A 40,596-nucleotide genomic window follows, 5' to 3' on the forward strand; every position below is an offset into this window, starting at 1 on the left:
CGCACCGGACACCGGTGCGGGCACACGCACGTTCCCCGCCGGATCCCCGTCCGGGCCCGGGCCGTCCCCTCCGTTCACGGTGCCGGCCCCTACCGTCCGATTCCGGTCTTCAACCCGAGCGCCCGGCCGACCAGACTGGGACGGCGTTCGGGCCTTCGCCATCTCCCCCTCTCAAGGAGAAGTGCGCACCAATGACCGGAATCACGACCACGCCGCACGTCGCCGTCATCGGCGGCGGCCCCGCCGGACTCACCCTCGCCCGCGTCCTCCACGTCCACGGCGTCGCCGCCACCGTGTACGAGCGCGAGCCCTCCCGCGACGCCCGCGTCCAGGGAGGCACTCTCGACCTGCACGGCGACACCGGTCGGCGCGCCGTCCGGGAGGCCGGGCTGGACGCCGAGTTCTGGGCCAAGGCCCGGCCCGAGGGCGAGGACTTCCGCCTGCTCGACAAGCACGGCACCGTCCACAGCGCCTTCGACACCGGCCGACCCGCCGGCGAGGGCGCAGGAACGGAAGCGGGAGAGGGCCGAGGAGCGCGCCCGGGCGCCCCCGGCAACGCGAACTCGCCCGACGAGGACGGCGCTCCCGAGATCGACCGCGGCGACCTGCGCGCCCTCCTCCTCGACTCCCTCCCCCCGGCCACCGTCCGGTGGGGGCACCGCCTCGACCGCGCCGAACCGCTCGGCGACGGCCGGCACCGGCTCCACTTCGACAACGGCACGGTCGAGACCTGCGACCTGCTCGTCGGCGCCGAGGGCGCCCGCTCGCGCGTCCGCCCCCTGCTCACCGGCACCGAGCCGCGCTACACCGGTGTCAGCCTCGTCGAACTCGGCATCCCGGACGCGGACCGCACCGCTCCCGGGGCCGCCGCCTTCGTCGGCAACGGCAGCCTGTACGCCTTCCAGGACAACAAGGGCCTCGCCCTGCAACGCAACAGCGACGGCCGGATCCGGATCTACGCCTTCTACCGCAGCGCCGAGAGCTGGCTGGAGTCCGCCGGCCTCTCCGAGCAGGACCCGGTCCGCACCCGCGCCGCCGTCGCGCGTCACTTCGCGGACTGGGCGCCGGAGTTCCGGTCGGCGCTGGCCGCCTGTGACGACAGCCTGCGCGCCCAGCGGCTGGACATGCTCCCGGTCGGCCTGACCTGGCGGCGCGCCCCGGGGGTCACCCTGGTCGGCGACGCGGCGCACCTGATGTCGCCGTTCGCGGGCAAGGGCGTCAACCTCGCGATGTGGGACGCGGCCGAGCTCGCTCTCGCCGTGGCCCCCGTCCTCGCCGACGAGCGGTGGGAGGCGGGAGCGCTCGACGCCGCGATCGCCGGGTACGAGAAGGCGATGTTCGAGCGCGGCGCGTTCTGGGCGGGCATCTCCGCCCTCAACCTGGACCGGCTCGTCGCCCCCGACGGCCACGAGAACCTGGACGTCATGCTCGGCCCGCCGCCGGGCGCGGAGGGGTAGCGCCCACCGCCGCCAGCCGCCCGCCACCCGCTGCGCGCCGGTCGCCCGCCGCTCGCTGTTCCCGTGCGGCGTCGGCCCGGTGCGGTGGGGCTCAGCGCAGGACGGCTCGGCCCGGCTCCTCGCTCCGCCCGGTGTCCTGCTCCGGGCGCTTCGGATCGCAACCGCAGGAGCGGCGGACGACCATCCGGGCCGGGAACATCCGGGCCCCGTTCGACGCGGGTTCGCCGTCCGGCCGCGCGTCACCCTCCCCGCCCGGGCGGTCCCCGAGCACCAGGCCGACGGCGGCGCGTGCCATCTCCTCCTGAGCGGTGGCCACGCTGGTCAGCGACGGACCGGCGATCACCGCCTCGGCGATGTCGTCGAAGCCCGCCACCGCGAGGTCCTCCGGCACCCGGATGCCCAGGTCGTCGGCGGCCCGCAGCAGGCCGATCGCCTGGTCGTCGGTCGCGCAGAAGACCGCGGACGGACGGTCGGCGCGCGCCAGCAGCGTGAGCGCCTCACGGTGCGCCCGCACGCGGTCGAAGGGCGCCTGCGTCAGCCGCCCCTCGGTGGAGATCCCCGCCTCGGTGAGGGCGACGGCCCAGCCTGCGGTCCGCACGGTCACCGGGTCGCTCGGGCTGAGCGAGAAGGTGCCGCCGAAGCAGTGGACTTCGGCGTGCCCGTGGCCGAGCAGGTGGCGCACGACCTCCCGGGCGCCGCCCTCGTCGTCGGCCACCACGGCGAGCCCGTGCTCGGTCTCCGCCCGGTGGTGCAGCAGTACCACCGGCGTTCCCTCGGTGGAGTCGATGCCGACCACCCCGGGGGCCGACGGGTCCTGGGTGACCAGGATCAGCCCGTCCACCTGCATCCCGAGGAAGGCGCGGATGTAGTGGGCCTCGCGTTCGTCGGCGTAGTCGGAGTTGCCGATGAGCAGCAGCCGCCCGCGTTCGGCCGCCGCCCGCTCCACCGTGTGCGCCAGTTCGGCGAAGAACGGCTGCCGGGCGTCCGGCACGACCATCCCGATCAGGTCGGTGCGCCGCCGCGCCATCGCCTGCGCGACCCGGTTCGGCCGGTACCCCAACTCCTCGACCGCTGCCAGGACTCGGGCCCGGGTGGCAGCAGCCACCGGGCGCGGTCCGTCGTTGATCACATAACTCACGACCGCGGTAGACGTCCCCGCCACCCTCGCCACGTCGTCCCGCGTCACCCTCGCCATGTCCGCGAGCCTACACACCGCGCCTGACCGGCGACGTTGCCATTTCACCCCTTGAGAGCAGGGCAGGGGTCCCGTCCGAGCCCGGCCGCCCCCTTCAGTACGCGTGGTCCGCCGTCACGTCCGCCGACAGGCGCAGGGCCCGCTCGGCCGTCTCACCGCGCAGGGAGAGCAGTGTCGAGGTCAGCGCGTCGACGACGGTGAGGTGGGCGATGCGGCTGGCGGTGGTCTCCAGGCCGAAGACGAGGTCCTGTCCGCCGGCGACCAGCGTGTGCGTCGCCGTCTCGCTGAGCGGCGAGCGGGCGTAGCTCGTGAGGGCGACGACGGCGGCGCCGTTGGCGCGGGCGTGGCGGGCGGCGTCGACGACGGTGCGCGTGGCACCGGTGTGACTGACGGCCAGGCAGGCTGCGGTGGAGGGGAGTTGGGCGGCCGCGAACTGGGCGGTGATCGGGTCGGCGGGTGAGTCGGCGAGGATGCCCAGGGCGCGCAGGCGGTAGGCGGCGTCGAGGACGACCGCGCCGGAGAGGCCCGCGCCGACGACCAGGACGTGGTCGGCGGAGTCGAGGGCCTCGGCCGCCGCCCGGAGGTCGTCGGCGCCGAGGGTGGCGGCCATCCCGTCGAGCGCCTCGCGGGCGGCGCGGACGGTGTCGGCGAGGGCCCGCGCCGCCGGGTCCCGGGGGTCCGCCGGGTCGGGCGCCGGCGCGGGCGCCTGTCGGACGGCGGCGATCTTCAGCTCCTGGTAGCCGCGGAAGCCGAGCCGCTGGCAGGCCCGGACCACGGAGGACGGCGCGGTGCCGGCGAGCTCCGCGACGTCGCTGACGCTGAGGTCGACCAGGTCGGCGCCCCGGGCGAGGACCACCCGGGCGACCCGGGCCTCGGTGCCCCGCAACTCGCCGAGCCGCGCGCGGATGTGCGCGGCCAGCCGGGATTCCAGCCGGGTCTCCGGCGGGGGGAAATATTCGGAACGCTCTTCCATGGATCTACTGTAGCGTGGAATTCTGTTCCAGGTCCGAGGATTCAGAGCGGTCCGAGAGTTCAGAGAGTTCAGAGGGGGAGTTCCGCCATGCCTGCTGTCACCGCCGGAGCAGTGGCCGTCGCCGCGGCCACTGCCGCGGCCGGCCCCGTGTCCGGTCCTGCGGCCGTCCCGGTGGTGGTCCTCGCCGCCGCCGTGCTGCACGCGGTCTGGAACGGCCTGGCCCACCGGCTCCAGGACAAACTGGTCGGCTTCGCCCTGATCAACCTCGTGTACACCGGGTGCGCGGCGGTGCTGGTGCTGCTCAACCCGCTGCCGGCCGCCGCGGCCTGGCCGTACCTGATCGCCTCGGTGGTGATGCAGGTGACCTCCCAGCTGCTGCTCCTCCGGGCCTACCAGCTGGGGGACTTCGGGCAGATGTACCCGATCGCCCGGGGCTCGGCTCCGCTGCTGGTGGCGGTCCTGTCCGTCACGGTGCTGGGCGACGAGCTCGGCGGCGGGGAACTGCTCGGCGTCGCCGTCATCTCCTGCGGTCTGATCGGACTGGCCTTCGCCCGGGGGATACCGGGGCGGGCGCACCTGCCCGCGCTCGGGGCGGCCGCCGGTACCGGGGTGATGATCGCCGCGTACACGGTGCTGGACGGCGGCGGCGTGCGGCACGCGGGGACGGTCGGCGGCTACGTGGCCTGGCTGTTCCTGCTCCAGGGGCCGGTCCTGGCCCTGATCGCCTGGGCGCGCAGGGGCCGGGGCCTGCTGGTCGGGGCCGGCCCGCTGGTCCCGGTGGGGCTGCTCGGCGGGGTGCTGTCGCTGACGGCGTACGGGCTGGTGGTCTGGGCACAGTCGCGGGGGAACCTGGCGAGCATCGCCGCGCTGCGCGAGACGAGCATCGTGATGGCCGCACTGATCGCCACCGTGGTCTTCCGGGAGCGCCTCGGGCGGATGCGGATGGCGGCGAGCGCGACCGTCCTGGCCGGGATAGCCGTCCTGGAGCTGGCCCGCCCCTGAGGCTGTCCCGGGCGGGAGCTGTCCCGGCCAGGACGGACCGGTGCTCCCCGGTCCACCCGGGGTGTCGTACGGCCCGGCCGCCGCACGACTCAGGGGACGATCACCGTCAGCGTGCTGCGCGTGACCGAGAAGCCGAGCGACTCGTACAGCTGCCGGGCCCGGTTGCCCTCGGTCACCGCCAGGCCGATCCCGGTGGCGCCGTCGGCGGCGATGCCGGCGAGGACGCGGCGCAGCAGGTCCCGGCCGAGGCCGGGGTAGCCGAGGTCCGGGTCACGGAAGACGTGGGCGATCCAGGGCAGGCCGTCCCAGTCGGTCAGGACGGCGCCGGCGGCCACCCGGTCGGCGTCGTCGACGACCAGGGCGCTGGCCGGCAGCAGGGGGCCGATGACGCTTCCGGAGAGCAGTCCGGCCATCCGCCGCACCGGGTCGTCCCCCTGCGCCTCGGGGCGGTGGTCGGGGTGCCCGGGACGGAAGGCGGCCCGGGACGGCCCGTCCAGCTCGGTGGCCCCGCGGTCGCACGGTACGACCTGGAAACCCTCCCGGAGCGGGGTCCGCGCCCAGGACGGCCAGCCCCCGGCGGGAGGCGCGTCGACCAGGCTCCGGTGCATGGTGTGGCCGTGCCGCAGCGGGGTCGCGCCACGGCGCAGCAGCTCCCGGCCGAGCGGGACGGGGCCGGAGACCACCCAGCCGGCCATCTCCGCCAGCACGTACCGGGCCGGGACGGCCGGGTCCGGGTGGTGGCCGACCACGTCCAACCGGTCGGCCCAGGGGCGGCCCTCCCGCTCGCCCCGCTGGTACCGCACGACCGGAAGGCCGTCGGTGCCGTACCCGAACCGCCAGCCGGCTTCCGCTTCCGCCACGCCGCCCCTCCGATCTCCGAGAACCGGAACACCCCGTCGTCGGCCATGCTCCGTGAGCGTCCCGTTCGACGGCAACCCCGTTTCCCGGCCGGACCGGTCTGCCGGCGTCACGTCGGGCACGACCCGGCCGCCGTGCCGCCCGCGGTGCGCGGGACGGCGCCCGGGGGGAGGGGCGGGGTCAGTCCGCCACCACCGCCGCGCGGACGCAGAGGACGTCCGGCAGGTGGGAGACCAGCGGTGACCAGTGCTCGCCCTCGTCGTGGCTGGCGTACACCTCGCCGGTGCGGGTGCCGAAGTAGAGCCCGGCCGGGTCGGCGTCGTCGGTGCGCAGCGCGTCGCGCAGCACGACGCCGTAGTGGTCCCCGCCGGGGAGCCCGTCGGCCAGGGGCTGCCAGCTGTCGCCGCCGTCCGCGGTGCGGAAGACGCGGCACCGGCGGTCGGGCGGGATGCGGTCGTCGGCGCCGCCGAGCGGGAACACGTACGCGGTGTCGGCGCGGCGCGGGTGGGCGGCCACGGCGAAGCCGAAGTCGGCGGGCAGTCCGTCGGCGACGGACCGCCAGCTCGCGCCCGCGTCGTCGCTGCGGTAGACGCCGCCGTGGTTCTGCAGGTAGAGCCGGTCGGGGTTGACGGCGTCCCGCGCGATCTTGTGGACGCACTGGCCGAACTCGGGGTACTGGCTCTCCTCCGGGAGGAACTCGGCGCGCAGCCCGGAGTTGGAGGGCTCCCAGGTGCCGCCGCCGTCCTTGCTGCGGTAGACGCCGCCGCTGGAGATCGCGACCAGCAGCCGTTCGGGGTCGCGCGGGTCGGTGAGGACGGTGTGCAGGCCCTGGCCGCCGTAGCCGGCGCCCCACTCGGCGCGCTGCGGGTGCTCCCAGAGCGACTCGACCAGCGTGAAGGTCTCACCGCCGTCCGCGGAGCGGAACAGCGCGGCCGGCTCGGTGCCCGCGTAGACCACGCCCGGAGCCTCGGGGCCGGCCGGCTGGAGCTGCCAGACCCGGGTGAGCGAGGCGCCGGTGTGCTCGGGGAAGCGGATCGCCGGTGCGGACGGTTCGGACCAGGTCGCACCCAGGTCGTCCGAGCGCCGGACGGTCGGCCCCCAGTGGCTGCTGTCGGCGCCCACCAGCAGCCGGACCCGGCCGTCGCGGCGGTTCCCGCCGTCGACGGGGTCCCGGCTGTCGACGGCGACGGAGTAGACCGCGTTCATCCGGAAGTGCGGCCCGCTGAACTCCCAGTTCAGCCGGTCGCGGCTGCGTCCGAGAAAGAGGCCCTTCTCGGTCCCGACGGCCAACAGCACCTCGGTCATCACACACCACCTGGTCGGCGTAACGGCCCCCGCACGGACACCCCCTCCGGCCAGTGTCGCGCCGCCCGGCGGCTCCCACACCTCGCCGCGCCGGGGCCCGCGGCCCGCGCCCGGGGCAGCCGGCCCCCGTCCGCCCCGGGCCGCGCCGCCCCGGGCCGCGTCCGGGCGGACGGCGGGCCCGGGGCGGTACCGGCTCACCCGCGACAGCCCTCCAGCAGCCGCAGCCAGACCTCGCTGATCGTCGGGTAGGCCGGGACGGCGTGCCAGAGCCGGTCGATCGGCACTTCACCCACCACCGCGACGGTGGCCGAGTGCAGGAGCTCGGAGACCCCGGGACCGACGAAGGAGGCGCCCACCAGCACCTCCCGGTCCAGGTCGAAGACGACCCGCGCCCGCCCCCGGTAGTCGTCGCCGTAGAGCGAGGCACCGGCGACCGCCCCGAGGTCGTGGTCGATCGCCTTCACCCGAAGCCCGGCCCGCTCGGCCGCGTCCAGGGTGAGGCCGACGGCCGCGACCTCGGGGTGCGTGAAGACGACCTGGGGCGCGCCTGCGCTGTCGGCCGACGCGGCGTGCTTGCCCCAGCGTGCGGTGTCCAGCGGACGCCCCTGGGCGCGTGCGGCGATCGCCGCGCCGGCGATCCGCGCCTGGTACTTGCCCTGGTGGGTGAGCAGCGCCCGGTGGTTGACGTCGCCGGCCGCGTACAGCCAGTCGCCGTCGACACCGAGCACGGTGCAGCTGTCGTCCACGTCGAGCCAGCCGCCGGGGTGCAGACCCACCTGCTCCAGCCCGATGTCCGCCGTGCGCGGGGCCCGGCCGGTGGCGTAGAGCACCTCGTCGACGGCCAGCCGCTCGCCGTCGGCCAGGACCAGGACGACGTCCGCGCCGGGCTCGTCCGCCCGCTCCAGCGAGGCGACCGAGGTCCCGAACCGCAGGTCCACCCCGGCGTCCCGCAGGCCCTCCGCGACCAGCTCGCCCGCGAACGGTTCCATCCGGGGCAGCAGCCCGGAGCCGCGTACCAGCAGCACGACCTCCGAACCGAGCGCGCGCCAGGCGGTGGCCAGCTCCACGCCGACCACGCCGCCGCCGACCACGGCCAGCCGCCCGGGCACGGTGGGCGAGGCGGTCGCCTCCCGGTTGGTCCACGGGCGGGCCTCGGCGAGCCCGGGGACGTCCTGCGGCAGGACGGACCGGCTGCCGGTACAGACCGCGACGGCGTGGCGGGCGACCAGCAGCCGCTCGCTGCCGTCCTCCGCCTCGACGGTCACCCTGCGCTCGCCGGCGAGCCGGCCGTGGCCGCGGACCAGGTCGATACCGGTCTCGCGGACCCACTTCACCTGGCCGTCGTCCTTCCAGTGGGAGGTGAACGAGTCGCGCCGGGCCAACACGGCGGCCGGGTCCAGCCCGCCGCTGCCCACGGCCTCCCGGGCGCCCGCCACCGCGCGGGCGTCGGCCAGCGCGGCCACCGGGCGCAGCAGCGCCTTGCTGGGCATGCAGGCCCAGTACGAGCACTCGCCGCCTACCAGTTCGCTCTCCACGATCACCGTGCGCAGCCCGGCGGCGGCGGTCCGGTCGGCGACGTTCTCGCCGGTCGGGCCGGCCCCGACGACGATGACGTCGTACTCCTCGGGAACGGCCGACGAGGCGGCGGCGGAAGCGGTGGGATCGGTGGTCATGCCTGGTCCTCCGTGGTGGTGACGGTCGCCCCGGCCGGCAGGGCCGGGGTGACGGGCGTGCGTTCGCGGACGTCGGGGTGCCGGGCGGCGCCGAATGCGCCGGCGGGTGCGGCCCGGCGCTGAGGCGGCCCGGCGCTGAGGCGGCCCGGCACCCCCGTTCGTCCGGTGGTCGGGCCCGGTCCGGGCACCGCTCCGCCCCGTGCGTCCCGCGAACATCGGCAAGGTCGCCCCCGTTCGGTCGTCGGTGCAGGTCGGTGCAGGTCGGTGCAGGTCGGTGTGCCGGGCCGGGGCACCGTGCCCATCCTGCGCCGACCCGGCCGCCCCTCGCAGCCGAACACGCGGACGAGTCTGCCGTCCGGCCCCGCTCCGCCCCCCGTCCCGGCCCGGTCGCCCGCTACTCGACCTCGGCCAGCTCCACCAGTGCCGCCGCCGTCTCGGCCGGCCGCGAGAACATCGGCCAGTGCCCGGTCAGCACCTCGCGCAGCTCCCACTCCGGGCCGCCGAGCAGGGCGAAGTACGGGTGACCGTCGGCGATCATCGCGCGGACCTGCTCCAACGGGATGGAGCACGAGATCAGGCCCTTGGGCAGCTTCTCCGCCCCGCCGGTCAGCCGCATCGGCTCCGTGACCGTCCCGGCCGGCTGGTCGGTGGCCAGCTCGCGGAACCGGGCCAGCCCCGCCTCGTCGATCCCGTCGACACTGGCCCCGTCGGAGGCCAGCACCTCCCACGACGGCAGCGGCAGCCGCCAGCCGTCGACCACCGAGGCCTCCAGTGTCTCGCGGTAGGCCGGCTCCCAGAGGTCGGCCAGCGCGACACCGTCGCCGAGCGGGCCGGAGTCGAGGAAGACGACCCGTCGGATGCGCTCGGGCACCCGGTCGGCCGCGCCGGAGACGGCGATGGTGCCGCCGCTGTGGGCCACCAGCACCACGTCCCGGAGGTCCTCACGGACCAGCAGGTCGGTCAGGTCCGCGATGTGGGTCTCCGCGCCGGTCTCGGGCGAGCCCTCACCGGCCCGTTCGCCGAGGCCGGGCAGGGTCACCGCGTGGACGGTGTGACCGGCCGCGCGCAGCGGTTCGGCGACCGCGTCCCAGGCCCAACCGCCGAGCCAGAATCCGGGAACGAGTACGAAGGTGCTCATGGTGGAAAATCCTCTCCGGGCATCCATGCCGTGCTTGTCTTCCGTGCCGTGCGCGGCTGTTGGTGCCCCGAGGAACCCCTGGGGTGCCGGCCGCTGTCTTCGACCCTAGGATCGAATGCGGACAGAACGCGACCGGATTAACCGGCGGACTTCCCGGGCCGGTCCCACGGCTCGACCACCCCGTCGGTTCGCCTCCGACCCGTCGGCCTCACCGCCGGGTCGCACCGTCGGTTCGCGGCCGGAACGGAGGCGCGGACCAAGGCATGTGCCGAGGCGCGGGCGAAGGTCGAACGAAGGCCGAACGACGGCTCGACGAAGGGACACCGATGGACCATCCGGTCAGCCGCACGCTCGCCCTGCTGGAGATCCTGCAGGCGCGTCCCGGCCTCACCGGCGCCGAGCTGGCCGAGCGGCTGGAGGTCGACGCCCGCACCGTCCGCCGCTACGCGACCCGGCTGGTCGACCTCGGCATCCCGGTCCAGGCCGAACGCGGCCGGTACGGCGGCTACCGGCTGATGCCCGGCTTCCGGCTGCCGCCCCTGATGCTCACCGGGGACGAGGCCGCCTCCGTGGTGCTCGGGCTGCTGGCGGGGCGGCGGTCCGGGCTCTCGGTGGGGGAGCAGGCCGGCGAGACGGCGCTCGCCAAGATCCAACGAGTGCTGCCGCCGGAGCTGCGCGAGCGGGTGGCGGCGGTCGAGCAGACCCTCGGTCTGACCGGCGCGCCCGTCGGCGGCCCCAGTCCGGCCGCCGCCGCGCTGTTCACGCTGGCCGAGGCGGCGCGCCGCCGGCGCCGGGTCCGGCTCGACTACCGGGACCGCGAAGGCACGCCCAGCGAGCGCGAGTTCGACCCGTACGGGCTGGTCTTCCACTCGGGCCGCTGGTACACCACCGGGCTGGACCACCGCAGCGGCGAGCAGCGGACCTTCCGGCTCGACCGGATCCGCTCCGCGGAACTGCGCGAGACCGGATTCGAACCCCCGGCGGGTGTCGACCCGGTCCAGCGGGTGCTGGAGTCCCTCGCCTCGGTGCCCTGGACGCACGAGGTGGAGGTGGTGCTCACCACCACGCTCGTCGAGGCCCGCCGACGGATTCCGCCCACCGCCGGTGCGGTCACCGCCACCGACGACGGTCGGGTCCTGCTGCGGGCCCGGGCACAGCAGTTGGACGGGATGGCGGTCATGCTGGCCGGCCTCGGCTGGCCGTTCACCGTCCTCCGGCCGGACGAACTGCGCGTGGAGGTCCGGGCCCTGGCCGCCCGTCTCACCGGGTGGAGCGACACCGAGGCGTCCGTCTGAACGCGTCCGGACGCGCGCCGACGGGCCCCGGGGCGTCGAAGGACACCACCGGGACCCGCCGTGCGTCACCGCCTCAGGGCGTCAGCCACCCGGGGCACTCGCCTCTCGGCGGCGTCAGTCCTGCGGGCCGCCGTTCTGTTCGGCCGCCACCTTCCGCTTCACCTCGTCCATGTCCAGCTTCCGCGCCTGACCGATCAGATCCTCGAAGACCGGCTCCGGCAGGGCGCCCGCCTGCGAGAAGACGAGGACGCCCTCACGGATGATCGCCAGCGTCGGGATCGACTGGATACCGAACGCCGCGGCCAGCTCCTGCTGTGCCTCGGTGTCCACCTTGGCGAAGACCAGGTCCGGGTGGCGTTCGGCGGCCTTCTCGAAGACCGGCGCGAACTGGCGACACGGGCCGCACCAGCTGGCCCAGAAGTCGATGAAGACGAAGTCCTTGCCCCCCTGACCGGGGACGACGTCGTCGAAGTTCTCCTTGGTCAGCTCGACCGTGCTGCTCATGTCGCGATTCCTGCCCTTCCGGTGGTGGCGGTCCAGGCCATGTGCCCGCGACAACGGCTGCCGTGGCCGGGCTATTCCGCCGGTGGTCGGCCGAGGGCCCGCGGGCGACACACCGGCGATCGGGGCCCCCGGGGGAGGGCTCGACGGGGAGGCCGGCTTCCCGCTCCGCGGCCCGGCCGGGGTCCGGCGCGGGAAGCCGGCCGCCTCCGCCCGGGGACTACCGGGCCCAGCCCCGCCGTTCACGTCGCCGGCCCCTGCCCCCGGCCGTCCGTTCCGACCGGTCGGCCTCCGCCGCGATCCGGGTGAGTGCCCGGGCGCAGCAGTGGGCGAAGAGCCGCTGGGCGAGGGGAAGGAACGGGCCGGCGAGGCGGGCGTACCAGCGACGGGGGCGGCTGAAGGCGTTGACGGTGAACCAGACGATCCGGTCCGGGTCCATCTCGACCACGAACGTCTCCTCGCCCACCGCCAGATGCCCGCACCGGGTGCCGTAGGTGAAGCCGTAGCGGTCGGGGCCGTCGGTGGTCGAGACCACTCGGCAGGGGGCGCCGGCCCGGAACGGGCCGAGGCCGATGGCGCACCGGACGGCGACCCCGGGGGCGGCGCGGTCGGCCTCGGCGGTGATCCGGACACCTGCGGCGCGGTGCATCCGCCAGCCGAGGAGAGCGGTGCCGGCGGCGTCCAGGGCGGCGCGGCCGCGCCCGATCGGGGCGCGGTGGCGGAGGTGGTGGTAGCCGGCGGGCAGGGGCCGGTCGAGCGCGGTGCTGGCGCCGACCTCGGGGTAGTTCAGGTCGGCCGGGTGCGGGGTGCCGGTCATCGGGCGTTCTCCTGGGGGCGGGCGAGGCGGCGCCAGGCGAGCAGTGAGCAGAGCGCGAAGCCGAGCGCGTTGCCGACGCCGTGGGTGGCGGCCATCCAGCCGAGGGTGGGGTGGGGGAGTCCGGAGGCCTCGCCGAGCGCCCACCAGAGGGCGAGCAGCATGGTGACGGCGAGCACGGCACCGGAGACGCCGAGCAGCGCGGCGGTGGTCCGGTGCCGGCCGTCGCCGTCACCGGGGCCGTCACCGCCGTCACCGCCGCCGCGGTCGCCACCGGCGCGGACGCGGGGTCGCAGGTCGCGCCAGGTGAGCAGGCCGACCAGCCACATGCCCGTGGTGAGGACCGCGGTGCCGACCAGTTCGGCCCAGTCGTCGACGAAGTAGCCGGCCAGCACGAGCAGGGTGCCGACGGGGACGCTGAGTGCGGCCCAGCGGGCGGCCCGGCTGTCCGGCACGGCCCGGCAGACCAGCCCGGCGACCAGCGCGGCGGTGAATCCGGCGTAGTGGAAGTGCGGAACGGTCAGGGCGAGGATGTCGAGGTCGAAGCCGAACAGCTCGTGCCCCGAGCGTTCGGCGACCAGGGCGAGGCCGGCCACCGAGGGGGCGGCGAGGGCGGTGAGCACGGCGATCTCGTGCGGTGCGAGCGAGCGGGTGCGGGCCAGCCTGACCGGGACGTGGGCGGCGACGGCGAGCGTGCCGAGCGCGTACAGGACGGCGCTGCCGGTGGCGAGTCCGCCGCGTGGCAGCCAGAGCGAGAGCGCACCGGGGACGGCGGCCAGTGGCCAGTGCCGGCGCAGACGGGCGAGTCCGGGCTCGTCGATCAGGGCGAGGCCGATCGGGATCACCGCCCCCATGCCGAGCAGGACCAGCAGGTCGACGAGTTCGACGGTGCCCCGCCCCATGGCCGCCCCTTACCTTGAACGTGTTCAAACGATGGCGTCGGCGACTCTACGCCGCATATTGAACGCGTTCAAGTTCCCTGGGGAGATCTCCGCGACCTGCCTCCCCGGAGCCCTGCCCTGGTGTTCCCGGTGGGGTCGGCGCACCCTGGAGGAGTAACCGAACGGGGAACGACCGGAATGACCGGAACGACCGCCGGAGGTGATCCGCCATGCAGACACTGGTCGGCTGGCACATCGAGATGGAGTTCCGCGAGGAGGGGGCGCGTACGACCGCCGCCGCCCTGCTGAGACTCGGCGACGGCACCGAGGTGCGTGCCCACGGCTACACCAGCCGCCACCCGTCGGACCCGGAGCAGTTGCGGGTCGGCGAGGAGATCGCGGCGGCCCGGGCGCTCAACGACCTCGCCTCACAGCTCCTCACCAAGGCGCACGGGGAGATCCAGGCGGTCAGCCCGATCCCGACCCACCCGCTGACGTGACGGCGCCCGGTGGTGCCGCGGGGTCGGGCGGGTCGGGTGGACCGGAGGGCCGCGGGACGCGCATTCCGCTGATCTGTCCGCGCTGCGGCCGGGAGCAGCAGGTCGTGCCGGGCGGCCCGGGGCGCGCGGTGAAGGTGGTGCACGTCGGCACCGGTCAGGAGGCCTGCGAGCCGGGTGACCTGGCCCGGGCGCCGGACGACGACACGGCCTGAAGGCCGGCGCCCCCGGGGACGCCGTGCGCCCCGGGGCCGCTCAGTTCGGGCAGTAGGTGCCCGGCACCTGCCACTCCGGGCCGACCAGCCGCTGTTCCAGCTCGCTGAGCGTGATCCGGATGCCGACCGTCCCCGCCAGCCCGAGCCGCATCCGGCTGCGGGCGAGCGCGACGAGGGCCGGCAGGCCGTACTTGTTGATCAGCGAGGTGCGGTAGCGGGCGGTGTCGTCCTCGTCGCAGACGGCGGCGCGGGCCGGGAGTTGACGCCCGGTCGGGCGGCCGTGGGCGTCGCAGGGGCCGACGAGGACCTTGGGGCGGCGGCGCACGCGGTCGGCGTCGCCCGAGTGCACGGGCGTCCAGATGCCGAGCGCCGTGCCGTCGGCGACCACCCAGCTCTGCGAGTGCACCTGACGGCCGTCGTCACTGAAGGTGGTGAGCAGGAGGTACCTGCTGTCGGCGAGCTGGTCGGTACGGTCGTGCACGATGTCCACCCTCTCCGAGTCGGACGGTTCAAGGCCGGCGGCGGGGCTCCGGGGCGGGCGCCTCAGTGGCCGCGGCCGTCGGTGATCTCGTGGTACTCGCCGGCGGTGGGCTTGGCGATCCTGCTTCCCTCGCCGTGCAGCCCACGGGACAGCCTCGCACGGGTGCGCTCCAGCACACCTGCCGGGTGGGCGACTCCATTCTCGTCGACGGGGGCGGGCAGTTCGAGGGGGCGCGGCTGCTCGTGGGCGGTGAGCCGGTGCAGTTCGGCGGGCGCGAGCGGGGCGTGCACCTCCACGAACTCGCCGTGCGGCAGGCGCTTGACGACGCCGGTCTCGCGGCCGTGCAGCACCTTCTCCCGGTCGCGGCGCTGGAGGCCGAGGCACCAGCGCTTGGTGACCACGAACACGACCACCGGGACGGCGACGAATCCCACCCGGACGGCGTAGGTGATGGAGTTGAGCGACAGGTGCAGATGGGTGGCGAACAGGTCGTTGCCGCCGCCGGCCAGCATCACCAGGTACAGGGAGATCCAGGCCGCGCCGAGGGCGGTCCGCACCGGCGCGTTGCGCGGCCGGTCGAGCAGGTGGTGCTCGCGCCGGTCGTCGGTCGCCCAGCTCTCCACGAAGGGGTAGACCGCGATCGCGCCGAGGATCACCGGGAAGAGGGTGAAGGGGACCAGCACGCCGAGGTTGAGGGTGTGCCCCCAGACGCCGATCTCCCAGCCCGGCATCACCCGGATGAGCCCCTCGGCGAAGCCCATGTACCAGTCGGGCTGGGCGTCGGTCGACACCTGGTCCGGCCGGTACGGGCCGTACGCCCAGATCGGGTTGATCGTGGCGACGGCGGCCATCAGGGCGATGACGCCGAAGACGAGGAAGAAGAAGCCGCCGGCCTTGGCCATGTAGACCGGCATCAGCGGCATGCCGACGACGTTCTTCTCGGTCTTGCCGGGGCCCGCCCACTGGGTGTGCTTGTGGTAGAAGACCAGGATCAGGTGGGCGACGAGCAGGCCCAGCATGATGCCCGGGATCAGCAGCACGTGGATGGTGAAGAAGCGCGGCACGATGTCGTGGCCGGGGAACTCGCCCCCGAACAGGAACATCTGGATGTAGGTGCCGACCAGCGGGACGGCGAGGATCGCGCCTTCCATGAAGCGGATGCCGGTGCCCGAGAGCAGGTCGTCCGGCAGCGAGTAGCCGAAGAAGCCGTCGAACATGCCCAGGAGCAGCAGCAGGAAGCCGAAGACCCAGTTGATCTCGCGGGGCTTGCGGAACGCGCCGGTGAAGAAGACGCGCATCATGTGCACGAGCATCGCCGCGACGAAGACCAGGGCGGCCCAGTGGTGGATCTGGCGGACCAGCAGACCGCCGCGCACCTCGAAGCTGATGTCGACCGTCGACGCGTACGCCTCGGACATCGGGATGCCCTTGAGCGGGACGTACACGCCGTCGTAGATCACCTCGCCCATCGACGGCTTGAAGAACAGCGTCAGCCAGACGCCGGTCAGGATGATGATCACGAAGCTGTAGAGGCAGATCTCGCCCAGCATGAAGGACCAGTGGTCCGGGAAGATCTTGCGCAGGTTGGCCCGGGCCAGGGTGTAGATCCCCAGCCGGCCGTCCGCCCAGTCGGCGGCGCGCTGCCCCCGCCCGGCTCCGGGGCGGCTCTCATTCGGGGTCATGTCCACGCACCTCGGTCGAAGTGAAACGGGGATCTGTCCCCGTTTCGAAGCTGGACCCAGGATAAACGGGGGGTGATCCCCACTTCTAGTGGGGGGTGCGTTCCGGCGGTTTCCCGTCCGCCCCCGCGCCCCCCGCGCCCCCCGCAGCCTTCGCGGCCCCGCCCGCCGCCGACCCGCCCGCCGCCGCCCCGGCCGGAGACGGCGAACGGCCCGCCCGGTGTCCTTTCGAACACCGGACGGGCCGCAGCGCACCGTCGCGTCACACCACGAGGGTCAGTGCACGAGCACCGGCACCTCGTTGGTGTTCGCCGCACCCTCGCCGGCCGTCGCGCCGTCGGGGCGCCCGGCGTTGATCAGCACGAAGGCGATCGCGGCGGCCAGCACCAGGATCCCGAAGGACCACCAGATCGCGGTCGAGAAGCCGTGCACCATGCCCTGGAACTGCACCGCCTTGGCGGCGTCCGGGGTGGTCGCGCCGCCCAGGTGGGCCGCCAGCCAGGTGGTCGTCGCGCTGGCCGCGATGGTGTTCAGCAGGGCGGTGCCGATGGCGCCGCCGACCTGCTGCGAGGTGTTGACCATGGCGGAGGCCACACCGGCGTCGCGCGGCTCGACGCCGTGCGTGGCGAGGCTCATCGCCGGCATGAACGCGGTGCCCATGCCGAGGCCCATCAGGACCAGACCGGGCAGGATCAGCGCCGGGTAGGAGGTGTCCAGGTCGATCTGGGTGAGGATCAGCATGCCGATCGAGGCGACCAGGAAGCCGGGCGCCATCAGGTACCGCGCCGGGACGCGGGTCATCAGGCGGGCGCCGATCTGGGTCGAACCGGCGATCATGCCGGCCACCATCGGCAGGAAGGCCACGCCGGTCAGGACCGGGCTGTAGTCGAGCACGATCTGCAGGTAGTAGGTCAGGAAGAGGAAGAGACCGAACATGCCGATCACGGCCAGACCCAGCGACAGGTAGACCCCGCCGCGGTTGCGGTCCAGGATGACGCGCAGCGGCAGCAGCGGAGCCTTCACCCGCGCCTCGACCGCCACGAACGCGCCCAGCAGCAGGACGGCGGCGACGAACAGGCCGATCGTGATGCCGGAGGACCAGCCGTCCGACTCGGCCCGGGTGAAGCCGTAGACCAGGGCGACCAGGCCGGTGGTGACGAGGATGACGCCGGGGACGTCGAGGCGGTTGCGGTTGCGGCCCTCGGCCGGCTCGCGGATCACCATGACGGCGCCGATCGCGGCGGCCACGGCGAACGGGATGTTGACGAAGAAGGTCCAGCGCCAGTTCAGGTACTCGGTCAGCAGGCCGCCGAGGATCAGGCCGATCGCACCGCCACCACCGGCGATGGCGCCGTAGATGCCGAACGCCTTGGCGCGCTCCTTGGCCTCGGTGAACATCACGGCCAGCAGCGAGAGCGCGGCGGGCGCGAGCAGTGCGCCGAAGACGCCCTGGAGGGCGCGGGCGCCGAGCAGCATGGCGGTGTTGGCGGCGGCGCCGCCGAGCGCGGAGGCGAACGCGAAGCCGGCCAGGCCGACCACGAAGGTCCGCTTGCGGCCCCAGAGGTCCGCCACCCGGCCGCCGAAGAGCAGGAGTCCGCCGAAGGCCAGCGCGTACGCGGTGATCACCCACTGGCGGTTGCCGTCGGTGATGCCCAGGTCCTCCTGGGCGGAGGGCAGCGCGATGTTCACGATGGTGGCGTCGAGGACGACCATCAGCTGCGCGAGCCCGATGAATATCAGGGCCTTCCATCGCCTCGGATCGGGCTGGACGGCGGGCAGGGAATCGGTTTTTGGCATGGCGGTACTCACTTCACGGTGCGAGGCGTGCGGAACGGTGCGGACGGAAACGGTGCGGGTCGGAAGTACATCAGGACGAACCGCGCGAACGGGCGCGCGGAGGTGGCCGCGCGGTGGTCCCGCGGTGACGGGTCGGTGACTCGGTGGGTCAGTGGTCGGTGTGGAAGTCCTCGAAGGTCGCGGCCCGGCCGGGCAGGACGGAGCGCGCGGGCGCCCGCATGCCGTCCAGGAACAGTTGCAGGTGCCGGTGGACGAACTCGTCCAGCACCACGCAGGAGGTGCCCGGCAGGGGGCGGGTGAGCTGGCTCATCGCGATGAACAGATCGCCGTGGTCGACGTCCGCGCGCAGTTCGCCGGCCGCCTTCGCACGCTCCAGCAGACCGCCGACGACGCTCATCAGGCGCTCCCGTGCCTCGACCAGGTCCGGATCGAACATGTCGACCCGGTTGGTCAGCATCGGGCAGAGCGCGCCGATCTTCTCGTCGACGGTCTGGTGCGCGAACCGCTGGAGGGCGTCGAACGGGCCGGCTCCCTCGGCGGCCGCCGACTCCGCGTTCGCCACGATGCGGTTCTTGACGAGCAGTGCCACCTCGCGGATCAGCGCGGCCCTGGTCGGGAAGTTCCGGTAGAGCGTAGCGTTTCCGACGCCGGCCCGCTTGGCGATTTCGTCCAGCGGCGCATCCGCGCCGTGCTCGACGAAGGCGTCGCGGGCTGCCAGCACGATCCGCTCACGGTTCCGGCTCGCGTCCGCACGCAGCTTCGGCGTGCGGACCGGCGGCTCCGCGGTGCGGCTCGGCTCGACGGCGGCGGTGCTCACTCGGTGCTCCTCCCGGATTCCGGGGAATCTCTCCCCGCTTAGTCCTACGAAGAGCCAAACGGGGAATCCCTCCCCGGAAATTTCACTTTCGAATGTGACCTGCGTCACATCGCGGGGACTCCCTCGTCCGCCGGTCAGCCGGTCAGCCGGTGGCGACCGTGTAGCGGCCGGTCCGCGGGTACCAGGCGTGGTCGCCGGCCAGCCAGTCCTTCAGTCCGCCGGTGAAAGCGGTCGCCGTCCGCCCGGCCTCCGGGCCGAACTCCTCCGCCAGGTGCGGGACGTCCTCCCGGGCGATGCGGTCGAAGCAGTCCAGCCGGGCGTTCATCAGGTCGGTGACCGTGTCCACCGCGGTCTGCCGGGAGCAGCGCAGGAAGTGCCGGAAGACCGGGACGGCGTTGTTGAGCTCGCCCTCCAGCTCCGTCTCCTTGCGGCAGGAGTAGAGGTCGTTGCGCAGGTCCACGTTGTCGGCGAACGCCTCGATCAGCGCGGTGACGGTCGGGTGGGAGAGCAGCTCCGGCGGCAGGTCCCGTCCCCGGACGTGCAGCGGCAGCACGGTGGACAGTGGCGTCCCGGCCGTGCGGCGGCGCATCTGGAGGTACTCGACCGGATCGGGGACGCGCCCGGCGAGGGTGTTGTCCAGCTCCCAGAGGTTGGCGGCGGCGAAGTCCAGCGCGGCGTCCCGGAGCCGGCGCCGCAGGTCCGGCGGGAGCGCGGCCGCGGAGCGGGCCCAGACGTCGGCCAGCGCGACCTCGACGGGGTGCTGCGGCTGTGCCGGCCCGGTCCGGTCCCGCGGATCCGGCGCTCCGGCCGTCCGGTGGCGCGGGTCCGGCGATCCGGCCCGGCGCCGCGGGCCCGGCGCGGCCGCGGCGGCCGACGGCATGCAGGCGGCCAGGCGGGCGACGAAGCGTCGCGCCCCCGCCGCGTCGCCGGTCGCCTTGACGGTGACGAAGTGGTCGTCGACGGCGAACGCCCAGACGTTCCAGTCGCCGACCAGCAGCAGTTCCTCGACCGGTAGGTCCGGCTGGGTGAGCGCCGTGAACAGCGCGAGCTCCTGCCGGTCGAAGCGCTCCCGGCTCCACGCGCCCGCCGGACCGGTGAGGCCGGTCAGCTCCGCCCACTGCGCCGCCCGGGCGCGGGCGGCGGCCTGCCGGGGGTTGAGCCGGGCGGGGTACGGCATGGCGAAGACCGGTGGTCGCGACGGGAGCTCCGGGAACGCGTGGGCCCGGCGGGCCAGGGCGGCGACCGTGCGCTCGGCGGAGTCGCCCAGGCCGGAGGGCAGGCCGGTGAACACGCCCGGTGCGGCGTGGTTGCGGTGTGCGGACACGGTGGCGGCCCCTTCCTGCACGGGTCGGTCGCCAGTCCGTGCAGGGCCGGTCCGCGGATGCGGGAGCGATCGGAGGTTCACCCGATCGGGTGGCCGCCCCCGCCGCGGGCCAGTGCCACGGGCCGGCGGAGCGGGATCTCGAAGTGGACGGTGGCCACGCCGGGGCCGTGCTCGCCGGTCGGCCGGGCGTCGTAGACCTCCTCGGCGAGGCTGCGCCAGAACGCCTCGGCGCCCGGGACGGCGGTGTTGGTGTGCAGGTAGAGCCGCCGGTAGCCGCCCTCTTCGGAGGCGAACTCGCAGGCCCGGCGCACCAGTTCACGGGCCAGGCCGTGCCGTCGGTGCTCCGCCCGGACGTACACCCGGACCAGCTGTGCGGTGGTGCCCGAAGGGTAGCGCTCGGCGACCTCGCGCGGGTGCGGCGGGTGGGCCGGGCCGGTGGAGTGCAGTGCGGTGGTGGCGACCACCTCGCCGTCGCGCACGGCGACCAGCAGCGCGTGCCGGGGGTGGTCGAGGTAGTGCCCCTGGAGGTCGACCACGTCGGCGTGCCAGTCGGGCACGTAGCCGTAGCCGAACTCGCGGTAGAACGTGTCGAGGATCAGCCGGCGCGCACCCGGGACATCCGCGGGCAGTGCATGCCGTACCAGATAAGGGTATTGACGATTCATCAGGAAACTCCGACGGGACGGACCGGGGTGGGTGACTGTTAGCGTACATGAAAACCACTTTCATCTAACACGGCAGCGGAAGTGCGTGCCGGCGTGTTGAAAATGAAAACGAATCCCGTTACGTTCCTCTCGCGGCCTGCCGAAACCGGCCTGCCGCCGTGTCTGCGTGTCCGTCGAGAGGGAGAGTCGTGGCGCATCTGCTGGTGATCGAGAGCTGGGTCGGCTCCATGAGCAGGTTGCTGCCAAGGGCGCTGGGGGAGAGCGGCCACCGCTTCACCTTCCTCACCCGCGACCTCCACCACTACCTGCGGGCGGCCCCCGCCGACGGCCCGCACCCGCTGCTCGCCGCCGAGAACATCCTCACCGTCGACACCAACGACCCGGCCGTGCTGCTCCCGTACGCCGAACGGCTGCACGGGCTGCTCGGCTTCGACGGGGTGCTCTCCTCCTGTGACTACTACCTGCCGCAGGTCGCCCAGGTGGCCCGCCGGCTCGGCCTGCCCGGGCCCGACCCGGAGGCGGTCACCGCCGCCTGCCGCAAGGACCTCACCCGCGGCACGCTCGCCGGGGCCGGCGTCCCCGGGCCCGCGTACGCGCTCTGCTCCGACCGCGACCAGGCCCGCGCCGCCGCCCGGGCGATCGGCTACCCGCTGGTCGTCAAGCCGGTCGACCTGTGCGCCGGGATGTTCGTCCGCGAGGTCGCCGACGAGGCCGGGCTCCTCGCGGCCGTCCGGGCCGTGGAATCCTTCCCGGTCAACGCGCGCGGCCAGCGGCGGGACCCGGTGGTGCTGATCGAGGAACTGCTCACCGGTCCCGAGGTCAGCGTCGAGACGGTCTCCTCAGGCGGTGTCGCCCACGTCGTCGGGATCACGGACAAGAGCATCGGCGGCGCGCCCGCGTTCGTCGAGACCGGCCACATGTTCCCGGCCGCGCTCGATCCCGCCGACGCGGCCGCCGCCGCCGACACCGCCGTCGCCGCGCTGTCCGCGCTCGGCCTCGACCAGGTCGTGGCGCACACCGAGATCAAGCTGACCCCCGCGGGGCCCCGCGTGGTCGAGGTCAATCCGCGCCCCGCCGGGAACCGGATCACCGAGCTGGTCCGGCGGGTCACCGGCGTGGACCTCGCCGCAGCGGCCGTCGACGTCGCCCTCGGACGCCGGCCCGACCTGGCCGTCCATCCGACCGGCGTCGTCAGCGCGGCCATCGCCTTCCTGGTCCCGGGCGAGTTCCCGGTCGCGGGGGAGGGGCAGGCGGGTGCGGGGCTGCTGGACGGGTTCGACGGCGAGGCCGAGGTCCGCCGGGACCCCGCGGTGGTCGAGCTCAGCCTCGCCGGTCCCGGCCGCGAGGTGCGGCCGGCCACCAGCAACAACGAGTACCTCGGGCACGTCATGACCGCCGACACCGGCGGCCCCGGCGCCCGCGGCACGGCCGAGCGCCTGCTCACCGGGCTCACCCCCCGGTACGCGGTGGCGGACTGTCCGGCCGAGCCCGCGGCGGTGCCCGCGTGAGCCCGGCCGCCGCTCCTGCCGCCGCGGCGACGGCCGCCACCGTCGCTCCTGCCACCGCCACGACGGTCGCCGCCCCGTCCGCGTTCGACCTGGTCGCCGACCGGGCCCGCGCCGGCTCGTACGGGCCGGACCCGGCCGGCCTGCGGATCGCGCTCGCCTTCACCACCGCGCAGGCCGTCCGGCACGCCGGCCGCGCCCAGGGGTACCGCAACGAGGTGCTCAGCCTCCGGCTCGACGCCGCCGTCGGCTCCTGCGCCGTCGAACCGGGCGAACTGCCCGCCGGAGCGCTCGACGACTGCGTCGGCGCCCGCGTCGACGAGCTGCTCGACCACCCGCTCGCCGCCGTCCGGGTCGCCGCACTCGACGCCTACCTGGGCCACTGCCGCCCGCACACCTCCGCCCGCGGCGCCCGGACGCTCACCCTGCCGGCCGGATCCTCGCTGGAGAAGTCCCGCGCCCGGGCCGCCGCGGTGGTCCGTCTGCTGCCGCTCGCCGAGGTCCGCCGCGTGCTGGTCGTCGGCGTGGTCAACTCCCTGCTGGAACAGCTCCGTTCGAGCGGTGCCGAGTACCTCCCCTGTGACCTCAAGGGCGGTGTCACCGAATGGGGCGAGCCCGTGCACGCCGACGCCCTCGCCCGACTCGACGACTGCGACGCGATCCTCGCCTCCGGCATGACCCTCGGCAACGGCACCCTCGACCCGCTGCTCGCCCACGCACGCACCACCGGCAAGCCCCTGGTGCTGTTCGCCCAGACCGGCAGCGCCGTGCTGCCCCGGCTGCTCGGCGACGGGGTCAGCGCCGTCAGCGCCGAGCCCTACCCCTTCTTCTGGCTCGACGGCGGCCCCACCGACCTCCACCTGTACGGGGGCGGGGCCCGGTGACCGCACTGCTCGACTCCGGCGCCGTACTGGGCAACCCCGGTCTGCTGTCACTGCTCGGCCACACCCCGCTGGCCCGGATCACCACCCCGCTGCCGCACCCGCACCCGGGCTTCTGGGCCAAACTGGAGGGCCTCAGCGCGGGCGGCATGAAGGCCCGCTCCGCGGTCGCCATGCTCCGCGGCGCCCACGCCCGCGGCGAACTCCGCCCCGGCGCCACGGTGGTGGAATCCACCTCGGGCACCATGGGCGTCGGCCTGGCCTTCGCCGGGCAGGCGCTCGGCCACCCGGTCGTGCTGGTCGGCGACACCGAACTCGAACCGTCCATGCGGCAGTTGCTGCGCGCGTACGGCGCCCGCCTGGAGCTCGTCGAACGGCCGGCCCGGCACGGCGGCTGGCAGGCCGCCCGGCTGGCCCGGCTGCGCGAGGTGCTCGACCGGCTGCCCGGCGCCTACTGGCCCGACCAGTACAACAACCCGGACAACGCCGCCGGTTACCTGGCCATGGCCCAGGAGATCACCGCCGACCTCGACCACCTCGACGTCCTGGTCTGCAGCGTCGGGACGGGCGGACACAGCGCCGGCCTCGCCGAGGCGCTGCGCCGCCGCTGGCCCCGGCTGCGGATCATCGGCGTCGACTCGGTGGGCTCGACCATCTTCGGACAGCCCGCCCGGCCCCGTCTGATGCGCGGCCTGGGCAGCTCCATCCACCCGCGCAACGTCGCCCACCAGGCCTTCGACGAGGTCCACTGGGTCGGCCCGGCCGAGGCGGTCGACGCCTGCCGGCGGCTGGCCCGGGGCGCCTTCGTCAGCGGCGGCTGGTCCACCGGGGCGGTGGCCCTGGTCGCGGCCTGGGCGGCCCGGGTCCACCCCGGCGCCGCCGTGGCCACCGTCTTCCCCGACGGCCCGCACCGCTACCTCGGCACGGTCTACGACGACGCCTTCTGCCGGCGGCACGGCCTGGACGCGGAGCGGGCGGCGCTCCGCCCGATCGAGATCCCGCACCCGGCTGCCGTCGAGGTCAGCGGCTGGGCGCGCTGCCGCACGGGGGGTGCGGCACCCGCCACCGCGGTGGCGGCCGTCCCCGCCGCTCCGACGGCCCCGGCCGTGCCGCCGGGCCTGGTGGTCCCGGCCCCGGCCGGCCCGCCGGACCGGGCGGGCGTCGGGGCCGCGACCGGCGGCGACACCGTCCGACCCGAGGAGGACCGATGAGGCTCGACGTCCGTACCGTACGGCTCCGGCTCGCCGAGCCGCTGCGGATCTCCCGCTCGGTCACCACCGAACGCGACGCCGTCCAGCTCGCGCTCGGCCACGGCGGACTGACCGGACACGGCGAAGCCGTCAGCAGCGTCTACCTGCACCTGCCCACCGACCGGATCCGGCGCGAACTCGACGGACTGAGGCCCGCGTTGGAGCGGTACCCGGACCCCGAGCAGGCGCTCGCCGAACTCCGCCTCGCCGCAGTCCCGTTCGTCTGCCTCGCGGCCGGCGTGCTGGCCGCCGTCGAGGCGGCCCTGCTCGACCTGGTCGGCAAGCGGGCCGGCGAACCCGTCCACCGGCTGCTCGGCCGGGCCGAACCGGTGGTCGTCGCGACCGCCCGCACCATCGGCATCGAACCGCCCGCGCGCGCCGCCGTGCAGGCCGCCCGGCTCGCCGACGCGGGGTTCACCGTGCTGAAGGTCAAGGCAGGCTCCGCCGATCCGGGCCTCGACCTCGTCCGGGTCCAGGCCGTCCACGAGGCCGCCCCGGACGCCCGGTTGCTGCTGGACCCCAACGGCGCCTGGACGCCTGAGCAGGCCCTCCAGCTGCTGCCGGCCTTCGCCGCCACGGGTGTCGAGGCCGTGGAGCAGCCGATCGCCCCCGGCAGCCCGGACGTGCTCGCCGCCGTCGCCGCGCGGTCGCCGATCCCGGTGATCGCCGACGAGGACGCCGTCACCTTCGAGGACGTCCGCCGGATCGCCGGGCGGGTCCACGGGGTCAACCTCAAGCTCGCCAAGTGCGGCGGCGTCCACCAGGCGCTGCGGATCGAGGAGGAGCTGCGCGGCAGCGGGACCGAGCTGATGTTCGGCTGCCTGGCCGCCAGTTCGCTCGGCATCGCGCCCGCCGTCCACCTCGCCGACCGGGCCCGCTGGATCGACCTGGACGGGCACCTGCTGCTCGCCCACGACCCCTGGCAGGGCATCGGCGGAACCGACGGCACCGTCCGCACACCGGACCGGGCGGGCCTCGGCGTGCTGCCCGTCCCGGATGCCGCCCCGGACGCCGCCCCGGGTGCCGCCCCGGGGCCGGTGGCGGGGTCGGTGCCGGAGGCCGCCCGAGGGGCTCTCCGGGGCCCCGCCGGCGAAGCCCACCCCCGCGCCGGCACCCGCCCGGTGGCCGGCCGGTGAGAATACTGCGCGCCGTACGGTCCTTCCCCGTGCCCGTACGGCTCCTCCTGGTCAACCAGCTCGGCGTCAACACCGGCTTCTACCTCCTCATCCCGTACCTGGCCGGCCACCTGGGCCACGACCTCGGCCTCTCCGCGCTCGCCGTCGGCGCCGTGCTCGGACTGCGCAACCTCAGCCAGCAGGGCCTGTTCATCCTCGGCGGCTCGGCCGCGGACCGGCTCGGCGCGCGCCGCGTCATCATCGCCGGGTGCGCGCTGCGCAGCGTCGGCTTCGGACTCTTCGCGCTCGGTGACTCGCTCGGCATCCTGCTCGCCGCGTCGGCGCTCAGCGGGCTGGCCGGCGCGCTCTTCAACCCGGCCGTGCGCACCTACGTGGCGAACGAGGCCGCCGACCGCAAGGCCGAGGCGTTCGCGCTGTTCAACATGTTCGCCACCACCGGCGCGCTGGCCGGTCCGCTGCTCGGCACCGTCCTGCTGCTGGTCGACTTCCGGGCCGCCGCACTCACCGCCGCCGGCATCTTCGCCGTCCTCACCGTCGCCCAGGCCCTCACCCTGCCCGAGCGGGCCGTCCCGCCGCCGCCGCGCGGCGTGCTCGCCGACTGGCGCGAAGTCGCCTCCGACCGGCGGTTCCTGGCGTTCTCGCTGGCCATGGTCGGCCTGTTCGGGATGGAGAGCCAGCTCTACCTGCTGCTGCCCGACGCCGCCCGCCGCGCCACCGGGTGGGAGGGGGCGGTCAGCCTGGTCTTCCTGACCAGCACCCTGGCCAACCTCACCCTCCAGCTCCGCATCACCACGAGGCTCCAGCGGGACGGGCCGGCCACCCGGTGGATCCCGCTCGGCCTCGCCGTCGCCGCCACCGGCTTCCTGCTGCCGCTCGTCGTCCCCGGCCTGCCCGGCGTCCTCGGCGGCGTGCTGCTGCTCCAGACCGGCCTGATGACCGCCCAGCCGTTCGTCCTGGCGCTCATCCCGGCGTTCGGGCGCCCCGGCCTCACCGGCACCTACTACGGCCTCTACTACGTCGTCTCCGGCTTCGCCGCCGCCCTCGGCAACACGGCGGTCGGCCGGGCCATGGACAGTGCCGCCACCGCCCCCTGGCTGCTCTGCGCCGCGCTCGGTCTCGGCTCCGCCGCCGCACTCACCCGGCTGCACCGCGCCGGACGGCTCCCGGCGCCCGCCCGCCCCCTTCCCACCCCCGCCCGCCCTCTCCCCAGCGAGGCCCGATGACGCCCCGGCCCCTCCCGACCGAGCCGGCCGCCCCCGCGGCCGGTCACCGCAACCTCCTCACCGACGATCCGGAGCTCTACGAACTCCGCTTCCCCGACCCGGGATTCACCGCCGCGCGGTGGGCCGAGTCGGTGCTCCGCGGCTACGGCGCCGGGCCCGACGTGCTCGACCTCGGCTGCGGCACCGGCCGGGACGCCGAATGGCTGCACCGCGCCGCCGGGCGGACCGTCACCGGCCTGGACAGCTCCGCGACGATGATCGAGTACGCCCGCGCCCACCACCCCGGGCCCGTCTACCACGTCGGCGACATGCGGACCTTCCCCTTCGCCGCCGGGCGGTTCGACGCGGCGCTCTGCCTGGACAGCGCGCTGCTCTACTGCCACACCAACGAGGACCTCGACGCCCTGCTCGGGCGGCTCGGCCGCCACCTGCGCCCCGGCGGCCTGCTGGTCGCCGAGATGCGCAACGGCGCGTTCTTCCTCGGCCGCACCGAACTCCTGGACGCCCCGAGGACCGACACCGTCACCCGGGACGGCGTGACCCACACCTCGCACACCACGCTGTGGATCGACCGGGCCGCCCAACTCCTGCGCCGCACCCGCACCTGGACCAGTGACGACGGCGCCGCGCCGGTGGCGCAGCACTCCGCCTGGCGGCTCCTCTTCCCGCAGGAACTGCGTCACCTGCTCGCCGCCCACGGCTTCACGGTGCTCGCCCTCTACGACCGCCCCGGCCCGCGCACCGAACCGCCCTGGACGGACGGCGACCTCCCCGCCGACACCGCCGACGAAGACCGCCTCCACCTGGTCGCCAGGCTGGACCACCGCACACGAAAGAGAAGTTGACCCATGGACCGTCCGCACGCCTCCCGGCCCGCCCCCGGCTCCCCGAACCCCGCCGCCCGCCCCGCGGCGCGCCCGATGGCCCGCCGCACCCTGCTCGTCGCCTCCGCCGGAGCCGCCGGAGCCCTCGGGCTGGCCGCCTGCTCCCCGGGCCCGGCCGGCACCCCCGGAGACGCCGCCGCCGGCGCGTCCGGCACCCCCCGGCGCGGCGGCCGGCTGCGCGCCCTCTTCGCCGGCGGCGGGGCCAACGAGACCCTCGACCCGCACCTGGTCAACCTGTTCGCCGACGCGGCCCGGGCCAAGGCGCTCTACGAGAAGCTCGCGGACTCCGGCTCCGACCTCGCCGCCGTCCCCCGTCTCGCCGCCGGATGGGAGCCCAACGCCGGACTCGACACCTGGACCGTCCGCCTGCGCGAGGCCGTGTTCCACGACGGCCGCCCGGTCACCGCCGCCGACGTCCTGCACAGCTACCGCCGAATAGCCGACCCCAAGCGGGCGTTCCGGGCCCGGGCGTCCCTCGAACCGGTCGACCTCGCCGCCAGCCGCGCGATCGACGCCCGCACCGTGGAGTTCCGGCTCAAGCGCCCCTACGCCGAATTCCCCAACGTCCTGGCCGCGTTCGGCGCCTACATCGTCCCCGAGGGCACCGAGGACTTCCAGCACCCGGTCGGCTCCGGCCCGTTCTCCTTCGTCTCCTTCAGGCCCGGAACCTCGCTGCTGGTGCGGCGGTTCGACGGCTACTGGGACGGCGCACCGCACCTCGACGAACTGGAGATCCTCGCCGCCGCCGAGGAGTCCGCCCGGGCCAACGCCCTGCTCGCCGGACAGGCCGAGTACGCCCACGAGTTGACCCCCGCCACCGCCCGCGCGCACGAGCGCGGCGGACGGATCGGCATCGTCCGGCTGCGCAACAGCGCCATGCAGGGCTTCGTGATGAAGACCGACCGGCCGCCCTTCGACGACGTCCGGGTCCGGCAGGCGTTCTTCCTCATCGCCGACCGGCAGGAGCTGGTCGACGGCGCGCTCTCCGGCGCGGGCGAGATCGGCAACGACCTGTTCGGCAAGGGCGCCCAGTACTACCCGGCCGGTCTCCCGCAGCGCGCCCAGGACCTCGACCGGGCCCGCGCGCTGCTGCGCGAGGCGGGCGCCGAGGGCCTGAAGGTCACCCTCGACACCTCCCCGGTCGCCGCCGGCTTCGTGGAGGCGGCCGGGATCCTCAAGGACCAGGCCGCCAAGGCCGGCGTCACCGTGGAGGTCAAGGTCGGCAGCAAGGACACCTACTGGAAGGACATCCTGGACGGCGGCGTGTTCGCCTCCTACCGGTCCGGCGCGCTGCCCGTCGAGTCGCACATCTCCCAGCGGCTGCTGTCCGGCTCCACCACCAATGCCACCCACTGGCGCCGCCCCGACTTCGACGACCTGTACACCCAGGCCCAGTCCACGGCCGACCCGGCCGCGCGCGCCGCCCTCTACGAGCGGATGCAGCGCCGGCTGTACGACGAGGGCGGCTTCCTGATCTGGGGCTTCGCCGACTGGATCGTGGGCACGGCGCAGCGTCTGCGCGGCGTCTCCGCCGAGGCTCCGGCCAACACCCTGGACTGGGCCAGGTTCGACAAGGTCTGGCTGGCATGACGACGCCGCTGCGCGGCTGGGCCCGGCGCCGGCTGCTGCTCGGCGCCGGGCAGATCGCGGCCGTCCCGGTCCTGGTCTTCGTCCTGACCGAGGCGCTGCCCGGCGACGCCGCCGTCACCATCGCCGGGGACGACCCCGACCCGGCGAGGATCGCGGCGATCCGGGCCGCGCTGCGGCTGGACCGGCCGGCGGTGGAGCGGTTCGCCGACTGGGCGGGGGAGCTGGTCCACGGCGAGCTCGGCCGCTCGCTGGTCAGCGGTCGCCCGGTCGCCGACTACCTCGCGGACGGCCTCGCTCCGACCGTCCTGCTGGCCTCGGTCACCCTCGTCCTGCTCGTGCCCGTGGCGGTCGGCCTCGGCATGCTCGCCGCCCGCCGGGAGGGCGGCCCGTTGGACCGCGCGATCAGTACCGCGACCCTCGGGGTGTACGCGGTACCGGAGTTCGCACTGGGAGTGCTGCTCACCGCGGTCTTCGCGATCCGCCTCGGCTGGCTGCCGCCGACCGCCGTCGGCGGGGTCCGGGAGCAGCCGGCCGTCCTGGTCCTGCCGGTCGTGGTGCTGCTGGCCCGCCCGGTCTGCTCCGTCGCCCGCCTCGTCCGGGCCGGGCTGATCGAGGCGATGGCCGCGCCGTACGCCGTCCACGCGCTGCGCTGCGGCGTCCCGCCCGCCCGCGTCCGCTGGACGCACGCCCTCCCCAACGCGCTCGCCCCGGCCGCGCAGCAGCTCGCGCGTACGGCCGACTGGCTGCTCTGCGGCGTCATCGTGGCCGAGGCCCTCTTCGTCATCCCCGGCCTGGGCACCGTCCTGCTGGACGCCGTCGCCGCCCGCGACGTTCCCGTGGTGCAGGGCCTCGCCGTGCTGTTCGGCGTGGTGACGGTCGTCCTCAACCTGGCCGCCGACCTGGTCGCGCGCCGGCTCGCGCCGCGCACGGAGGTGGTGGTGTGACCGGCCCCCGCCCGCCCGGGCCCTCGCCTGCCGGGCGCGCGCCCGACGGGCCTTCGCCCACGGCCGCCCCCCGGGGTCGGGCCGCCACGCCGAGGGAGGCGACGGAGTGAGGAAGTACGCCTTCGGTACGGCGCTGATCGCCGTGCCGCTGCTGATCGCCCTGGCCGGACCGCTGGTCGCCGGGGAGCCGGGGCCGCGCGCGGTGTCGTTCACGGCGGGCGGCGGGCACTGGCTGGGCACCGACTTCACCGGCCGTGACGTCTGGCGTCAAGTCCTGCTGGGCGGCCGGTCGGTGGTGCTGGTGGCGATCGCGGCGACGGTGCTCGCGTACGCGCTGGCGCTGCCGCTCGCGCTGGCCGCCGCGCTGACCGGGCGGGCCTGGTGGGAGGAGGTGCTGCTGCGGCCGCTGGACGTGCTGATCGCCGTGCCCTCGCTGCTGCTGGTGCTGCTGGTCGCCACCGCGCTGGAACCCGGTCCGGGCGGGCTCGCCCTGCTGGTCGGGGTGGCGGCGGTGCCCGACGTCGCCCGGGTGGTGCACGCGGCGGCGGTGGAGGCGGCGGCCCGGCCGGTCGTGGAGGCGTTGCGGTTGCACGGCGAGTCGTGGTGGCGGATCGCGTTCGACCAGGTCACCCGGACGATCCGTCGTACGGTCGCCGCCGACGCCGGGACCCGGCTGGTCGGCGCGCTCTACCTGGTCGCCACGGCGGCCTTCCTCGGCGTGGGCGTGCAACCGGACGCCGCCGACTGGGCGGTGATGGTCGACCGCAACCGGCCGGGACTCTTCCTCCAGCCCTGGGCGGTCGTCGTTCCGGCGCTGCTCGTGGCCGGGCTCTCCACCGGCACCAATCTGCTGTTCGACGCCGCCCTGCACCGGCCGGGCGGGAAGGAGGTCCGACGGTGACCGAACCGGAGCTGGTGAGGGTGGACCGCCTGGGTGTCGCGGTCGGCGGGCGGACGCTGGTGGACGGCGTCAGCCTGCGGGTCCGGCCCGGCCGGGTGACCGCGCTGGTCGGCCCGTCCGGCAGCGGCAAGACGACCACGGCGCTCGCCCTGCTCGGCGTGTACCCGGACGGCGCGCGGGTGACCGGCACGGTCACCGGCGGGATGCCGGGCACCGGGCGGCCCGGCGCCCCGGGCCCCGGCGCCGTGCGCGTCGGCCACGTGCCGCAGCACCCCGCCACGGTGCTCAACCCGGCCCGCCGGGTCGGCGTGCTGCTGCGCGACCTCGCCCGGGTGCACGGCGGCGGCCCGGAGGCCGTCCGGCGTGCCCTGAAGGACGCTGAACTGACCGATGTGGAGGGGGTGTTGAGCCGGTACCCGCACCAGCTGTCCGGCGGCCAGCAACAGCGCGTGGTACTCGCCCAGGCGCTGCTGACCGGCGCCCGGGTGATCGTCGCCGACGAGCCCACCACCGGCCAGGACCCGGGGACGGCGGCCCGGGTCGCCGCGTTGTTCGGCCGACTCGTCGCGCGCGGCACCGGACTGCTGCTCCTCAGCCACGACCTGCGCACCGTGCGGGAACTGGCGGACGAGGTGGTGGTCCTGGAGGCGGGCCGGACGGTGCGGACCGGTCCGCCCGCGGACGTCCTGCCGGCCGCCGAGGAGCCGGCCCCGTCGGCGCCGTCGCGGTCCGGCCGCCCGGAGCCTGGGCCGGTCCGCCTCTCCGTCACCGGACTCACCGCCCGGCACCCCGGGGGCGCGGCGGTCCTGCACGACGTCGGCCTGACGCTGCGGGCGGGGGAGTGCCTCGCCCTGGTCGGCCGCTCCGGCAGCGGCAAGACCACCCTGGGGCGCTGCCTGGCCGGGCTGCACCCGCGTCACGACGGCTCCGTCCGGCTCGACGGCGAGCCGTTGCCGCGCAGCGTCCGGCGCCGGGGACGGCGGGGGCTGTCGGCCGTCCAGTACGTGTTCCAGGACGCCAGGAGCACGTTCGCGGACCACCGCCCGGTTCTCGACCAGGTGGCCCGGGCGGCCGTCCGCCTCCGCGGCCGCTCGTCCTCCGAGGCCGCCGACGAGGCCAGGACCCTGCTGGCCGCGCTGGGCCTGGACCCGGCGAAGGCGTCCCGACCGCCCGCCGGACTCTCCGGCGGCGAGTTGCAACGGGCCGCCCTGGCCAGGGCGCTGGTCGTCGACCCGGCTGTGCTGGTCTGCGACGAGATCACCTCGGGGCTGGACGCCGACACCCGGACGGCGATCCTCGCCCGTCTCGCCGAGCGGCGGGACCGCACCGGCCTCGCGCTGCTCTTCATCTCCCACGACCTGGCCGCCGTCGGCGCGCTGGCGGACGCGGTCGTCACGATGGCGGAGGGCCGGCTGGTCACCGGCCCGCCCGCCCGGGCGACGGAGTGTCAGACCCCTGGGCTAACGTCGCCGGCATGAGCACCGTGATCGCAGCCGTCCCCGCCCCCGAGGCACTCGCCGCACTGGTCGACGTCCTGGCCGCCCGGGCCGCGTCCGGCGCGGACGCCACCGGCCTCGCGGAGACGGCCCGCCGGGCGTTCGCCGCCGAGCGGCCGGGCCCGTTGCCGGACCACTGGTGGCTCGCCGTCCCCGGCGAGACGTACGAGGAGGCGTTCACGGTCCTCGGTCTGCACGACCGGATACCCGTCACCGTCCGGTACGGCCTGGCCGCGCAGGAGGACGACGAGAAGGCGGACGACGAGAAGGACACCCCGGAGCCGGTGCACCGGGTGTTCGTCACGCCCGAGTACGCGGGGTGGCGTCTGATCTACGCGGAGTCTCCGCTGCGGGAGACGACCTGGTGGCCGCACGACGTCGTCGAACGCCTGAGCGCCGCCTGCGGCAAGGCCCAGGTCTTCTACCAGGACCCGTTCGCCGACTCCGTCATCTGGGCGGCCGCCGAGCACGGCGCGCTGGTCCGGGGCTACTGGCGCGCCGACGATCCGGAGTGGACGGGGGAGCCGTTCCCGTGGGAGTCGCTGCCCGGCGCGGCCGGCTCCGAGGGGGAGACGGCCGACGATGATGACGATGACGACGACGCCGAGCCCAACGCCTCGCGGGTCACGTCGATCAGCGCGGCTGCGGCGGGCCTGTCCGTCGACCCTGCCGCCATCACCGCCGAGACCCCCGTCCGTGGCCACGGCTGGCTCGCCCTGACCGCACCGGGAGCGGGCCACGACGGCTTCGAGGGGGCGCCCGAGCTCTGACCCGCCCCCGCGCCCGCCCCCCGCCCCCGCGCCCGCCCCCCGCGCCCGCCGGAACCGCCGACCGCCGCAGCGGCCACCCGCCCGGCCGTCAACCTCCGCGCTCCGCCGTGGCGGCGCCCGTGTGCGGCGCGCGCGGCGGCCCGCACCCGCGCCGCCCTGCGTGCCGTGCCGCGCCGGGGTCGCCTCGTCGGCCTAGGCTGAACTCGCCCGGGCGGCCGGTCGGCCGTGCGAGTCGGGAGGGGCCCGGCGGCCGGGACCAGGAGGTACGCGATGGGCAGCGGTGAGGCAACGGCCGCGGTGCGCTGTGTAGCGGCCGTTCCGTGCTGGGTGAGCCTGGTGGCGCGCGATCTCGACGCGGCCAAGGCGTTCTACGGACCGCTGTTGGGGTGGGAGTTCGAGCCGGCGCCGGATCGTTTCGGCCCGTACGTGCACGCGGTGGCCGGCGGGGAGGCGGTCGCCGGACTCGGTGTGGCGGGCGGCGACTGGGACATGTCCGTCGCGTGGACCAGCTTCTTCGGCACCGAGAGTGCCGATGCCGCGGCCGACGCGGTCCGCGAGCGCGGGGCGACGCTCGCCGTCGGCCCGCTCGCCTTCGACGTCGGCCGGGTGGCGTTCGCGGCGGACCCGGCGGGCGCGCTGTTCGGGATCTGGGAGGGCCCGCCGGGCCGGGCCCGGCAGCTGGACCTGCCGGGCGCCCCGGTCTGGATCGAGCTGCGCACGCCCGACCCGTTCGCGGCCGCGCTCTTCTACGGCGAGGTGTTCCGCTGGGACGGCCGGGACCCGGAGCGGTTCGAGGTGCGCTGGGAGCACGACCGGGTGGTGCTGCGGGCGGAGGGGCACAGCGTCGCCGCGCTCGCCAGTGAACAGGCGGGCGGTCCGACCGGAATGCGCCCGCACTGGGAGGTGTCGTTCTCGGTGCCGGACACCGATGCCGCGCTGCTCGGGGCGGAGGCGCTGGGCGGGACGGCGATCGGTCCGGCCTTCGACTCGCCCTACGGGCGGGTCGCGCGGCTCCAGGACCCGGAGGGCGGCCGGTTCGCGGTGATCAGCCCGAAGCGCTGACGCCGTCGGGCGAGGCCCCGCCGAGGTTCCGGGCGACCTCCTCCCGGGTGGCCCGCAGCCGTTCGGCGAGTGCGGCCCGGGCCCCGGGCGGCAGGGCCTTGCGGGCGGCCGGGTAGAGCTGCCTCTCCTCCGTCGCGAGGTGCCGGCGGAGCAGCTCGGTGAGTCCGTTCAGCAGGGTGCCGGAGGTCGGATCGCCGGGGGGAAGGGCCTGGAGGTCGGCGAGGTACTGGCCGATCGCGAGGTGGTCGTGGATGCACTGGAAGACCAGTGCGCCACCGTCCGGCACGTCGTGCTGGACCACCGGGAACAGGTGTTCCTCCTCTGCGGCGCAGTGGCTGAACAGCAGGTCGGTGAGGAGACCGACCGGCTCGTCGGGCAGGCCCGGGGGCGCCGCCGATCCGGCGGACCCCGATCCGGGGGCCGCCTCGGGCGCCTCCGCCGGCGCCCGGGCCGCCCCCGTCTCGTCCGTGGCACCCGCGGTCCCCGTCGTCGCCGGGGTCGTCGCCGGGGTCGGGGACGGTTCGGACGGCTGTCCGGGCCCGGCGGCCTCGATCCGGGCGAGCAGTTCCTCCACCGCTCGGTGCTCCGCGGTGAACTCGTCCAGGATGTCCGGCCTGCGGCTCATGGTGCGCCCGCCTCCTGTCCGGTCTTGTCCGGTCCAGTACGTTCTCGTCCGATGTGTCCGACATCTCCAGTATCCGGCGTCGCGGCAGGTGTCCGGACGCCCCTCGGCGGAAGTGCAGGTCAGGGGTGCGGGCCGGGGCCCCGACACGGACGCGCAGGGCGGCGTTCCCGTGGCGACCCCTCGGGTCAGGGGTGGTCCCGGCGCCCGGTGAGGGCGAGCATGCGGGCCTGCGGGTCGGCGTCGTCCGGGACCGGGAGCGGGGGGTCGAAGAGGCCGCTGCCGGACAGGTCGCCGTAGCCGGTGTACTCGCCGAGCGCGAACTCCACCAGGCCGGCGGGCAGCCGGGTGCGGTGGCGGATGCCCTCGGCGAGGTCCCAGGTGTGCACGACGGCGTCGGCGGTGAGCTGATCCAGGTAGTACTGACCGGAGACGTCGCCGAAGGACAGGTGGACGGTGAGCTCCGTGGCCCCGGGAAGGGCGAACGCGTCCCGGGAGGCTTCGGCGGCGGCCGTCCACGTGGCGACGGGATCGGTTCCGAGCACGTCGCCGTCGAAGCGGCCGCCGACCTCCGAGGTCGTCGAGCCCATCAGCATCTCGGGCACCCAGAGCTGCTCGGCCGTGAGGTGGTTGACCAGGTCCCGGACGGACCAGTCGGCGCACGGTGTGGGCGCGTCCCACTGGTCGGGGGTGACCAGCCGCAGCCGGTCGCCGAACGCGGCCAGCGCCTCGGCGTAAGGGGTGTCCTGCCGTGCCGCCGCCCGGTCTTCCCTGCGATGAGCCATACCTCCACCCTGCCCTGTCGCGCCCGGGGACGCGCGCCGGTGGTCCGGTCGCAGGACCCTCGGCGGGGCCCGCCGGGCCCGCCCCGCCGAGCTGCTCCGGGTCGGCAGCCGGGTCCGCCCCGCCGTGCTGCTCCGGGTCCGCCCCGTCGCGCGCCACTGCGCGCCGGTCTACACCACTCCTTGACCCGCCCCCGCCAAATTTCCCCGTCCCGTCGGTTGTTCAAATTCAAACTTCCAGGTACGGTCGAACAGCGCTGGTTCGAATTTGAACAACCAGCTTCCTCGACCGACCGACCGACCCCCCATCGATGGAGACGCGCATGCCGAGCAGCAGCCCGAGCACGACCGCCCCCACCACCACCTCCGCTTCTGCCCGGGCGATCCCCGAGTTCGGAGCGACCTCTCCGCACGCCTACGACGTCGGCCTGCTGCTGCTGCGCGTGGCGCTCGGCCTGACCATGGCCGCCCACGGCGTCCAGAAGCTGTTCGGCTGGTTCGGCGGCGGGGGTCTCGACGGCACCGGTCGGTTCTTCGAGGTGAGCGGCTACCCCGCGCCCAGGGCCATGGCCGTCGTGGCCGGCCTCACCGAGGTCGGCGGCGGACTCGCTCTCGTCGTCGGCCTGCTGACCCCGCTGGCCGCCGCAGCGATCCTCGGCACCATGCTCAACGCCCTCGCCGTCACCTGGAGCGGCAACTTCTTCGCGGCGAAGGGCGGCAGCGAGTACGAGCTGCTGCTGATCGCTGTCGCCGCCGCGCTCGCACTGACCGGCCCGGGCCGCTACGCCGTGGACCGCTACCTGCCCGTGGTGCGCTCGCACCGACTGCTGTACGGTGCCGCCGCCGTCGTGGTCGGCCTGGTGACGGCCGGCATCGTTCTGCTCGTGCGCAAGTGACGGACCCGCACCACCGCGGTTCGCGGCCGTGCACCGGAAAACCGGTTGCGAGGGCCTGAGCCGCCGGGCTTCAGCAGGGGCCGCCGGTCGACCGGCGGCCCCTGCCGTGTCCGCGCGTGTCGCGACCGGCGACGGTCCCCTGTGACGTGATGAAAGTGGTGGGTTCGTGCCCAGGTCGACAGCGAGCGCTCTTCGTCCGTCCCGGACGGAGCCCGCATCGCCCGGACCGGCCGCCACCCGGCCGGTCTGACCCGACCGCGGTTCCGCCTCCGGGGCGGACGGACGGCGCTCACCTCATCCTGGGCCGACCGTTCCGACCGCATCCCGCAGGGAGCCACCCGACGTGTCCCGGCGACACCGTGACCGCCTCGAACACCGCACCGACCACCTCGAACTCTCCGCCGAGTACGCGGAGTTCCAAACCCACGGCCATGCCCGTTCCCGTGTCGACGCCCGTCCGGACCCGTCCGACAGCCGCGCCGACCGCCGCGCCGGCCGGCGCTCCGGCGAGCCGACCGGCCGCGCCGCCGAGTCGTTCCGCTGCCGGAACTGCCGGCTGGACGTACCGCTGCGCGCGCCGGGCACCGCGCACCGGAACCACTGCCCGAACTGCCGTTCAGCCTGCACCTCGACGACCGCGTCCCCGGCGACCGGGCGTCCGAGTGCCGGGCCCGGATGGAACCGATCTCGATCTCGGTGCGCGGTGCGGGGGAGTGGGTCATCATCCACCGCTGCACGGCCTGCGACGAGTTGAGCGCCAACCGGACCGCCGGGGACGGCAGTCCGCTGCTCCTGCTCAGGATGGCCGCCCGGCCGCTGGCCCACCCGCCGTTCCCGCTGGAACGCCTGGCGGGACCGGCCGGACTCTAGGGCGGATGCCGGGCGCCGGGTCACCCGCCGGAACCGGCGCCCCGTCAATCCGGCGCCCCGTCAATCAGCTACCCCGGCCCCGGTCAGGGTGCCCTCGGCGACCCGGTGCGACCCGGCCCACCGTCGACCGGGGCCGCGCCCCGGCCGGGCCAAGGCCGCGTCCGCGCACGGAACTCCACGCGGACGCGGCCGTTCGCTTTTCGTCCGTTCCGAGGCCTTCCCCTCGTCATGTGATGTGTGCCATTGTACATGTCACACTCCCCACCGGTGCTCGACGGGGCCGCCCCACGGCGCCGTCGCAACGGTCCTCACCCCCCCACCGGCCGCGCCCCCAACGCGGCCGACCAGGCCCGGAGGCCCCCACGTGAGAGCCGCACGCCCTCTGCACCAAATACCCCGTCTCGCCAGGCTGTTGACGCTGGCCCTGGCACTGCTCCTGTCGGTCGGGCTGTTCGCGCCGCGCAGCCAGGCCGCCCCCGCCCCGGCCTCGCCGCAGCCCGGCGGCGGCTCGCCCGCAGCCTCGGCCGCCCCCACCGACCCGGCCCCCCAGCCGGCCATCGGTGAGACGCCCGACGACCATGGCAAGAACCGGCCGGTGCCCGCGCGCGAGCGCGCCCCGTTCTCGACGACCGCGCCCGACAAGGCGGCCGACAGCGGGTCGAAGGCCGCCAGGAACAGCGCTCTCGCCAAGAGCTTCGGCGAGAGCGCGGCCGCGGCCGCCGAGCAGCCCTGCAACGTGTCCGACTTCACCGGCCGCACCGGCAGCGCCCTGGTCCAGACGATCAAGAGCGCCGAACTCGGCTGCATCAACGACCTGTTCGTCCTCACGGGAGGGGACGCGAGCGGGGCCTTCCGCGAGTCCCAGATGGTCACCGTGGCGAACGCCCTGCGCGACACCGCCGCCGCCTACCCGGGCGACAACTCCACCTCCACCGCCCAGCTGGTGCTCTACCTGCGCGCCGGCTACTTCGTGCAGTGGTACCACGCGTCCGACGTCGGCACCTACGGCACCGCCCTGCAGAACGCGATCCGGCCCGCGCTGGACGCCTTCTTCGGCAGCGCCCACTCGCGTGACGTCACCGCCGCCAACGCCGCGACGCTCGGCGAGGCGATCACCCTGATCGACAGCGCGCAGGAGAACGTCCGCTACCTCCCGGTCGTCAAGCGCCTGTTGGGCGCCTACGACGCCACCACCCACAACCCCGCGGGCATGGGCAACGCGCTCAACAGCGTCTTCACCGTGCTCTGGCGCGGCCACCAGACGGCCGGCTTCGCCGCCGCTGTCCAGGCGGACCCGAGCGTGCTCGACACGATGTACTCCTTCGTCACCGCCAACAACGCGCAACTCGGCGGCGACTACAGCTTCCTGGTGTACAACGCGACCCGCGAGCTCGGCCGCTTCCTGCAGTACGCGCCGCTCAAGGCCAAGGTCCGGCCGCTGGAGAAGGGCCTGGCCGACCAGTCCTCGCCGTCCGGCCGCACCGCCTACCAGTGGGCGGCAGCCGCGGAGATGGCCGAGGCCTTCGACCCGGGCAACTGCTCCTACTACGGCACCTGTGACTCGGCGAGCCGGCTCAAGTCGGCCGTCCTGACGGTCAACTACACCTGCAGCCCGAGCATCCGCATCATCGCCCAGGCCCTGGACTCCGGTCAGCTCGGCACCGCCTGCTCCAGCCTGACCGCCCAGGACGCGTACTTCCACGCGGTGGCGAAGGACAACGGCCCGGTGGCCGACGACAGGAACACCACGATCGAGGTCGTGGTCTTCCACTCCCGGTTCGACTACGGGGTGTTCGCTGCCAGCGTCTACGGCATCGACACCAACAACGGCGGCATGTACCTGGAGGGCAAGCCCGCCGAGGCCGGCAACCAGCCGCGCTTCCTCGCCTACGAGGCCGACTGGGCCCGCCCGGAATTCCAGATCTGGAACCTCAACCACGAGTACACCCACTACCTCGACGGCCGGTTCGACATGTACGGCGACTTCAACGCCGGCATGACCACCCCGACCGTCTGGTGGGTCGAGGGCTTCGCCGAGTACGTCTCCTACTCCTACCGCAAGCTCTCGTACGACGCGGCGATCTCCGCCGCCGGCCTCCACACGTACAAGCTCTCCACCCTCTTCGACACCACCTACAACAACTCCGACAGCGAGCGGGTCTACCGCTGGGGCTACCTGGCCGTCCGCTACATGCTGGAGCAGCACCGCTCCGACATGGACGCCGTGCTCGCCAAGTACCGTTCCGGCGACTGGGCCGGCGCCCGTAGCTACCTGACCGGCACCATCGGCACCCGGTTCGACGCCGACTTCGACCGCTGGCTGACCGCCTGCGCCGCCGGCTCCTGCGGCACCACCAACCCGCCGGGCAACCAGCCGCCCACCGCCGCGTTCGGCACCGCGATCGGCGAGCTGGCCGTCACCTTCACCGACCGCTCGACCGACCCGGACGGGAGCATCACCGCCCGCGCCTGGGACTTCGGCGACGGCACCACGGCGACCACCACCAACCCGACCAAGTGGTACGCCAAGGCGGGCACCTACACCGTCACGCTCACGGTGACCGACAACAAGGGCGCCACCGCGAGCAGCCGGCAGAACGTCACCGTCGCGGGCCTGCCCGAGTGCTCCGGCGCCGACGTCCGGCAGCTCGACAAGAACTGCCGGCGCAGCAACCTCGCGGCGACCACCGGCAACTACACCCACTTCTACCTGTACCTCCCGGCCGGCGTGAAGCAGCTGAAGCTCACCAGCACCGGCGGTACCGGAAACGCCGACATGTACTTCAACACCGGCAGCTGGGCGTACACCAACGCCTACACCGCCCGGTCCGTCAACGCCTCCAACAACACCGAGACCCTCACCATCACCAACCCGCCGGCCGGCTACGTGTTCGTCAGCCTCTACGGCCAGCAGGGCTTCTCCGGCGCGAACATCAAGGCCGAGTACTGACCCGGCCCGACGTCCGCCCCACGTCCGACCGCTGACCTCGACGCACTGACGCCGACGCACTGACGTCGAACTGCCGAGGTCGAACCACTGGGGTCGAACCACCGACCGACCGGCTCCGGCCGGAGGGTCCACCGGGTGCCCCCGGCGGCGCGCGACGCGCACCGCCGGGGGCACCTCCGGGGGCGTCCCACCCCGCTCACGCCCCCATCCCTACCCGCGCCCGCGTGATGTTGTGCGGGCCGCCGGCCACGATCGCCGCCTTCCCCA

At 74.8% G+C, this 40,596-nt stretch carries 35 protein-coding genes and 1 pseudogene; 19 read left to right on the plus strand and 17 right to left on the minus strand.

Annotation, left to right across the window (positions count from 1 at the left end):
• The first annotated feature begins 191 nt into the window (after positions 1 to 191).
• Positions 192 to 1,457, plus strand: a complete 1,266-nt coding sequence (locus ACFWOG_RS14295) for an FAD-dependent oxidoreductase (RefSeq protein ID WP_380358223.1) — start codon at positions 192 to 194, stop codon at positions 1,455 to 1,457.
• A gap of 91 nt (positions 1,458 to 1,548) precedes the next feature.
• On the opposite strand, the gene ACFWOG_RS14300 is transcribed toward ACFWOG_RS14295, so the two are convergent.
• The gene (locus ACFWOG_RS14300) at positions 1,549 to 2,652 is read right to left on the minus strand and encodes a LacI family DNA-binding transcriptional regulator (protein ID WP_329948280.1); all 1,104 of its coding nucleotides are present in this window, start codon (positions 2,650 to 2,652) and stop codon (positions 1,549 to 1,551) included.
• Positions 2,653 to 2,746: 94 nt separating this feature from the next.
• Positions 2,747 to 3,625, minus strand: a complete 879-nt coding sequence (locus tag ACFWOG_RS14305) for a MurR/RpiR family transcriptional regulator (protein ID WP_329948279.1) — start codon at positions 3,623 to 3,625, stop codon at positions 2,747 to 2,749.
• Between the two features lie 87 nt (positions 3,626 to 3,712).
• Here ACFWOG_RS14305 and ACFWOG_RS14310 point away from each other — a divergent pair, with 87 nt between their 5' ends.
• On the plus strand, positions 3,713 to 4,627 hold the full coding sequence (locus ACFWOG_RS14310) for an EamA family transporter (RefSeq protein ID WP_380358228.1): 915 nt from the start codon (positions 3,713 to 3,715) through the stop codon (positions 4,625 to 4,627).
• An 89-nt stretch (positions 4,628 to 4,716) separates the two neighbouring features.
• On the opposite strand, the gene ACFWOG_RS14315 is transcribed toward ACFWOG_RS14310, so the two are convergent.
• From ACFWOG_RS14315 to ACFWOG_RS14330, 4 genes are all read right to left on the minus strand, one after another.
• Positions 4,717 to 5,487, minus strand: a complete 771-nt coding sequence (locus tag ACFWOG_RS14315) for a GNAT family N-acetyltransferase (protein ID WP_380358232.1) — start codon at positions 5,485 to 5,487, stop codon at positions 4,717 to 4,719.
• Between the two features lie 178 nt (positions 5,488 to 5,665).
• Positions 5,666 to 6,790: an exo-alpha-sialidase gene (locus ACFWOG_RS14320; protein ID WP_355401904.1), complete on the minus strand. Its 1,125-nt coding sequence runs from the start codon at positions 6,788 to 6,790 to the stop codon at positions 5,666 to 5,668.
• Between the two features lie 194 nt (positions 6,791 to 6,984).
• The gene (locus ACFWOG_RS14325) at positions 6,985 to 8,463 is read right to left on the minus strand and encodes a dihydrolipoyl dehydrogenase family protein (protein ID WP_380358235.1); all 1,479 of its coding nucleotides are present in this window, start codon (positions 8,461 to 8,463) and stop codon (positions 6,985 to 6,987) included.
• A 394-nt stretch (positions 8,464 to 8,857) separates the two neighbouring features.
• Positions 8,858 to 9,601 (minus strand): alpha/beta hydrolase, encoded by a 744-nt coding sequence (locus tag ACFWOG_RS14330; RefSeq protein WP_329948274.1) that lies wholly within the window; start codon positions 9,599 to 9,601, stop codon positions 8,858 to 8,860.
• Positions 9,602 to 9,927: 326 nt separating this feature from the next.
• On the opposite strand from ACFWOG_RS14330, the gene ACFWOG_RS14335 reads away from it, so the two are divergent.
• On the plus strand, positions 9,928 to 10,896 hold the full coding sequence (locus ACFWOG_RS14335; RefSeq protein WP_329879303.1) for a YafY family protein: 969 nt from the start codon (positions 9,928 to 9,930) through the stop codon (positions 10,894 to 10,896).
• Between the two features lie 114 nt (positions 10,897 to 11,010).
• Here ACFWOG_RS14335 and ACFWOG_RS14340 read toward each other — a convergent pair whose 3' ends face one another.
• The 3 genes from ACFWOG_RS14340 to ACFWOG_RS14350 all read right to left on the minus strand — a co-directional run bounded on the left by ACFWOG_RS14340 (position 11,011) and on the right by ACFWOG_RS14350 (position 13,113).
• Entirely contained in the window at positions 11,011 to 11,400 is a 390-nt protein-coding gene (locus tag ACFWOG_RS14340) for a thioredoxin domain-containing protein (protein WP_329879302.1), read from the minus strand.
• 217 nt (positions 11,401 to 11,617) lie between these two features.
• On the minus strand, positions 11,618 to 12,214 hold the full coding sequence (locus ACFWOG_RS14345) for a DUF1990 domain-containing protein (RefSeq protein ID WP_329879301.1): 597 nt from the start codon (positions 12,212 to 12,214) through the stop codon (positions 11,618 to 11,620).
• Complete coding sequence (locus ACFWOG_RS14350) at positions 12,211 to 13,113, minus strand: YndJ family protein (RefSeq protein ID WP_380358242.1); 903 nt, start codon at positions 13,111 to 13,113, stop codon at positions 12,211 to 12,213. The genes ACFWOG_RS14345 and ACFWOG_RS14350 overlap by 4 nt, the downstream gene beginning before the upstream one ends.
• Positions 13,114 to 13,322: 209 nt before the next feature.
• Between ACFWOG_RS14350 and ACFWOG_RS14355 the strand changes: the two genes are divergently transcribed.
• On the plus strand, positions 13,323 to 13,592 hold the full coding sequence (locus ACFWOG_RS14355) for a DUF1876 domain-containing protein (protein WP_329879299.1): 270 nt from the start codon (positions 13,323 to 13,325) through the stop codon (positions 13,590 to 13,592).
• A gap of 252 nt (positions 13,593 to 13,844) precedes the next feature.
• Here the strand turns inward: ACFWOG_RS14355 and ACFWOG_RS14360 are convergent, their stop codons facing one another.
• From ACFWOG_RS14360 to ACFWOG_RS14385, 6 genes are all read right to left on the minus strand, one after another.
• The gene (locus ACFWOG_RS14360; protein ID WP_329879298.1) at positions 13,845 to 14,285 is read right to left on the minus strand and encodes a PPOX class F420-dependent oxidoreductase; all 441 of its coding nucleotides are present in this window, start codon (positions 14,283 to 14,285) and stop codon (positions 13,845 to 13,847) included.
• Between the two features lie 62 nt (positions 14,286 to 14,347).
• A complete protein-coding gene (locus ACFWOG_RS14365; protein ID WP_380358244.1) occupies positions 14,348 to 15,967 on the minus strand; it encodes a cytochrome bc complex cytochrome b subunit in 1,620 nt (539 codons plus the stop codon).
• Between the two features lie 273 nt (positions 15,968 to 16,240).
• Complete coding sequence (locus ACFWOG_RS14370) at positions 16,241 to 17,761, minus strand: MFS transporter (protein WP_329879653.1); 1,521 nt, start codon at positions 17,759 to 17,761, stop codon at positions 16,241 to 16,243.
• 148 nt (positions 17,762 to 17,909) lie between these two features.
• Complete coding sequence (locus tag ACFWOG_RS14375) at positions 17,910 to 18,578, minus strand: TetR/AcrR family transcriptional regulator (RefSeq protein ID WP_380358248.1); 669 nt, start codon at positions 18,576 to 18,578, stop codon at positions 17,910 to 17,912.
• 142 nt (positions 18,579 to 18,720) lie between these two features.
• Complete coding sequence (locus ACFWOG_RS14380; protein ID WP_380358251.1) at positions 18,721 to 19,902, minus strand: hypothetical protein; 1,182 nt, start codon at positions 19,900 to 19,902, stop codon at positions 18,721 to 18,723.
• Between the two features lie 77 nt (positions 19,903 to 19,979).
• Positions 19,980 to 20,567 carry a GNAT family N-acetyltransferase gene (locus ACFWOG_RS14385; RefSeq protein ID WP_355405163.1) on the minus strand — a complete coding sequence of 196 codons (588 nt, stop codon included), beginning with the start codon at positions 20,565 to 20,567 and terminating at the stop codon, positions 19,980 to 19,982.
• Positions 20,568 to 20,755: 188 nt separating this feature from the next.
• On the opposite strand from ACFWOG_RS14385, the gene ACFWOG_RS14390 reads away from it, so the two are divergent.
• The 12 genes from ACFWOG_RS14390 (at position 20,756) to ACFWOG_RS14445 (ending at position 34,209) form a co-directional block, all read left to right on the plus strand.
• On the plus strand, positions 20,756 to 22,075 hold the full coding sequence (locus tag ACFWOG_RS14390; RefSeq protein WP_380358254.1) for an ATP-grasp domain-containing protein: 1,320 nt from the start codon (positions 20,756 to 20,758) through the stop codon (positions 22,073 to 22,075).
• Entirely contained in the window at positions 22,072 to 22,956 is an 885-nt protein-coding gene (locus ACFWOG_RS14395) for a Rossmann-like domain-containing protein (RefSeq protein ID WP_380358257.1), read from the plus strand. The genes ACFWOG_RS14390 and ACFWOG_RS14395 overlap by 4 nt, the downstream gene beginning before the upstream one ends.
• A gap of 5 nt (positions 22,957 to 22,961) precedes the next feature.
• Positions 22,962 to 24,164: a PLP-dependent cysteine synthase family protein gene (locus ACFWOG_RS14400; protein ID WP_380358284.1), complete on the plus strand. Its 1,203-nt coding sequence runs from the start codon at positions 22,962 to 22,964 to the stop codon at positions 24,162 to 24,164.
• The gene (locus ACFWOG_RS14405) at positions 24,161 to 25,339 is read left to right on the plus strand and encodes a dipeptide epimerase (RefSeq protein WP_380358260.1); all 1,179 of its coding nucleotides are present in this window, start codon (positions 24,161 to 24,163) and stop codon (positions 25,337 to 25,339) included. Before ACFWOG_RS14400 ends, ACFWOG_RS14405 begins: the two co-directional genes overlap by 4 nt.
• Positions 25,336 to 26,562: an MFS transporter gene (locus ACFWOG_RS14410; protein WP_380358263.1), complete on the plus strand. Its 1,227-nt coding sequence runs from the start codon at positions 25,336 to 25,338 to the stop codon at positions 26,560 to 26,562. Before ACFWOG_RS14405 ends, ACFWOG_RS14410 begins: the two co-directional genes overlap by 4 nt.
• Positions 26,559 to 27,407 (plus strand): class I SAM-dependent methyltransferase, encoded by an 849-nt coding sequence (locus tag ACFWOG_RS14415; protein WP_355405157.1) that lies wholly within the window; start codon positions 26,559 to 26,561, stop codon positions 27,405 to 27,407. Before ACFWOG_RS14410 ends, ACFWOG_RS14415 begins: the two co-directional genes overlap by 4 nt.
• 75 nt (positions 27,408 to 27,482) lie before the next feature.
• Positions 27,483 to 29,036 carry an ABC transporter substrate-binding protein gene (locus ACFWOG_RS14420; RefSeq protein WP_380358287.1) on the plus strand — a complete coding sequence of 518 codons (1,554 nt, stop codon included), beginning with the start codon at positions 27,483 to 27,485 and terminating at the stop codon, positions 29,034 to 29,036.
• Entirely contained in the window at positions 29,033 to 29,980 is a 948-nt protein-coding gene (locus ACFWOG_RS14425) for an ABC transporter permease (RefSeq protein WP_355405153.1), read from the plus strand. The genes ACFWOG_RS14420 and ACFWOG_RS14425 overlap by 4 nt, the downstream gene beginning before the upstream one ends.
• Before the next feature lie 106 nt (positions 29,981 to 30,086).
• Entirely contained in the window at positions 30,087 to 30,881 is a 795-nt protein-coding gene (locus tag ACFWOG_RS14430; RefSeq protein WP_380358268.1) for an ABC transporter permease subunit, read from the plus strand.
• The gene (locus ACFWOG_RS14435; protein ID WP_380358271.1) at positions 30,878 to 32,359 is read left to right on the plus strand and encodes an ABC transporter ATP-binding protein; all 1,482 of its coding nucleotides are present in this window, start codon (positions 30,878 to 30,880) and stop codon (positions 32,357 to 32,359) included. Before ACFWOG_RS14430 ends, ACFWOG_RS14435 begins: the two co-directional genes overlap by 4 nt.
• Positions 32,356 to 33,147, plus strand: a complete 792-nt coding sequence (locus ACFWOG_RS14440; RefSeq protein WP_380358274.1) for a hypothetical protein — start codon at positions 32,356 to 32,358, stop codon at positions 33,145 to 33,147. The genes ACFWOG_RS14435 and ACFWOG_RS14440 overlap by 4 nt, the downstream gene beginning before the upstream one ends.
• A 336-nt stretch (positions 33,148 to 33,483) precedes the next feature.
• The gene (locus ACFWOG_RS14445) at positions 33,484 to 34,209 is read left to right on the plus strand and encodes a VOC family protein (RefSeq protein WP_329947814.1); all 726 of its coding nucleotides are present in this window, start codon (positions 33,484 to 33,486) and stop codon (positions 34,207 to 34,209) included.
• Here the strand turns inward: ACFWOG_RS14445 and ACFWOG_RS14450 are convergent.
• A complete protein-coding gene (locus ACFWOG_RS14450; RefSeq protein WP_380358277.1) occupies positions 34,193 to 34,834 on the minus strand; it encodes a hemerythrin domain-containing protein in 642 nt (213 codons plus the stop codon). The two genes, ACFWOG_RS14445 and ACFWOG_RS14450, sit on opposite strands and share 17 nt — an antisense overlap.
• Before the next feature lie 185 nt (positions 34,835 to 35,019).
• Positions 35,020 to 35,616 (minus strand): TIGR03086 family metal-binding protein, encoded by a 597-nt coding sequence (locus ACFWOG_RS14455; RefSeq protein WP_329947812.1) that lies wholly within the window; start codon positions 35,614 to 35,616, stop codon positions 35,020 to 35,022.
• 320 nt (positions 35,617 to 35,936) lie between these two features.
• Between ACFWOG_RS14455 and ACFWOG_RS14460 the strand changes: the two genes are divergently transcribed.
• The 3 genes and pseudogenes from ACFWOG_RS14460 (at position 35,937) to ACFWOG_RS14470 (ending at position 40,329) form a co-directional block, all read left to right on the plus strand.
• Complete coding sequence (locus ACFWOG_RS14460) at positions 35,937 to 36,509, plus strand: DoxX family protein (RefSeq protein WP_329947810.1); 573 nt, start codon at positions 35,937 to 35,939, stop codon at positions 36,507 to 36,509.
• A gap of 556 nt (positions 36,510 to 37,065) precedes the next feature.
• Positions 37,066 to 37,379, plus strand: a pseudogene (locus ACFWOG_RS14465) (RNHCP domain-containing protein).
• 364 nt (positions 37,380 to 37,743) lie between these two features.
• Entirely contained in the window at positions 37,744 to 40,329 is a 2,586-nt protein-coding gene (locus tag ACFWOG_RS14470) for a collagenase (protein WP_380358282.1), read from the plus strand.
• The last annotated feature ends 267 nt before the right edge of the window (positions 40,330 to 40,596 follow it).

It is taken from the genome of Kitasatospora sp. NPDC058406, from assembly GCF_042722765.1.
Taxonomy (GTDB): Bacteria; Actinomycetota; Actinomycetes; order Streptomycetales; family Streptomycetaceae; genus Kitasatospora.

Excerpts from the sequence above, each read along its gene's own strand:
- ACFWOG_RS14295 (WP_380358223.1), top strand. The coding sequence starts at position 192 with ATGACCGGAATCACGACCACGCCGCACGTCGCCGTCATCGGCGGCGGC.
- ACFWOG_RS14300 (WP_329948280.1), bottom strand. The coding sequence starts at position 2,652 with ATGGCGAGGGTGACGCGGGACGACGTGGCGAGGGTGGCGGGGACGTCT.
- ACFWOG_RS14305 (WP_329948279.1), bottom strand. The coding sequence starts at position 3,625 with ATGGAAGAGCGTTCCGAATATTTCCCCCCGCCGGAGACCCGGCTGGAA.
- ACFWOG_RS14310 (WP_380358228.1), top strand. The coding sequence starts at position 3,713 with ATGCCTGCTGTCACCGCCGGAGCAGTGGCCGTCGCCGCGGCCACTGCC.
- ACFWOG_RS14320 (WP_355401904.1), bottom strand. The coding sequence starts at position 6,790 with ATGACCGAGGTGCTGTTGGCCGTCGGGACCGAGAAGGGCCTCTTTCTC.
- ACFWOG_RS14325 (WP_380358235.1), bottom strand. The coding sequence starts at position 8,463 with ATGACCACCGATCCCACCGCTTCCGCCGCCGCCTCGTCGGCCGTTCCC.
- ACFWOG_RS14330 (WP_329948274.1), bottom strand. The coding sequence starts at position 9,601 with ATGAGCACCTTCGTACTCGTTCCCGGATTCTGGCTCGGCGGTTGGGCC.
- ACFWOG_RS14335 (WP_329879303.1), top strand. The coding sequence starts at position 9,928 with ATGGACCATCCGGTCAGCCGCACGCTCGCCCTGCTGGAGATCCTGCAG.
- ACFWOG_RS14340 (WP_329879302.1), bottom strand. The coding sequence starts at position 11,400 with ATGAGCAGCACGGTCGAGCTGACCAAGGAGAACTTCGACGACGTCGTC.
- ACFWOG_RS14345 (WP_329879301.1), bottom strand. The coding sequence starts at position 12,214 with ATGACCGGCACCCCGCACCCGGCCGACCTGAACTACCCCGAGGTCGGC.
- ACFWOG_RS14350 (WP_380358242.1), bottom strand. The coding sequence starts at position 13,113 with ATGGGGCGGGGCACCGTCGAACTCGTCGACCTGCTGGTCCTGCTCGGC.
- ACFWOG_RS14355 (WP_329879299.1), top strand. The coding sequence starts at position 13,323 with ATGCAGACACTGGTCGGCTGGCACATCGAGATGGAGTTCCGCGAGGAG.
- ACFWOG_RS14365 (WP_380358244.1), bottom strand. The coding sequence starts at position 15,967 with ATGACCCCGAATGAGAGCCGCCCCGGAGCCGGGCGGGGGCAGCGCGCC.
- ACFWOG_RS14370 (WP_329879653.1), bottom strand. The coding sequence starts at position 17,761 with ATGCCAAAAACCGATTCCCTGCCCGCCGTCCAGCCCGATCCGAGGCGA.
- ACFWOG_RS14385 (WP_355405163.1), bottom strand. The coding sequence starts at position 20,567 with ATGAATCGTCAATACCCTTATCTGGTACGGCATGCACTGCCCGCGGAT.
- ACFWOG_RS14405 (WP_380358260.1), top strand. The coding sequence starts at position 24,161 with ATGAGGCTCGACGTCCGTACCGTACGGCTCCGGCTCGCCGAGCCGCTG.
- ACFWOG_RS14415 (WP_355405157.1), top strand. The coding sequence starts at position 26,559 with ATGACGCCCCGGCCCCTCCCGACCGAGCCGGCCGCCCCCGCGGCCGGT.
- ACFWOG_RS14420 (WP_380358287.1), top strand. The coding sequence starts at position 27,483 with ATGGCCCGCCGCACCCTGCTCGTCGCCTCCGCCGGAGCCGCCGGAGCC.
- ACFWOG_RS14425 (WP_355405153.1), top strand. The coding sequence starts at position 29,033 with ATGACGACGCCGCTGCGCGGCTGGGCCCGGCGCCGGCTGCTGCTCGGC.
- ACFWOG_RS14440 (WP_380358274.1), top strand. The coding sequence starts at position 32,356 with ATGAGCACCGTGATCGCAGCCGTCCCCGCCCCCGAGGCACTCGCCGCA.
- ACFWOG_RS14450 (WP_380358277.1), bottom strand. The coding sequence starts at position 34,834 with ATGAGCCGCAGGCCGGACATCCTGGACGAGTTCACCGCGGAGCACCGA.
- ACFWOG_RS14455 (WP_329947812.1), bottom strand. The coding sequence starts at position 35,616 with ATGGCTCATCGCAGGGAAGACCGGGCGGCGGCACGGCAGGACACCCCT.
- ACFWOG_RS14460 (WP_329947810.1), top strand. The coding sequence starts at position 35,937 with ATGCCGAGCAGCAGCCCGAGCACGACCGCCCCCACCACCACCTCCGCT.